This window comes from Streptomyces corallincola (assembly GCF_019104725.1).
Taxonomy (GTDB): Bacteria; Actinomycetota; Actinomycetes; order Streptomycetales; family Streptomycetaceae; genus Streptomyces; species Streptomyces corallincola.
The window spans coordinates 1-40,397 of record NZ_JAHRXF010000053.1 but is presented as its reverse complement, the minus strand read 5'-3'; the positions used below and the strand labels follow the sequence as shown (position 1 = coordinate 40,397).

Here is a 40,397-nt window from a genome sequence, read left to right as displayed (position 1 = left end):
CCGGGGGGCGGTACGGGCTTCCCCGGGGGGGGGGGGGGCCCGGGCGGGGGGGGGGGGGGGGAGGGGGGGGGGCGGGGGGGGGGGGGTGGGTGAGGAGTGGGTGTGGGGCAGCGGCGGGTGGCGGCCGGGGAGGGCGAGGGACGGCAGCCGGGGCGGCGGGTGCGGTATCTCCAGGACGAGGCCGCGCCGTCGGCGCCCCGGATGGTGCTGGGGAACGCGTTGCGGCGCAGACGGGCCGCGCGGGGCCTCAAACAGGAGGAGGTGGCCCGGCATCTCGGGGCGTCGCCGTCCAAGGTGAGCCGGATCGAGAACGGGCAGCACCAGTTCAAGGAGGACGACCTCGGGCGGTTCTTCACCGTCTACGGGATAGAAGACCCGTACGAGCAGGGGCAGTTGAGGGCGCTTGCCGAAGGGGCCAATCAGCCGACCTGGTGGCAGCCCTGGTCCGGGGTCGCCCAGAAGTCCCTTCAGGCGGCGGTGAGTTTCGAGGACATGGCGCAGCGCATCCGCTCCTACGAGCCGCTGCATCTCTACGGGCTGCTGCAAACCCCGGACTACGCACGGGCGTTGATCGGCCGGGGTGAGGACGACGCGCGTCGGCTGGACGCGCTGGTGGAGCTGCGCGAGGAGCGCCGGGCGCGGTTCGCGGACGCGGGCGGCGACAAGCGGCTGATGTGTGTCATCGACGAGGCGACCCTGCTCCGCCCGGTCGGCTCACCGGAGATCATGCGCGGCCAGCTGGACCATCTCGCGGAACTGGCCCAGAACCCGCGCTACCAGTTCCGCCTCGCCGAACTCGGCCGCTACGACCAGCCGGTGGAGCTGGGCTCGACCACCCTGTACGACTTCTCCGGCCGCGTGCTGCCCACCATCGTGTACGCCGAGGGGTTCGAGGGCGGGCTCGTCATCCAGGACGAGGAGTCCGTGGACCGCCGCAAGAAGGCGTTCGACGCCCTCCTCGTCTCCGCCCTCGGTCCCCGGCAGACCGCCCGCCGCATCCGCGACCTGGCCCGCGCCCACTACCGGTGAGCACCTCAACCGGGCCGGGACAAGGCCCTGTTCACGCCTTGCGGGCCACTCCCGTGTACACCGCCACATGCGCGTCCCGCAGCGGGGTCGGGCCGTCGTCCTCCGGGTCCGGCCGCCAGTGGTGGGCCACCACCACACCGGGCTCGATCAGCTCCAGCCCCGCGAAGAACCGCTCCACCTCTGCCCGCGACCGCACCTGCGCGGGCGTGCCGCGCCGCACATAGGCGTCCGTGATCGCCTGCCACGCCTCCGGCTCGAAATCGCCGGTGCAGTGCGACAGGCTCAGACAGGAGCCGCGCGGCAGCCGTTCGACGTAGGCCCGCACGAGGTCGTACGGCGCGAGGTCGTCCGGTACGAAGTGCAGCAGCGCGTGCAGACTGAGGGCCACCGGCCGGTCGAAGTCGATCACGCCCTCCGCCTCCACGGCGGCCAGCACCTCGGCGGGCCGGGTGGCGTCCGCCTGGACGTACGCGGTGCGGCCCTCGGCGGTGCCGTCGAGCAGCTGGTCCGCGTAGACGAGGACGATGGGGTCGTTGTCCACGTAGACGACCCGGCACTCGGGGGCGACGGACTGCACCACCTCGTGCAGGTTGGGCGAGGTCGGGATGCCCGTGCCGATGTCCACGAACTGCCGTACGCCCGACTCCGCGAGGTGCCGGACCGCGCGGTGCATGTACGCGCGGTTGGCGCGGGCGGCCGTCTCGACGGCCGGGAACACCCGGATCACCGCCTGCGCGGCCTCACGGTCCACGGCGTAGTTGGTCTTGCCGCCGAGGTAGTAGTCGTACATCCGGGCGCTGTGCGCCTTGTCCTGGCCCAGACCGGCCGCGTCGCCGCGCTCCGGTACCGCGCTCAAATCCCTTGCGGGTGCGGGCTGTTCCCCCACTGCGCCCTCCAGGCGTCCGGACGTCCCCCCGCCGCGCCCGCCCCGCGTGACCTGCGGGAGGGGTGCGGCGGGAGGTACGTGTCCACGGTGTGCGTGCGGCACATGCTTACCGGTGGGGCACCCGCTGTCCAGCACACCCGGTGTGGCCGGGTGCCCCTTTCGTCACAGCTCGCCGTGGCGTACCGCCGCCGTGAAGGCCGCCGCCGCCCGCCGGGAGAGCGGGACGGCAGGGCCGCCCCGGTGCCGCTTGGAGTCGCGGAACAGCACCGGCCCGCCGACCGGTTCCGCCACCTCGACGCAGGCACCCTGCGGGTTGCTGTACGAACTCTTCCGCCAGCCGGGGGCCGCCGCGCCCCGGTCGTCCGTTCCTCGGTCCCGCGCACAGTCCGGTTTCCGCATCGGGTGTCCTCCCGTGATCTCCGCAGTGCGGACGGATTCCTCGAACTCTTCGGCTCCGGCGTGCAATTGCACGCGGAGGCGTCGGTTACTCCCTGACCGGTCCGCCGCCCGGTATGCGTGTCCGGGGCGACAATGTCTCGATCCGGCTCCACCCCGCGTGCAAGTGCGCGCACGGCGCGGACACTTTCCTCGCACAGTCGGACCGGAGTGTGCGGGCTCCGCTTCCCGCCCGGACCGGGCGCCCGGCGCCCTCGGAAGCACCGGCGCACGGGGCGCGCGCCGGGGCTCCCACCAGCGGAAAGGGGGAGCGCATGGGGGCGCGTCCGGGGGTGCCCGTAGGGGTACGGAACGACCCGTGACGGTGTCCTGGGGGCGTTCCGCCGGGCCCGCACCCCGTTTCCGGCCTTCACGAAGCGGCACCGGAACCCTCCGTACCGGCCTACGGTCGTCCCCACCGCTCCACGTTCCGCCCGTCCCACCGCCCGACCGTTCCGCCCGCCCCACCCCCTGCCTTCGCGGGAGCCCACACCCATGCAGCACAGCCCACGATCCGCCCCGCCCACCCCGCACACCCCGTGTCCCGGCCCGGACCGTCCCCGCCCCACCCCGGTCGCCTCGCGCCCGGCACCCGCCTCGGGGGCGCACTTCGGTGTCGTCCTGCGCCGCATACAGCGGCTCGCGGGCCTCGACACCGCCGCGCTCGCCGAGCGCACCGGCACCGACCGCGCCGAGGTCGAGGAGATCCTGCGCGGCACCCGCTTCCCCACCCGCTGCTTCGCCGGTGCCTGCGCACGGGCCTGCGGCGTGGACAGCGGCGTCCTCCTCAAGGTCTGGGAGGACGAGCACGACCGCCTCCACCGCCGCCCGCGCCCCGCCCCCGACAGCGTGCCCACCCCCGAGGCCGCCCCCGGCGGTGCCGCCGACGGTACGGCGACCCCGACGGCCCCCTGACCCGCGCCCCTGCGCCTCCGCGCCCTCCGCGCGCCTCTCCTACGCCCCCTCCTTCAGCAGCCGCGTCACCAACTCCCGTACCGGATCGGCCACGTGCGGGTCCGCCGCGTACACCGTCCGGTCGTCCACGGTGATCGTGTAGTGGAAGCCGTCGGGGACGCCCGTAGGGGGAGCGGTGTCGGCCGCCGCGAGGGCACCGGCCGCCAGGGCGTGCCACCGCGCCGCGTCCGCCCGCCCCGCCGTGTCCACCCCGGCGGCCCGCTCGACACCGGCGAAGCCGCCCGTCCGCCGCACCCTGATCCGCATGCCCGACACCTCGCTCGTCCGTTCCGTCATGCCCGCCTGTCTAGTACGGCCCACCCACCCCGCGCACCCCCGCCCCCGGCCCCCTGCGGTCCGTGCGCCCCCTACGGCCCCTACGGCCCCGCAGACCCCCGAGCCCCCCTACGGCCCCTACGGGTCTCCGCGCCCTCGCCCTCTGTCACCCTTTGTCCAGGCAGCCCCCACGATCCCGCATGCTGATACGCCCCCCGCGCCCCCGAGAACGCTCGGCTAGCATGCGAGACATCATGCGTTTCGGGCTGCTTCTCCTTAGCTGCCGCGGTGAGGGCCTGTAGTCGAGGCCGACCCCCTCCCCGCGGAGCTGTGTCGTGTCGTCGGCCGTCCCCCAGGACAGCATCGACGGTCCGTACGGACACCACCGAGGAGCCCCGCATCATGGCCAACCGCCAGCAGCCCAGTTCCCTGCCGATCCACAAGTACGGCCGCTACGACCAGGTGGACATCCCGGACCGCACCTGGCCCGAGCGGCGGATCACCACCGCCCCCCGCTGGCTCTCCACCGACCTGCGCGACGGCAACCAGTCGCTGATCGACCCGATGTCCCCGGAGCGCAAGCGCCGGATGTTCGACCAGCTGGTCAAGATGGGCTACAAGGAGATCGAGGTCGGCTTCCCCGCCTCCGGCCAGACCGACTTCGACTTCGTGCGGTCGATCATCGAGGAGGAGGGCGCGATCCCGGAGGACGTCACGATCTCCGTGCTGACGCAGGCCCGCGAGGACCTGATCGAGCGGACCGTGGAGTCCCTGAAGGGCGCCCGCCGGGCCACCGTCCACCTGTACAACGCGACCGCGCCGGTGTTCCGCCGGGTCGTGTTCCGGGGCTCCAAGGACGACATCAGGCAGATCGCCGTGGACGGCACCCGGCTGGTCATGGAGTACGCCGAGAAGCTGCTCGGCCCCGAAACCGAATTCGGCTACCAGTACAGCCCGGAGATCTTCACCGACACCGAGCTGGACTTCGCGCTGGAGGTCTGCGAGGCGGTGATGGACATCTACCAGCCCGGTCCCGGCCGCGAGATCATCCTCAACCTGCCCGCCACCGTGGAGCGTTCGACGCCGTCCACGCACGCGGACCGCTTCGAGTGGATGCACCGGCGGCTGTCCCGCCGCGAGCACGTCGTGCTGTCCGTGCACCCGCACAACGACCGGGGCACCGCCGTCGCCGCCGCCGAACTGGCCGTGATGGCGGGCGCGGACCGCGTCGAGGGCTGCCTGTTCGGACAGGGTGAGCGGACCGGCAACGTCGATCTGGTCACCCTGGGCATGAACCTGTTCTCGCAGGGCGTCGATCCGCAGATCGACTTCTCCGACATCGACGAGATCCGCCGGGTCTGGGAATACTGCAACCAGATGGAGGTCCACCCGCGCCACCCGTACGTGGGCGACCTGGTCTACACGTCCTTCTCCGGCTCCCACCAGGACGCCATCAAGAAGGGCTTCGACGCGATGGAGGCCGACGCGGCGGCGCGGGACGTCACCGTGGACGACATCGAGTGGGCGGTGCCGTACCTGCCCATCGACCCCAAGGACGTCGGCCGCTCCTACGAGGCGGTCATCCGCGTCAACTCCCAGTCCGGCAAGGGCGGAGTGGCGTACGTCCTGAAGAACGACCACAAGCTGGAACTGCCCCGCCGGATGCAGATCGAGTTCTCGAAGATCATCCAGGCGAAGACCGACGCCGAGGGCGGCGAGATCACCGGGTCCGCGATCTGGGCGTGCTTCCGGGACGAGTACCTGCCCAACCCCGAGAACCCCTGGGGCCGTATCCAGGTCCGCACCGGGCAGTCCACCACCGACACCGACGGCACCGACACGCTCACCGTCGAGGCCACCGTGGACGGCGAGGACACCGTGCTGACCGGTTCCGGCAACGGCCCGATCTCCGCGTTCTTCGACGCGTTGCAGTCCGTGGGCATCGACGTACGGCTGCTGGACTACCAGGAGCACACGATGAGCGAGGGCGCCTCCGCGCAGGCCGCCTCGTACATCGAATGCGCGATCGACGGCAAGGTTCTGTGGGGGATCGGAATCGACGCGAACACGACGCGTGCGTCACTGAAGGCGGTCGTCTCCGCCGTCAACCGAGCGACCCGCTGACCCCCTCCCACCGGGTGTTTTCCGGAGCCCGGCCGTCCGCGAGGACGGCCGGGCTCCCGTCGTATATCGGCCATCGGCCGCCCTTGATCACGGAAAGGTCACCTACGGGGTACTGACTCAGCCCTCCGGATGTGGCTAACATCACGCCAGCGCGGCGATGTTGCCGTGAGGTTACGGAGGTGCGACGTGCTGCCAGTGAGGGGACGAGACGGCCGAGCCGCCGGGGCTGCGCGCATCCTGTGCACCCGCACCGCCTGGACACCCGTGGGGGACGGGGAGTTCTTCTGCCCCGGCTGCGGCGGCGACCGCAACTACCAGCGCCTGACCGGGCGTCGGCGGCTCACCCTCCTCGGGGTGCCGGTGCTGCCGCGCGGCGAGGCCGGGCCCGTCGTGGAATGCGCCTCCTGCCGCGAGCACTTCGGCACCGATGTCCTCGACCACCCCACCACGCGCCGCTTCTCCGCGATGCTCCGCGACGGCGTCCACACCGCCGCCCTCGCGGTCCTCGCGGCGGGCGGCACCTCCTCCCGTACGGTCCTGGAGGCCGCCGCCGTCGCGGTGCGCGCCGCCGGGTTCGAGAGCTGTACGGAGGAGCAGCTCGCGGCGATGGTGGAGGCGCTGGAGGCCGACACCGGGCGGGCCGTGGACGGGCCGTCCACACCGGGGCTGGCCATAGAGCTGCACGAGGCGCTGGACCCGCTGGCCCCGCACCTCGCCCCCGGCGGCCGGGAGTCGCTGTTCCTGGACGCGGCGCGGATCGCCCTCGCGGACGGCCCGTACACCCCCGCCGAACAGGACACCCTGACCACGGTCGGCGCCGCCCTCACCCTCCCCGCCTCGGACGTGACCCGCCTCCTGGCGGCGGCCCGCACCCCGTCCTGAGCGCCGCGTCCCCAGAAGGGCTGCCGCACGGCCGGTCCCGGTTCGCTCCCTCCGTGCCCCCGCCCCCGCTCGGGGCCCCTTCGGTGGGGTGCTCGTTCCGGGGACGCCGTTACGGGACGCGGGGACGCGGGGAGGTCTGGGCGGTGAACCCGTCGAACCGTGTCACCGTCCTTGCCGGGGTCGTGCTCGCGCCCCTCGCCCTCGCCGCGCCCCTCGCCCTCGCCGGGCCCGCGCGGGCGGCCACCGCCGGGTGCGCCGTCTCCGTGCCCTACCGGGCGGGGGAGGGCGGGTACGCCAGTTACCGGATTCCCGCCGTGCTCGGCACTCCGCGCGGGACGCTGCTCGCGTTCGCGGAGGGACGGCGGGACGGGGCGGGGGACTCGGGCACCATCGATGTCGTGGTGCGGAGGTCGCGGGACGGCGGGTGCTCGTGGGGGGAGACGAGCGTCGTCGCCGCCGGGGACGGGGACACGCGGGGGAACCCGGCGCCCGTCGTGGACCCCCGTACCGGGGATGTCGTCCTCGTCACCACGTACAACAGCGGCCGGGTGACGGAGGCGCAGATCATGCGCGGGGAGGTGACCCCCGAGCAGGGACGCCGGGTGTTCGTGCAGCGCAGTGACGACGACGGGCGGCGGTTCGGCGATCCCGAGGAGATCACCGCCGAGGCCGTGCGTCCCGGCTGGCGCTGGTACGCGACCGGTCCCGGACACGCGCTGGCGCTCACCCGCGGCCCGCACACCGGGCGTCTGGTGGTGCCCGCCGACCACTCCGCCGCCCCGCCCGAGGGGTCTCCGGACACCGGGCGGGAGGCCAGGTACTACGGCGCCCACGCCCTCTACAGCGACGACGGCGGTCACACCTGGCACCTCGGCTTCACCGACGACACCTACGACGGCACCGCCAACACCAACGAGACCAGCGCTGCCCAACTCCCCGACGGGCGGATCTACTTCAGCTCACGCGACCAGAACGGCAGCGCCCCCGACAACCGGCTCGCCGCCTACTCCTCCGACGGCGGCGCCACCCTGGACGCCCCGTTCGCACCCCAGCCCGGCCTGGAGGACGTCCCCGTGGTGCAGGCGAGCGTCCTCCAACTGGCGGGTGAGAAAGCTCCGTTGCTGTTCTCCGGCCCGTCCGACCCCACCGCCCGCCGCGCCCTGGCCGTCTGGTCCGGCACCGACGGGGCCCGGACCTTCACGAGGCGGCGCACCTTCTCCGAGCGGCCCGCCGCCTACTCCGACCTCGTCCAGCTCGACCCCGCCACCGCCGGGTGCCTGTACGAGACGGGCACCGGCGGGGCGTACGACACCATCGAGTTCCGGCGGCTGCCCCTCGGTGAACTCCTCAAGGGCGGCTGACAGCAGGCCCGCAGGGCGCGGCGAGGCTACAACAGCCCGGCCGCCGCAAGGTACTTGCCCACCAGCGCCACCTCGTTCCCCGACAGCGGCACCTGCGGCTCCGCCGTGATCGGGCAGTCGATCACGCCCCGCAGGTGCAGCGCCGCCTTGAACGCGCCGAGCGCCGACGAACTCCCGCCCATCCGCGCCGGGTCGCCCACCCCGACCAGCCCGAACAGCGCGCGCAGCCGCTCCTGTTCGGCCCGTGCGCCCTCCGGGTCACCGGCCCGGCACAGCCGGTACATCCGGACGTACCCGTGCGGGTCCACGTTCCCGAGGCCGGGGACGACCCCGTCGGCACCCAGCGCCAGGGCCGCGTCCGCGATCACCTCGGAGCCGGTCAGCACCGCGAACCCGGCGTGCGCGCGGGCCCCCGCGACCACCTCCCGGAAGGCGGCGAGGTCCCCGCTGGAGTCCTTCAGCCCGGCCAGCACCCCGTCCGCCGCCAGTCCCAGCACCACGTCGGCCGGGAGTTTGGTGTGCACCGCCGACGGAATGTCGTAGGCGATCACCGGGACCGGGCTCGCGGCGGCGATCCGGCGGAAGTGGTGCACCAGCTCGGCGGGGTGGGTGCGGGCGTAGAACGGCGCGGTGACCACGACCGCCTCCGCGCCCGCCCCGGTGACGGAGCGGACGTGGTCCAGGACGCGCGGGGTCGTCATGTCGATGACGCCCGCGATCACCGGGAGCTGCCCGGCCACGTGCGCGCTCACCGCCTCCACCACCTGGCGGCGCTGCCGGTCGGTGAGGAAGGCCGCCTCGGAGGTCGAGCCGAGGACGAACAGGCCGTGCGTCCCGGCCTCGACCAGATGGTCCACGAGGCGGCACAGCGAGGGCACGTCCACCTCGCGCTCGGGGGTGAGGGGGGTGCAGACGGGCGGGACGACGCCGGTCAGCGGGGCGGGGAGGGTCATCGGGACTCCTGGCGTACTGGGTCGCGGTTCGGCCGGCCCCCCTCCACAGGATGGTGACAGCGATACCGGTGTTCCGGGTGCGACGCGGCCGGAAGGTCCGGCATCCGCGCCGCGCGGGGCGGCAGGCAGAATGGAGGCATGACCCCACCGCGCACCGAGGCCCCCGTACCGGCCGCCCCCGCGCCGTACGCCCGGCCGCCGGGCGCGCCGCGCGCAGCCGCCGGGAGTGCCCGGTGAGCCTGTTCCGGGACGACGGCGTCGTCCTGCGCACCCAGAAGCTCGGCGAGGCCGACCGCATCATCACCCTGCTCACCCGTGGCCACGGCCGGGTCCGCGCGGTGGCCCGGGGTGTCCGGCGCACCAAGTCCAAGTTCGGTGCCCGGCTGGAACCCTTCTCCCACGTGGACGTGCAGTTCTTCGCGCGCGGCAGCGAACTGGTCGGGCGCGGGCTGCCGCTGTGCACCCAGAGCGAGACCATCGCGCCGTACGGCGGCGGCATCGTCAGCGACTACGCCCGCTACACCGCGGGCACCGCCATGCTGGAGACCGCCGAGCGGTTCACCGACCACGAGGGCGAACCGGCGGTCCAGCAGTATCTGCTGCTGGTCGGCGGGCTGCGCACGCTCGCGCGCGGTGAGCACGCCCCGCATCTGGTGCTGGACGCGTTCCTGCTCCGCTCGCTCGCCGTGAACGGGTACGCGCCGAGCTTCGGGGACTGCGCGAAGTGCGGGATGCCGGGGCCGAACCGGTTCTTCTCGGTCGCCTCGGGCGGCAGCGTGTGCGGGGACTGCCGGGTGGCCGGCAGCGTCGTCCCCTCACCGCAGACCCTGGTGCTGCTCGGCGCGCTGCTTACGGGAGACTGGGAGACCGCGGACGCGAGCGAGGCGCGCCACGTCCGCGAGGGCAGCGGGCTGGTGTCCGCCTACCTGCACTGGCATCTGGAGCGGGGGCTGCGCTCGCTCAGGTACGTCGAGAAGTAGCCACGAGGAGACGAGAAGCACATGGTCGTACGCGGAATCCTGGGTCGCCGCCGCCGTGAGTACCGGGCACCGGAGCCGCACCCCTCCGGCGCCCGTGCCCCGAAGCTGCCGGGCGAGCTGGTCCCCGAGCACGTGGCGATCGTCATGGACGGCAACGGCCGCTGGGCCAAGGAGCGCGGGCTGCCCCGCACCGAGGGGCACAAGGTCGGCGCCGAGCAGGTCCTCGACGTGCTCCAGGGCTGCCTGGAGCTGGGCGTGCGCAACATCTCGCTGTACGCCTTCTCCACCGAGAACTGGAAGCGCTCGCCCGACGAGGTGCGCTTCCTGATGAACTTCAACCGGGACTTCATCCGCAAGACCCGTGACCAGCTCGACGAACTCGGCATCCGCGTACGGTGGGTGGGCCGGATGCCCAAGCTATGGAAGTCGGTCGCCAAGGAGCTCCAGGTCGCCCAGGAGCAGACCAAGGACAACGACCGCCTCACCCTGTACTTCTGCATGAACTACGGCGGCCGTGCCGAGATCGCCGACGCCGCGCAGGCCATCGCCGAGGAGGTGAAGGCGGGCCGCCTCGACCCGTCCAAGATCTCCGAGAAGACCGTCCAGAAGTACCTCTACTACGGCGACATGCCCGACGTGGACCTCTTCCTGAGGCCCAGCGGCGAACAGCGCACCTCCAACTACCTTCTCTGGCAGTCCGCTTACGCCGAGATGGTCTTCCAGGACGTGCTCTGGCCCGACTTCGACCGCCGCGACCTCTGGCGGGCCTGCCTCGAATTCGCCTCCCGCGACCGCCGCTTCGGCGGCGCCATCCCCAACGAGGAACTGCTGGCGATGGAGGGCCGCACCGGGGAGGAGTGAGACCGGGCGTGCCTCTACTATTCCTTCGCACTGTCGTGTACATGGGGAGGAAGTGCGATGGGGCGCGATGCGCTGACACGTGAGGGGACCGGGGCGGGCGCGCGAGGGGCCGCGGTCACGCTGAACTACCGCCCGGAGACAGGGGACTTCAGGTCCGCGCTGACGGTACGGTTCTGGCGCGGCCGACAGGGCAGGGTGACGATGTTCACGCTGCCCTGTTCCCTGGCCATCGCCCTGATGCTGGGCTGGCTGTGGTTCACCGGGAACGGCGAGGGCTCCTGGGTCCCCTCCGCCGCCGTGTGCTGCTACGTCCTCCTGGTGCCGCTGGTGCCCGCGATGTTCGCCCCGCGGTTCCGGAAGCGGGCCGAGGCACAGGGCACGTACCGGATCACGGTCACGGACGACGGCGTCCGGGTGGTCACCGACCGGACGACCACGGTCACCGACTGGACGGACTACAAGGCGTATCTGGAGTCCGCGCGCGTCTTCGTGCTGGACGCCCACGGTCCCGACGAGTTCACCGTGATCCCCAAGCGCGCCCTCACCGGCTCCGCCGAGGCGGACCGGCTCCGGGAGATCCTGCGTCGGCACCTGGACCGGCGCTGACGGTCAGGGCCCCTCGGCGCAGTCCGCGCAGGTGCCGAAGATCTCCAGGGTGTGGGCGACGTTGACGAAGCCGTGTTCGGCGGCGACGGCGTCGGCCCAGTGCTCCACGGCGGGCCCCTCCACCTCGACGGCCTTGCCGCAGACGCGGCAGACCAGATGGTGGTGGTGCTCGCCGCTGGAGCAGCGGCGGTAGACGGACTCGCCGTCGGAGGTGCGCAGGACGTCCACCTCACCGGCGTCGGCGAGGGACTGGAGGGTGCGGTAGACCGTGGTCAGGCCGACCGAGTCGCCCTTGTGCTTCAGCATGTCGTGCAGGTCCTGCGCGCTGCGGAACTCCTCGACCTCGTCGAGAGCCGCCGCCACGGCGGCGCGCTGCCGGGTGGAGCGGCCCTTCACGGGCGGTCCAGCGGTGGTCACCGGTTGCCTCCTCACGTAATGCCTGGGCCCCGCCCATTCTGCCAGCCCCGGCCCCACGGAGTCGGCCCCCGAGGCCCCGCCCGGCCGCCGGGAGGCCCGTACGGCCGGAAAACGCGTGCCCGGCCGGGGCCCCGCGCTACCCCCCGGCCGCCCGCGCCGCCGGGATCGCGCACTCCACCGGGTCCCCGGCGGGCAGTGCCGCCGCCGCGGCGCGGGCCCGGCGGCGGGCCAGTGGCGCGGCCAGCGCGGTCAGCGCGAGGAAGACGGCGATGGTGAGCAGGACGATCGTCGCGCCGGGCGGGATGTCCTGGTAGAAGGAGGTCACCGTGCCGCCGACGGAGGCGGTGATGCCGAGCGCGACGGCGACGGCGTAGGTCGTGGCGAAGCTGCGGGTGAGCTGCTGGGCGGCGGCCACCGGGACCACCATCAGCGCGGACACCAGGATCAGCCCGACCACCCGCATCGCCACGGTCACGGTGACGGCGGCGGTCACGGCGGTCAGCAGGTTCAGCGCGCGCACCGGCACCCCGGTGACCCGCGCGAACTCCTCGTCCTGGCTGACCGCGAACAACTGGCGGCGCAGCCCCAGCGAGACCACGATCACGAAGGCGGCCAGGACCGAGATCGCGGTCACGTCGGAGGCGGACACCGTGGACAGCGAGCCGAACAGGTACGAGGTCAGGTTGGCGTTGGAGCCGTCGGGGGCGAGGTTCACGAACATCACCCCGCCCGCCATCCCGCCGTAGAACAGCATGGCGAGGGCGATCTCGCCGCGCGTCCTGCCGTACCAGCGGATCAGCTCCATCAGGACCGAGCCGACCACGGAGACCAGCGTCGCCATCCACACCGGCGAGGCGTCCAGCAGGAAGCCGAGGCCGACGCCGGTCATCGCCACGTGCCCGATGCCGTCGCCCATCAGGGCCTGGCGGCGCTGCACGAGGTAGATCCCGATCGCGGGCGCGGTGATCCCGACCAGCACGGCCGAGACCAACGCCCGCTGCATGAAGGCGTAGTCAAGGAATTCCATCAGCCGAGCAGCCCCGTCCCGATCGGTGCCGCGCCCCCGGGCGCGTGCGGGTGTACGTGGTCGTGGCCGGGCAGGGCGTGCTGGCCGAGAGCCCGCGGCGGCGGGCCGTCGTGGGTGACGCAGCCGTCGCGCAGGACCACCGCCCGGTCGATCAGCGGTTCCAGTGGCCCGAGTTCGTGCAGCACGAGCAGCACGGTGGTCCCGGCGGCGACCTGGGTGCGCAGGGTCGTGGCGAGGATCTCCTGGCTGGCGAGGTCCACGCCCGCCATCGGCTCGTCCATGATCAGGAGTTCGGGTTCCACGGCGAGCGCGCGGGCGATCAGCACCCGCTGGTGCTGGCCCCCGGAGAGCGCGGTCACCGGGTCGTGCGCCCGGTCGCCCATCCCGACGAGGTCCAGGGCGCGGCGTACGGCGTCCCGGTCGGCCCGTCCGAACCGGCCGAAGCGGGTCCGGGCCAGCCGCCCCGAGGAGACGATCTCGGTCACCGTGGCGGGCACCCCGCCCGCCGCCGTGGTGCGCTGCGGTACGTACCCCAGCCGCGCCCAGTCCCGGAGGGCGCGCAGCGGGGTGCCGAACAGCTCGACGGCGCCCGCGACCGCCGGGACCTGCCCGATGACGGTGCGCACGGCCGTGGACTTGCCGGAGCCGTTGGCGCCGAGCAGCGCGACCACCTCGCCCCGGCGCACGGCGAGGTCGATGCCGCGCAGCACCGGCCGCGCGCCCAGTTCCGCGCGAACCCCGCGCAGCTCCACCACGGTCTCCGCGGTCATCCGGCCCTCCCTGGAGGTCACTTGGCGTTCAGCGCCTTCTGGAGCGCCTTGAGGTTGGCGTCCTGCACGGAGAAGTAGTCCGTGCCGCGCGACTTGGCGGTGATGCCCTCGATGGGGTCGAGCACGTCGGTGCGCAGATGTCCGTCGGCCGCGATGGTCCTGGCGGTCCTGTCGCTGACGAGGGTCTCGTAGAAGACGGTGGAGACGCCGTCGGCCTTGGCGATGTTCTCCAGGTCCTTCACGCGCACCGCGCTGGGCTCGGAGTCGGGGTCGAGCCCGGTGATGGCCTCCTCGGTGAGGCCGTAGCGCTCGGCGAGGTAGCCGAAGGCGGCGTGCGTGGTGATGAAGACCTTGGTGCGGGTGTGCGCGAGCCCGTCGCGAAACCGCACGTTCAGCGCGTCCAACTGCTTCACCAGCACGGCGGTGTTCTTCCGGTAGTCGGCCGCGTGTGAGGGGTCCGCCTTCTCGAAGGCCTTGCCGACGCCCTCGGCGACCTGGGCGTAGCGGACCGGGTCGAGCCAGATGTGCGGGTCGATCCCGGCGGACTCGGCGGCGGAGTGGGTGTCGTGCGCGGCGGCGTGCCCGCCGACCTCGTTGCCGTGCTCCTCCGTCGTCGTGAGGGAGGCCGCGTCGATCTTGGTCTTCACCGGGGACTGGGCGACCGCCTCGTCCACCGAGGGCTGCACGTTCTTGAGGTAGAGGACCGCGTCGGACTTCTGGATCAGCGCGATCTGCTTCGGGCTGATCTCCAGGTCGTGCGGTTCCTGGCCGGGCGCGGTCAGCGAGGTGACGTGGACGTGGTCGCCGCCGATGCGCTCGGCGAGGAAGGTCATCGGATAGAAGGACGCGACGACGTCGAACTTCCCGGGCGTGCCCGCCGCGGCCGTGTCGGAGGAGCAGGCGGAGAGGGTCGTCAGGCCGAGCGCGGTGGCGGCGGTGATCGCGGACACGGATATGAGACGTCGTCGTGCTGTCATGACACTCATTTTCAACAAAGATGGAAACGGTTGTCAACAAGCCCTCCGAGGGGCCGCTTACCAGGGGCCGATTTGGCCGAGGGGGAGGCCGCGCCGGTAACCTGAAGCATTCGCTGGAAGCATCTCGCTTCAACGCCCGTCGTCGTAATGAAGAGAGCACCGTGGCCGCCGACAAGATCGACACCATCGTCAGCCTGAGCAAGCGCCGTGGCTTCGTTTTCCCCTGCAGTGAGATCTACGGCGGACAGCGTGCCGCCTGGGACTACGGACCCCTGGGTGTCGAGCTGAAGGAGAACATCAAGCGCCAGTGGTGGCGTTACATGGTGACGTCGCGCGAGGACGTGGTCGGTCTCGACTCGTCCGTGATCCTGGCCCCCGAGGTCTGGGTGGCCTCCGGCCACGTCGCCACGTTCAGCGACCCGCTGACCGAATGCACCGCCTGCCACAAGCGGTTCCGTGCCGACCACCTCGAAGAGCACTACGAGGAGAAGAAGGGCCACGCCCCGGCGAACGGCCTCGCGGACGTCAACTGCCCCAACTGCGGCAACAAGGGCCAGTTCACCGAGCCCAAGCAGTTCTCCGGCCTGCTCTCCACCCACCTCGGCCCCACTCAGGACACCGGCTCGGTCGCCTACCTGCGCCCCGAGACCGCCCAGGGCATCTTCACCAACTTCGCCCAGGTGCAGACCTCTTCGCGCCGCAAGCCGCCGTTCGGCATCGCGCAGATGGGCAAGTCCTTCCGCAACGAGATCACGCCGGGCAACTTCATCTTCCGGACCCGTGAGTTCGAGCAGATGGAGATGGAGTTCTTCGTCAAGCCCGGTGAGGACGAGGGCTGGCAGGACTACTGGATGCAGCAGCGCTGGAACTGGTACACCGGCCTCGGCATGCGCGAGGAGAACATGCGGTGGTACGAGCACCCGAAGGAGAAGCTCTCCCACTACTCCAAGCGCACCGCCGACATCGAGTACCGCTTCCAGTTCGGCGGCAGCGAGTGGGGTGAGCTGGAGGGCGTCGCCAACCGCACCGACTACGACCTCACCGCGCACTCCAAGGCGTCCGGCCAGGACCTCGCCTACTACGACCAGGAGGCCGGCGAGCGCTGGACTCCGTACGTCATCGAGCCCGCCGCCGGTGTCGGCCGCACGATGCTGGCGTTCCTGCTCGACGCCTACGTCGAGGACGAGGCCCCCAACGCCAAGGGCAAGCTGGAGAAGCGCACCGTGCTGCGCCTCGACCACCGCCTCGCCCCGGTGAAGGCCGCGGTGCTCCCGCTGTCCCGCAACCCCGAGCTGTCCCCGAAGGCCAAGGGGCTCGCCCAGGCGCTGCGCCGGCACTGGAACATCGAGTTCGACGACGCCGGTGCCATCGGCCGCCGCTACCGCCGCCAGGACGAGATCGGCACGCCGTACTGCGTGACGGTGGACTTCGACACCCTGGACGACAACGCGGTCACCGTCCGCGAGCGCGACACCATGAAGCAGGAGCGCGTCTCGCTGGACCAGATCGAGGGCTACCTGGCCGCCCGCCTCATCGGCTGCTGACCTCGGTTCCCCGCCCGTCCGCCCGCCCGCCGGTCACTCCGGCGGGCGGGCGGACGCGTGCTGTCGGGGCTCAACGCCCTTGCAGCGCCTTGACGTTGTCGCCGAACGTCCAGCTCTTCGAGCCGTCCCAGTTGAGCGACCAGGTCATCAGACCCTTGAGCGCGCCGCCGTAGTGCCGCCACGCCTCGGAGACCTGGCCCGGCGCCAGGTACCCGCCGCCCGCGCCGCTCTGCGCGGGCAGCCCCGGCACCTGCTTGTCGTACGGCACCCGTACGGTCGTGCCCTGCACGGTCAGCCCGTTGTTCAGGCAGTCGGTCTGCGCGGTGAAGCCCTCGACGGTCCCGGCGGAGTAACTGTCCCCGGAACAGCCGTACATGCTGCCGTTGTAGTACTGCATGTTCAGCCACCACAGGCGCCCGTTGTCGGCGTACTTCTTCACGATGGGCAGATACGCGCCCCAGATCGAGCCGTAGGTGACGCTGCCGCCGGTGACGTACGCGGTCTCCGGGGCCATCGTCAGCCCGAAGCCGGACGGCATCTGCGCGAGGACGCCGTCGATGATGCGGATCAAGTTGGCCTGTGACGCGGAGAGTTGGGAGATGTTCCCGCTGCCGCTCAGGCCGGTCTCGATGTCGATGTCGATGCCGTCGAAGTTGTACTCCTTCAGGATCGGCACGATGGTCGCCACGAACCGGTCCGCGACCGCCTCCGAGGACAGGTCGATCCCGGCGGTGGCACCGCCGATGGACATCAGGATGGTCTGCCCGGACGCCTTGGCCGCGCACATCTCGGCCGGGGTCGCCACCTTCACCCCGCTGTCCATGCCGTCCTCCCACAGCGCCGTCCCGTCCGAACGGATCACGGGGAAGGCCGCGTTGAGGACGTTGTAGCCGTGCGCGGCGATGGCCGGATCGTCGATGGAGGTCCAACCGTAGGGCGGGTGCACGCCGTTGGCGGCGCCGTCCCAGTTCTCCCAGTACCCCTGGAGCACCTTGCCCGTCGGGCGGGACTTCACGGCACAGGTGTCGGCGGCGGGCGAACCGCCATTCAGCGCAACGGCGTTGGGCGCTGCGGCGAGGCCGAGCGGGGCGAGCAGGGCCGCGGCGAGCGCGGCGGTGAGCAGGCGGGTGCGTCGGAGCATGCGGGTCCTCCCGGTGGGGGAAGCGGCGACGGCCGTGGGGGGCCGGTGGGGCGCCGCGTACGGGTCGTGGGTGTCGAAGGCATGTCATTCCGGTGTGGTGGAGCGTGCCTGTGGTCCAGACCTTTCGTCAAGGGGGCGGGGCGGGCGGAGGTGTGCGCCGGGCCGTGGGGTGCTGAATGACAGCTGACAGATGTTGAAATCTGTCATCTGTCATGGCAGGGTGACCGGTATGACGACGACGATGCGCACCCGTCCCCTCGGCACCACCGGCCCCGAGGTCTCCGCCCTCGGCCTCGGCTGCATGGGCATGTCCGCGATGTACGGCCAGGCGGACCGCGCCGAGTCCCTGGCGACGATCCACGCGGCCCTGGAAGCGGGCGTCACCCTGCTGGACACCGGCGACTTCTACGCGATGGGCCACAACGAACTGCTGGTCGGCGAGGCCCTGCGCACCGCCTCCGCCGCCGCCCGCGAACAGGCCCTGGTCAGCGTCAAGTTCGGCGCCCTGCGCGGCCCGGACGGCGGCTGGCTCGGCTACGACGGCCGCCCCGCCGCCGTGAAGAACTTCGCCGCGTACTCCCTCCAGCGCCTCGGCGTCGAGCACATCGACGTCTACCGCATCGCCCGTCTCGACCCGGACGTGCCGATCGAGGAGACCGTCGGCGCGATCGCGGAACTGGTCGAGCAGGGGTACGTCCGGCACATCGGGCTCAGCGAGGTCGGCGCCGCGACGATCCGCCGGGCCGCCGCCACCGCGCCCATCGCGGACCTCCAGATCGAGTACTCCCTGATCTCCCGCGGCATCGAGCGCGAGATCCTGCCCACCACCCGTGAACTCGGCATCGCCGTCACCGCGTACGGCGTCCTGTCGCGCGGGCTGATCTCCGGCCACTTCAGCGCCGAACGACAGCTCCCGGCGAACGACCTGCGCTCCCACACGCCCCGTTTCCAGGGGGACAACCTCCGGCACAACCTCGCGCTGGTCGAGGCGCTGCGGGCCGTCGCGGAGGAGAAGGGCGCCAGTGTCGCCCAGGTCGCCATCGCCTGGGTGCTGGCACGTGGCGCGGACATCGTGCCGCTGATCGGCGCCCGCAGCCGGGAGCGGCTCACCGAGTCGCTGGGCGCGCTGGACGTCACCCTCACCGAGGGCGACCTCGCGGCGATCGAGAAGGCGGTGCCCGAGGGCGCGGCGGCCGGTGACCGGTACGCGGCGGCGCAGATGGCACACCTCGACAGTGAGCGCTGAACCCGCCCACGGGTACCGTCTGTGACATGGCACCGACCACCGAGCCCCTGACCGCCGAGCGCATCCTCGAAGCCACCGAGGAAGTGCTCCGCCGCCACGGCCCGGCCAAGGCCACCGTGGTCGATGTCGCCCGTGCCCTCGGCGTGAGCCACGGCACCGTCTACCGCCACTTCCCCACGAAGGCCGCGCTCCGCGAAGCGGTCACCCGGCGCTGGCTCGACCACACGGCCACCCGCCTCGCGGAGATCGTCTCCGGCCCCGGCACCCCCGAGCAGCGTCTCCGTACCTGGCTGAAGACCCTGTTCGACCTGAAACGCGCCAAGGCCTGCGGCGATCCCGAGCTGTTCGCCACGTACTCGGTCCTGACCGACGAGACGGGCACCCCGGTGGGCGAGCACATCGAGATCCTCCTCGCCCAGCTCGCCTCGCTCATCGACGCGGGCACCGCCTCCGGCACCCCCGACCCCACGGTCACCGCCCGCGCCGTCTTCCAGGCCACCGCCCGCTTCCACGACCCGTACTACGCACTGCACTGGCAGCGCCCCGGCATCGAGGACGAGTTCAACGCCGTACTGGACCTGCTCCTACGAGGCCTGAACCCCACCCCACCCACCCACTGACCCCGCGCCGCGAAGAAGGCGGCGCAGCCGCCTTTGAGGGGCGCGGGGAACTGCGCGACCAGCCACGACGGACGTGCGGACGGGAACCGAGGTCGGCCACCCCAGGGGCGCGGGGAACTGCGCGCTGAGCCACGACGGACGTGCGGACGAAGGCGAGGGCCAGCCACCGCAGGGGCGCGGGGAACTGCGCGACCAGCGGCAGGCGGCCCGCGGACGAGAACGAGGGCCGGCCACTCAACCCCGTTCGGCCGCGCCCACACTCACCTCGCGGATCTCCGCCACCCGCAGCCGCTCAGCCGCACGCTCCGCCGTGCGGCGGGCCCAGCGCCCGCTGGTGAGGAGGCCGAGGACGAGGACGGCGAATCCGCAGAGGGTGAGCACGGACCAGCCGGGCCGGGCTGCGTGGACGAAGGCGGAGGCGTAGGAGGAGGTGCCGATGCCGGAGGCGAGGAGGGCGCCGACGACGGCGACACCGAGGGTCTGGCCGAGCTGTCGGCTGGTGGAGGCGACGGCGGCGGCCACCCCCGCCTGGGCACGCGGCATGCCCGACACCGCCGTGTTGGTGATCGGCGCGTTGACGAAACCGAAGCCGACACCGAACAGGACGTACCCGATGAGGAGCGTCACATCGGAGGTCTCCGCCTCGAAGAGGGCGAACAGCAGCCCGGAGGCGGTCATCGCGGTGCCCGCGATCAGCAGCGGCACCCGGGGCCCGAGCGTCCCGAGCAGCCGCCCGGACAGCGGGGCGCAGACGAAGGTCGGCAGCGCCATCGGCAGCATCCATAGCCCGGCGTGCAGCGCGTCGAGACCTCGTACGTTCTGCAGATACAGCGTGGACAGGAAGAGGAACCCGCCGAGCGCGGCGAAGGCGCAGATGGCGATCACGGTGGCCCCGGTGAACGGCGCCGAGCGGAAGAACCGCAGGTCGATCAGGGGTTCGGCGCGCCGGGGCTCGTACCGGAGCAGGCCCACCAGGGCCACCAGCGCGACGGCGGCGAAGGGGGCGACGGCGGCGGCTCCCGAGGCCGGTGCCTCGATGATCGCGTACGTCAGCGAGCCGAACAGGGCGATGACCAGCACCTGCCCGACCGGGTCGGGACGCCGCGCCTTGGGCGCGCGGGACTCGGGCACGAACCGCAGGGTGAGCAGCAGCGCGGCGAGCCCGACCGGGAGATTGACCCAGAAGATCGAGCGCCAGCCGACGGAGTCCACCAGCACCCCGCCCACCAGCGGCCCTGCGGCCATCGAGAGGCCGACCACCGCGCCCCACACCCCGATGGCCCGCGCCCGCTCGCGCGGATCGGTGAAGGTGTTGGTGATGATCGACATGGCGACGGGGTTGAGCATCGAACCGCCCACGGCCTGAAGCATCCGGAAGACGATCAGCAGTTCCAGGCTGGGCGCCAGCGAACACAGCACGGAGCCCACGGTGAACACGGTCAGCCCGGCCATGAAGACCTTCTTGCGGCCTATTCGGTCGGCCGTGGAGCCCGAGAGCATCAGCAGCGAGGCCAGCACCAGCGTGTAGCCGTCGATCGTCCACTGAAGCCCCGAGGTGGTGGCGTGCAGATCGCGCTGGACGGAGGGGAGGGCGACGTTCAGGACGGTGTTGTCGAGACTCACGATCAGCAGGCTCATGCAGCAGATCGCGAGCACGAGCATGCGTCGGCGGTGGCTCGGCTCGGGCATGGGTCCATCGTACGTCCGTATCAATAGTGCCCCTAACTAATGAGTCATACATGATCATGCGCGGAGGTCGGGCCCCCGGTGCGTGGAGGGGGCGCCGGGGCGTTCGGGCCGTGAGGGACAATGGACGTCCGCCCCTTGCCGTCCCGTCCGCCCCGGAGCCCCGCGATGACCGCGTCCACCGCGATGTCCCAGCCCCTCGCCATCGGCCCGCACACCGTCGCCCCGCCGGTCGTGCTCGCCCCGATGGCCGGGATCACCAACGCGCCCTTCCGCACGCTGTGCCGGGAGTTCAGCGGCGGCAAGGGCCTGTTCGTCAGCGAGATGATCACCACGCGGGCGCTGGTCGAGCGCAACGAGAAGACCATGCAGCTCATCCAGTTCGACGCCACGGAGAAGCCCCGCTCGATCCAGCTGTACGGCGTCGATCCGGCCACCGTCGGCAAGGCCGTCCGCATGATCGCGGAGGAAGGTCTCGCGGATCACATCGACCTGAACTTCGGCTGCCCCGTGCCGAAGGTCACGCGCAGGGGCGGGGGCTCCGCGCTGCCGTACAAGCGGAATCTGCTCCGGGCCATCCTGCGCGAGGCGGTCACCGGCGCGGGCGACCTGCCGGTCACCATGAAGACCCGCATCGGCATCGACGACGACCACATCACCTACCTCGACGCCGGCCGCATCGCCGTCGAGGAGGGCGTCACCGCCATCGCCCTGCACGGCCGCACCGCCGCCCAGCACTACGGCGGCACCGCCGACTGGAGCGCCATCGCCCGGCTGAAGGAGCACGTCCCGGAGATCCCGGTGCTCGGCAACGGCGACATCTGGTCCGCCCAGGACGCGCTGCGCATGGTCCGCGAGACCGGCTGCGACGGCGTCGTGGTCGGCCGGGGCTGCCTCGGCCGCCCGTGGCTCTTCGCGGACCTGGTCGCCGCGTTCGAGGGGCGTACGCAGGACATCGCGCGCCCCTCGCTGCGGGAGGTGGCGGACATCATGGTCCGGCACGCGACGCTGCTCGGAGAGTGGTGCGGCGACGAGTCCAAGGGGGTCGTGGACTTCCGCAAGCACGTCGCCTGGTACCTCAAGGGCTTCGCGGTCGGCTCCGAGATGCGCAAGCGGCTGGCGATCACGTCCTCGCTGGAGGAACTCCGCTCCGGTCTCGACGAGTTGGACCTCGACCAGGCATGGCCGACCGGCGCCGACGGCCCGCGCGGCCGTACCTCGGGCAACAACCGCGTGGTCCTGCCCGACGGCTGGCTCAAGGACCCCTACGACTGCGCGGGCGTCGGTGAGGACGCGGAACTGGACACCTCCGGCGGCTGATCCCGACCCCGGGCGCCCCTCAGGGGGACGCCCGGGGGCGCCACGGGTCATCCCTTACGGGGATGCGGCGTGGAGCCGTACGCCGTCATGAACCGGTCCCGGAAGGCGCTCATCTTCCAGACCGGCGCGTCGTGCGCGGGCCGCAGTCCGTCCGACCAGCCCCAGTCGGAGATCTTGTCCAGCACCTTCGGGTCCTTGGCGACGATGGAGATCGGCACGTCCCGGTTGGCGTGGTTGCCGCTGACCCGCGCGATGGGCTGGTGGTCACCGAGGAACACCAGCACCGTGTCCTTGGTGCCGTACCGCTCCAGCCACTCGGTCAGCGCGGTCACCGAGTACTGGATCGACTTGCCGTACTCCGCGCGGGACTTGCCGGTGTCCGCGATGACGTCCTCCGGCTTGCTGCCCGCCGCCTCGATGTCCTTGAAGACCGAGCCGTCGCCCAACTGGTCCCAGCCGACCATCTTCGGGATCGGCGCCCACGGCTGGTGGCTCGACGTCAGGATGATCTCCGACATCAGCGGCTTGTCGCGCTTCACCCCGTGAATCCGGCGCTGGTACTCCTCCAGGGCGTACTGGTCGGGCATCGTGGACCAGCTGAACTTCGGTCCCTGGTAGCCCAGTTGGAAGGCGTTGTAGACCTTGTCCAGCCCGTAGAAGCTCTGTTCGGGCCAGCCCTTCTGCACACCCGGCATCACGCCCACGGTGTCCCAGCCGCCGGACTTCTTGAACGCCTTGGTGAGACTGAGGTGATCGCTCGCCATCACGGTCCGGTACCGCTGCTGGCTGTTGACCCAGAGTCCGGACATCGTGGTCGAGTGCCCGAGCCAACTGCCCGCGCCGTACGTCGCGGAGGTCAGCCAGCCGCTCCTGGCATGCCAACCCGCCTTCTTCAGCGCCGAGTCGCGCTCCGCCAGCGTGCGGTCCACACCGGGTGCCTCGACCGGGTCCTCGATCGCGCTGCGGCCGTAGCTCTCGATGAAGGTGAAGATCATGTCCTTGCCCCGCAGATCGGGCAGCAGTTGCGCCGGGGGCGTGTTGCCGAAGGCGTCCACCCCGGCCACCTTCCGGAACGTGGCCTCGTCCCGCAGGGTGTCCCGCACCCGCTCCGTCTGCGTCCGCACGGCCGCGGTGGCGTGCTCGGAGGCGAACGGCACCCCCGAGAACTGGATGCCCAGCGAGGAGCAGGCGATCCAGACCACGCACGCGACCAGCGTGCCGCGCGTCGCCCGCCCCTGATGGCGGCCCAGCACACCCCCGAGCCGCACCACGGACAGCGCCAGCAGCACGCAGAGCAGCAGTGCCAGCACCACCACCCCAGCCGAGGCGGCCAGCGCCGTCGCCCGGCCGAGCGAGTCCTCCAGGTACGACTCCGCGTCCCCGAGCAGGCTCCAGTCCAGTACGGGGTTGAAACCCCGGCCCAGATACTCGTTGAACCCCATGTCCAGCAGGTTCAGCACGGTCAGGCCGCCCATCGCCACACCGATGACGACGGCCAGCCAGAAGCGCGGGCGGCGCGGCAGCGCGAGCAGGACCGCCGCCCCGACGACCCCCTCGGCGGGCAGCCGCACATACGACGCGACGCCCATCCTGTCCGTCGTGTTCGGCAGCACCAGCGCCACGACGACCAGGAGCAGCGCGAGCACGGTCACGGTCAGCGAGAGCGCGCGGGCCCCCCGGGGGTGGGCGTCCCGCCAGACGCGGGCGCGGGCCGCCCCACGGGCGCGGAGGGTGGACGGCGCCTCGGAAACGGCCGTTTCGGTGGTTTGGGAGCCGATGGCCGCAGAAGCGGTGCCGTCGGCGTCCCCGGAAACGGCCGCTTCGGAGGCCGCCGCCTGCGAAACCCCGGCTTCCGGCGCCTCGGCCTCCGACACCCCGGTTTCCGGCGCCTCGGCGTCCGGCACCCCTGCTTCCGGCAGCGTGCCTCCCGACGCCTCCGCCTCCGAAGCCCCGGCCCGCTCCTCGGCCGTGCTCACCGTCTCCTCGGTCTCCTCGGTCCCCCCGGCCTTACCCGGTGGCTGGCGTGTACTCGTGTGGTGGGGCAAGGCCGGGGTCCTTCCGTGCTTCCGTGCGAGGCCGTGACAGCGGCGGGAGGCCGGGAGCCGCACCGGGGAGGAACAACCCCCCTCGGCGCCCCGCCCGAGCCCGCCACCTTGCCGTACGGCCCGCCCGCCATCCCCGTTCAGCCGCCGGGGCAAACACCCGGCAAACGCCCGGTCAAGCCGTCGTCGGCGGGACCGGGCCAGGCACCGCCGACCGCCGTCAGCAGCGCCAGCGGGGCAGCGGCCGTACGGGATTCGCGGGCGCACTCGTACGGGAACGGGACCGGCTCGGGGTGCCCGGCGCGGTCGTACCCGGCGAGGACGAACGGCAGCCGCCGCCCGGCGGCCGTGGCCGCGTCGAGCTGGGCGCGGGCGACCGCGCGCGCCTCGTCGTGCAGGCCGTAGCGGGCGAGGCCGAGCGCGACGAGGGCGTTGTCGTGCGGCCAGACCGCGCCCCGGTGCCGGGAGAGCGGATGGTGCGCGGGCTGACCGGCGGCCAGCGTGCGCACGCCCCAGCCGGTGAAGAAGTCGGGTTCCAGCAGGCGCCGTCCGGCCGACTGCCCGTACTCCTTGTCGAGCAGCCCCGCCCACAGCAGATGCCCGGTGTCGGAGGCCAGCGCGTCCACCCGGCGGCCCGCGCCGTCCAGCGCCAGCGCCGGGAAATCGTGCTCCGGCATCCAGAACTCCCGCTGGAACCGGTCCCGCAGCCCGGCCGCGCTCCGCTCCAGACGCTCGGCGTACGCCGGGTCGGCCCAGACCGTGCGGGCCAGCCACGCGGTGCGGCGCAGCGCGTCGTACGCGTACCCCTGGGTGCCCGCCACCGCGACCGGACCGGCGGGCCGGGTGCCGTCGGCGTGGCAGACCGCGTCGGGGGAGTCCTTCCAGCCCTGGTGCGCGGGGCCGTCGGCGCGGTGCAGGAGGTAGCCGTCGGCGGCGAGCCCGCCCTCGCCGAGCATCCAGTCCACGGCCGCGCGGGCGTGCGGCGCGAGGCGCGCGGCGAGCGCGGTGTCGCCGGTGTGCTCGGTGTACGTGCCGAGCAGCACCAGGAACAGCGGGGTCGCGTCCACCGAGCCGTAGTAGCGGCCGTAGGGGACCTGCCCGAAGTGGGCCAGTTCGCCGTGCCGGATCTCGTGCACGATCCGGCCGGGCGCGGCGGCGGACGGGAGGGCCGTCGTGCGGGTACCCCGGCCGCCCGCCTGGGTCGCGGCGAGGGCGAGCAGCGTCGCGGCGGCCGGACCGGAGCGGTACGGCAGCACGAACAGCGAGGTCAGCAGCGCGTCCCGGCCCAGCAGCGTGAGGAACCAGGGCGCCCCGCCCGCCGGGACCCGCAGCTCCTCGCCGTCCGGCCCGGCCGCCGGAACCCGGAGCGCGGCCAGCCCGCCGAGCCCGTGCGCACAGGCGGCAGCCAACTCGGGCCATGCGGAGGGCAGTTCGGCGTCCCCGATGAACTCCCGCTCCAGCGAGCGCAGTTGGCGGCGCGCCTCGGCGGGGGAGCCCGGCACGGCCGGTGTACGCCGGTCGCCGTGCGGGTGCGCGGTGACCCGGAGCAGGAGTTCCGCGGTGCCGTACGGGGCGAGGTCCAGCGTCCACACCAGCCGCCGCGCCCCGGTCCCGGTCTCCTCCACGGCCTCGGGCGCCGGGTCGGCGGTCACGGTGGTACGGGCGCACCACTCGGCTCTGCGGTACGTGAACTCCAGTCCGTCGTCCAGGAGTTCACGGGAGCGTACGGCGCCCGCCTTCACGTACGTACGGTGGTCGGAGCGCAGCTCGAACTGGTCGGCGAAGTCGGCGTCCACGGTGAGCGCGAGCCGGACGGCGGTCGGGGCGGGACGGTTGCTGGTGACCCGCAGCGACTCCAGGAAGGCGCCCTCGGCGACGGCCTGCTCACGGACGACGAGGTGGGCGGGGGGCTCCTGTCGGCCCCCGCGCGGCACGAGCACACAGCGCGCGCCGCCCCCGCCCCCGCCACTGCCCCGGCCCCCGGCGGAGCCGCCGCTCCCCGTGGGGCCGCCGATCCCCGGCGGGCCCCCGTCCCCGTCCTGGTTTCCGACCGGGCCGTGGTCCCCGACCGGGGTGAGCACCTCGGGGACCGCGCCGTCCACGGTGAGCTGCCAGCGGCTGAGGTGCCGGGCGTCGCGGACGAAGAGTCCGTCGGGGAGGTCGCCGCCGCGCACCCCGCCGATGTCGCCCCGATCGCCGACGGCGGCCGATGTCGCGCCGTGCACCAGAAGATGAGGACCGTCAGTCATGCCCGCTTCCCTCCGTCGTCACGCCTGTCGAACGCGGCGACCGGCGCGGGGGACACGGTGCGGCCCCCCGACCGGCCGCCCGCGCGCCCCGAAGCCGTCCGCATGGTGGAATCCCGGACCCTGTGGCAGCGTGATTCTCGCCACCCTTGATAAGGAAGACGCTCAGATGAGCGGACGGTGATCGGCTGCACTTCTCCAAGAAATGGCACTGAGTGCCAGGCTCGGGGTGTTCATCGATCGAAATCAGGCGTGCTGTAAGTAGCTCATTTGAGCGGCTAGCCGCCCCTGTGGGCAGCTCCCGTCTTCAAGAACTGAAAACATCCCGTCGCTCCCGCTTGCCACGCGATGACTTTCGATCCGCTGGCGGACGGGTGGTCACAGGCGCATGACACATCGGCTGACCTCCCCAGAAGCCTTCGATCTGGGTATGTTCCCCGTCGTCAGGGCAGCCACCGCGGCCTCAAGGAGTCGAGACACGTGTCGGAAAACAAAGAACCCCACGCAGCGAAGTACGTCTACGACTTCACCGAGGGAAACAAGGACCTCAAGGACCTCCTCGGCGGCAAGGGCGCGAACCTCGCGGAGATGACCAACCTCGGGCTGCCGGTGCCGCCCGGCTTCACCATCACCACCGAGGCGTGCAAGGTCTACCTGGACAGCGGCGAGGAGCCCGCGGCACTGCGTGACGAGGTCAGCGCGCATCTCGACGCGCTGGAGGCCACGATGGCCAAGCAGCTCGGCCGCCCCGACGACCCGCTGCTGGTGTCCGTACGCTCCGGCGCCAAGTTCTCCATGCCCGGCATGATGGACACCGTCCTGAACATCGGGCTCACCGACGCGTCCGTACAGGGCCTGGCCGAGCAGTCCGGTGACGAGAGGTTCGCCTGGGACTCGTACCGCCGCCTGATCCAGATGTTCGGCAAGACCGTGCTGGGCGTGGACGGCGAGCTGTTCGAGGAGGCCCTGGAGGCGGCCAAGGACGCGAAGAAGGTGTCCGTGGACACCGATCTCGAAGCGGCCGACCTGAAGAAGCTGGTCACCGAGTTCAAGAAGATCGTCGAGGCCGAGGCGGGCCGGGACTTCCCGCAGGACCCGCGCGAGCAGATGGACCTCGCGGTCAAGGCCGTCTTCGAGTCCTGGAACGGCGACCGCGCCAAGCTCTACCGCCGCCAGGAACGCATCCCGCACGACCTCGGCACCGCCGTCAACATCTGCTCGATGGTCTTCGGCAACCTCGGCCCCGACTCCGGCACCGGCGTCGCCTTCACCCGCGACCCCGCCTCCGGCCACCAGGGCGTCTACGGCGACTACCTCCAGAACGCGCAGGGCGAGGACGTGGTCGCGGGCATCCGCAACACCGTCGTCCTCGCGGATCTGGAGGGCATCGACAAGACGTCGTACGACCAGCTCATGGGCATCATGGAGACCCTGGAGAATCACTACCAGGACCTCTGCGACATCGAGTTCACCATCGAGCGCGGCAAGCTGTGGATGCTCCAGACCCGCGTGGGCAAGCGGACCGCCGGGGCCGCGTTCCGGATCGCCACCCAGCTCGTGGACCAGGGGCTGATCGACGAGGCCGAGGCACTCCAGCGGGTGACCGGCGCGCAGCTCGCGCAGCTGATGTTCCCGCGCTTCGACGAGGACGCGAAGGCCGCGCCGGTCGGCCGGGGCATCGCCGCGTCGCCGGGCGCCGCCGTCGGCAAGGCGGTCTTCGACTCGTACACCGCCGTCAAGTGGTCGCGGTCGGGGGAGAAGGTCATCCTGGTCCGCCGTGAGACCAACCCCGACGACCTGGACGGCATGATCGCCGCCGAGGGCATCCTCACCTCGCGCGGCGGCAAGACCTCGCACGCGGCCGTCGTGGCGCGCGGCATGGGCAAGACCTGTGTCTGCGGCGCGGAGGAGCTGGAGGTGGACACCAAGCGGCGCCGCATGACCGTGCCCGGCGGGCACATCGTGGAGGAGGGCGACGTCATCTCCATCGACGGGTCCTCCGGCAAGGTCTACCTCGGTGAGGTGCCGGTCGTGCCGTCGCCGGTGGTCGAGTACTTCGAGGGCCGGATGCACCCGGGCGCCGACGACGCCGACGAACTGGTCGAGGCCGTGCACCGGATGATGGCCTTCGCGGACCGCAAGCGCCGCCTGCGGGTGCGGGCCAACGCCGACAACGCCGAGGACGCGCTGCGCGCCCGCCGGTTCGGCGCCCAGGGGATCGGGCTGTGCCGTACCGAGCACATGTTCCTCGGGGAGCGGCGCGAGATGGTGGAGCGGCTGATCCTCGCGGACACCGGGCGCGAACGCGAGGAGGCCCTCGCGGAGCTTCTCCCGCTCCAGCGCCGGGACTTCGTGGAACTCTTCGAGGCGATGGACGGGCTGCCCGTCACCGTGCGCCTCCTCGACCCGCCGCTGCACGAGTTCCTGCCCGACATCACCGAACTCTCCGTGCGCGTCGCCCTCGCCGAGTCCCGGCAGGAGCCGCACGAGAACGAACTCCGGCTGCTCCAGGCCGTACACCGGCTGCACGAGCAGAACCCGATGCTGGGGCTGCGCGGCGTACGGCTCGGGCTGGTCATCCCCGGCCTGTTCACCATGCAGGTACGCGCCATCGCGGAAGCCGCCGCCGAGCGCCGGAACGCCAAGGGCGACCCGCGCGCCGAGATCATGATCCCGCTGGTCGGCACCGTCCAGGAACTGGAGATCGTCCGCGAGGAGGCCGACCAGGTCATCGCGGAGGTCGAGGCGGCCACGGGGACGAAGCTGAAGCTGGCGATCGGCACCATGATCGAACTGCCGCGCGCCGCGCTGACGGCGGGCCAGATCGCGGAGGCCGCCGAGTTCTTCTCCTTCGGCACCAACGACCTGACCCAGACCGTCTGGGGCTTCTCCCGCGACGACGTGGAGGCCAGCTTCTTCACCGCCTACCTGGAGAAGGGCATCTTCGGCGTCAGCCCCTTCGAGACCATCGACACCGACGGCGTCGGCTCCCTCGTCATCGCCGCCGCCCGCGCCGGCCGCGCCACCCGCCCCGACCTCAAACTCGGCATCTGCGGCGAACACGGCGGCGACCCCGAGTCCGTCCACTTCTTCCACCACGCGGGCCTGGACTACGTCTCCTGTTCCCCGTTCCGCATCCCGGTCGCCCGCCTGGAGGCGGGCCGCGCGGCGATCACCCCCGGAGGCTCGGACCACCGCTGAAACGGGCGCCCGCGGCCGGTCCTTCCCACCCTCACCGGGGCCGGACCGAGGGGCGCTCACCCGAGAGGGCGACACCTGTGCGGGGTGTCGCCCTCTCGTACGTACTCCGCACGCCCCGCACGCCCCGTGCGCTCAGAACGCCGCCGCCCATCGGCGCCCCCGGTGGGCGGTCGCCGGTGAGGGAGCAGGCGAGGGAGAAGGTGTCGAGGACTTCGAGCCACCTGCCGTGGTGGGTGAAGTCGGGGTGCCGGAAGGAGTGTTCGGCGGCTTCGACCGGGGCGAGTGGCCTCCCGGCTCGGGGGAGCGGGAGGCCGACGGGCGTGCGAAGGGGGCGCGGCGGGGGTCAGAGGGCGCCGTTCGTGTTCACCGGGCCGACCTGGAAGGTGTGGGAGCAGGTCTTCCACTTGGCCGGGACGGTGATCGAGGACGTGGAGGCGGGCGGGTAGAAGCGCAGGTAGGAGCCGGGCTTGTCGCAGGCGCCGCCGATGGGGCCGTTGGTGGTGCGGAGCACCGACGTGGCGGAGTGGCCGGGCTTCAGCGTCACCGTGCCGTACGAACGGCCGCTACGGGTCGCGGCCTTGCCGATCTGGTGGTGCGCGGAGTCGAGGACGCTCACACCCGGGTAGCCGCGCAGGGCGCAGGAGCTCTTGGAGGTGTTGGTGAAGCGAACCGTCTCGTACAGCGAGCCGGCGGCGCCCTCGGCGCGGCCCAGCGAGACGCGCAGGTTCGAGGCGGAGCAGGTGTGGGTCGCCGCCGGGCGGGGCGCCGCGCTCGCGGTCGTCGTCCCCCACAGGGCGCCCGCGCCCGCCAGGGCCGCCGCCGCGGTCAGGACAGCCACTCCGCGCCGCGCGCCGGTCTTGCCGGATCGGATCGTCTCATTCATCGCGTTTCCGCCTCCATCGGTTGATGTGTGGATCTGGATCGCTATGTTGGATGCCGCCTCCTCGGGAAAAGTTGTGACTCCCGCGGAAATCTTCGAGAACTCACCGGCCGGGCAGGCGAGTGCCCCTCTCGGGAGAGAAGGAAACGCCTGGTGGGATGGGGTGTCGGGGGCGCGGGCGGGGGTACGGTCCTGTTTCCGGCGTGGCCGAAAGCCGTCCCCCACGGGGCGGAAGGCCCCCCTGTTTGCCTCGTGGTCCCGGCCCACGACGCCCGTCCGTGCCTCTACGGGGTCACCGGGGCCATCGGGGTCACTCACCGGGTCGCCCGCCGGGTCACCGGCGTCACCTACAGGGGGGGGTATCTACGGGGGATCACCTACGGGATCACCCGGAGTGTCCCCGCCGCCACCCGTTCGTTCTCCGCCCGAACCCCGACCACCCCCCCAGGACCCCGACCACCCCCCAGGAAGCCCCCCATGCCCCCTCGCCCCACCCCCACCCCCACCCGAACCGCCCTCGTCACCGGCGCCAACTCCGGCCTCGGCTACGTCACCGCCCGTGAACTCGCCCGCACCGGCATCCACGTGACCCTCGCCTGCCGCAGCCCGACCCGCGGACGCGACGCCCTGGCCAGGCTCACCGAGGAGATCCCCGGTGCCAGCGCCGAACTGCGGCAGCTCGACCTCGCCGACCTCTCCTCCGTGCGCGCCCTCGCCGCACAGCTCCCCGGTGACCGCCTGGACCTGCTCGTCAACAACGCGGGCGTCATGGCGCCGCCCCCCGGCCTCACCGCCGACGGGTTCGAGACGCAGTTCGGCGTCAACCACCTGGGCCACTTCGCCCTGACGGGGCTCCTGCTGCCCCGGCTGCTGGCCACCCCGAAGGCCCGGATCGTCACCGTCTCCAGCATGCTGCACCTCCTCGGCACCATCGACCCGTACGACCTCAACAGCCTTACGCACTACCGTCGTTGGCTCGCCTACGGCCGTTCCAAGACGGCCAATCTCCTCTTCACCCACGAACTGGCCCGGCGTCTTCGCGGCTCGGGTGTGACGGCCGCCGCCGCGCATCCCGGTTACGCGGCGACCGAACTCCAGGCGGCCGGGCCGCGCGCCGAGGGCCGGAAGGGTGCCGTGCGCGCGATGGAGGCCGCGAACCGGATCCTCGCGCAGTCCGCCGAGGCGGGCGCGCTGCCCAACCTGCACGCGGCCACCGCGCCCGGTGTCCGCCCCGACTCCTTCACCGGACCGGCGTTCGCCATGTGGCGCGGCGCGCCCGCACCCTCGTACCGGGCGCCCTGGACGCGGGACGACCGGGCGGCGCGCTGGCTGTGGGCCGCCTCCACGGCGCTGACCGGCGTGAACCCCGTCACCCCGGTGGGCTGAAACACCGCCGCAACACCCCTTTCGTAATCCCGGCTCATGGTTGATCGTTGAGCCGTACAACCAAACGATCGTTTCCGGGAGCACACGTTGCAGTCGATCAGGAGTATCAGCCGCCGAGGCATGCTGGGGGCGGCCGGGGCCGCCGGGGCGGCGGGACTGCTCGCGGCGTGCGGCTCCCACACCGGGCGGGGCGGCGACGACGGAGGCGGAGGTTCCGGACCCCGGCTGTCGCAGTGGTACCACCAGTACGGGGAGGCGGGCACCGAGCAGGCGGTGGAGCGGTACGCCGCCGCCTACCGCAAGGCGCGCGTCTCCGTGCAGTGGCGGCCCGGCAACTACGACCAGCAGACCGCCGCCGCGCTGCTCACCAAGTCCGGCCCGGACGTCTTCGAGGGCAGCCCCACGCTCGACCAGATCCAGGGCGGGCAGGTCGCCGACCTCACCGCGCTGCTCGACGGGGTGAAGGACGACTTCAACCCCGCCGTGCTTGCCCCGAAGACATATCGGGGAAAGATCTGGGGCGTCCCCCAGGTGATCGACACCCAGTTCCTCTACTACCGCAAGAGCCTCCTCAAGGACGCCGGGGTCGAGCCGCCCACCACCCTGGACGCCCTCGTGGACGCGGCCGGACGGCTCACCACGAAGAAGGTGAAGGGTCTCTTCCTCGGCAACGACGGCGGAGCGAGCGTCCTCGGCGGCACCCCGCTGAACGCGGCCGGACTCCAACTGGTCACCGAGAAGGGCACGGTGGGCTTCGACGACCCCGCCGCCGCCCGCACCCTCGCCAAACTCCAACTGCTGCACCGGCACGACTCGTTGCTGCTCGGTGCCCCCGCCGACTGGTCCGACCCGTCCGCGTTTCTCCAGGGCCTCACCGCCATGCAGTGGTCCGGGCTGTGGGCGCTGCCCGCCGTACGGAAGGAACTCGGCGACGACTTCGGGGTGTTGCCCTTCCCCAAGGACGGCTCCGCCGGTCGGCCCGCGGTCCCCGTGGGGGCGTACGGGTCGGCCGTCAACGCGCACAGCGCGCAGGTCGCCGCCGCGAAGGACTTCGTCCGCTGGCTGTGGGTCGAACGCACCGACTACCAGGAGGACTTCGCGCTCTCCTACGGCTTCCACATCCCGGCCCGCATCTCCCTCGCGGAGAAGGCGGCCAAGCTGAAGAACGGCCAGGCCGCCGACGTCGTCCGTTTCACCACCGACCACGGACACGCCCAGCCGCTGCTGTGGACCCCGGTCAGCCAGGCCGCGTACCAGGACGCGCTGAACCGGATCATCCGGGGCGGCGCCAACCCGGAGAGCGAACTGCGCACCGTCGTACGGAAGGTGAGCGCCGAGCTGCACCGGGTGGCGGGCAAGCGGTGATACGCGGCAACTCGGCGCGCTGGTTCTGGATCTTCGTCGGCCCCTTCGCCGCCGGTCTCGCGCTGTTCACGTACGTACCGCTGCTGTGGAGCGTGTGGCTCAGCTTCTTCGACGCGCACAACACGGTCACGCCCACGCACTTCGTCGGGTTCGGCAACTACACGGCGATGCTCCGGGACGACGCGTTCCGCTCCAGCCTCGGCACGTTCCTCGTCTTCACCCTGTTCATCGTCCCCACCACCTACGTGTTCTCCCTGAGCCTGGCCCTGATGGTCAACCGGCTGAAGCGGGCGCGCGCCTTCTTCCGCTCGGTGTTCTTCCTGCCCGCCGCGTGCAGCTACGTCGTCGCGGCGCTGATCTGGAAGATGTCCCTGTTCAGCGGGGTGCGGTTCGGGCTGGTCAACACGGTGCTCGGCTGGGTCGGCGGCGATCCGGTGGCCTGGCTGTCCACCACCTCGCCGCCCTGGTACTGGCTGGTCGTCGTCACCGTACGGCTCTGGCTCCAGGCCGGTTTCTACATGATCCTCTTCCTCGCCGGGCTCCAGCGGATCGACCCCGCGCTGTACGAGGCCGCCGCCGTGGACGGTGCCCGCCCCGGCTGGACCGTGCTGCGCCACATCACGCTGCCCCAGCTCAGGGCCACCTCGGTGGCGGTACTCCTGCTGCTGGTCATCAACGCGTTCCAGGCGTTCGACGAGTTCTACAACCTGCTGTCCACCGCGAGCGGTTACCCGCCGTACGCCCGCCCGCCGCTGGTCTACCTCTACTACGTCGCGCTCGGCCAGGGACAGAACCTCGGCCTGGGCAGCGCGGGCGCGGTCATCCTCGCGGTGATCATCGCCGCCGTCACGCTGGGCCAGGCACGGTGGCTGCGGCTGGGAAGGGGACACGCCGATGCGTGACGTCCTCGGAAGGAGCGCCGGACCGATGCGTGACGTCCTGGGAAGGAGCCGGGCCGATGGATGACGCGCTGGTGCGCGCGGGGCGGGCACTGCGGCTGGTGCTGCTGATCGTCCTCGCGCTGCTCTTCCTGATCCCGTTCTACCTGCTGATCCGCAACGCGCTCTCCACCGAGCAGGAGATCACCTCGCCCGCGTGGACCTTCTTCCCCACCTCGCTGCACTGGGGGAACATCAGGGAACTGTTCGACGACCCGTCCGTCCCCTTCGCGCGTTCGCTGCTCAACTCCGCGCTGATCGCGGTCGTCACGACGCTGGGCACCCTCCTGCTCACCTCCCTCGCCGGTTACGGCCTCGCCCGCGTCCCGTACCGCCACGCCGACAAGGTCTTCTACGGCATCCTCGGCACGCTGCTCGTCCCGGCCGCGGTGACCTTCGTCCCCAGCTTCGTGCTGGTGTCGTCGCTCGGCTGGATCTCCACCCTGCGCGGGCTGATCGTCCCGACCCTGTTCCCGGCGTTCGCCTGCTTCGTCTTCCGCCAGTACTTCCTGGGCTTTCCGCGCGAGCTGGAGGACGCGGCCCAGGTGGACGGGCTCGGTCCCTGGCGCACCTACTGGCGGGTCGTCGTCCCCAACTCCCGCCCGGTGTTCGCCGCCGTCGGCACCATCGTCTTCCTCGGCGCCTGGAACGCCTTCCTCTGGCCCCTGGTCATCGGCCAGGACCAGTCCGCCTGGACCGTCCAGGTCGCCCTCTCCTCCTTCACCACCTCCCAGGTCATCCGGCTCCACGAACTCTTCACCGCGGCCACCGTCTCGATCCTCCCCCTCCTGGTCGTCTTCCTCTGCTTCCAGCGGTGGATCGTGGCGGGGGTGGAGAGATCGGGGATCGACTAGGGGATCGACCGGGGGAGTACGAGGGTTCAGCGGTGGCCGGGTTCGGCTTCAGTGGCCCGTCGCCGGGCGGCTGCCCGTCAGGTGGGCGAAGACGACCACGTTGCCCTGGTAGCCGGTGGTCTTCGAGTAGCCGCCGCCGCAGGTGATGACGCGGAGCTCGGGGCGGGGGGCGGGGGAGTAGACCTTGTCGTCGGGGAAGTCGCGGGCGGAGTACACCTCGACGGCGTCCACGGTGAAGAGGGCGGTGCGGCCGTCCTCCCGGTCCACCTCGATGACGGCGCCGCGCTTGAGGGCGCCGAGGTCGTAGAAGACGGCGGGACCCTTCGTGTTGTCCACGTGGCCCGCGATGATCGCGGTGCCGGTCTCACCCGGGGTGGTGCCCGCCCGGTACCACCCGGCGAGGTTCTTGTCGGCGGGAGGCGGCGCGTTCAGGCCGCCGGAGGAGTTCAGGGTCAGACCCGTAAGGGGCGCGGCCACCCGGATCGCGGGGATGCGCACGCGGGTCGGCGGGGACGCGGTCAGCGCGGGCGCGGAGAGCCGCTCCTCGCCCGGATCGGGCCGCCCCTCGGCGGCCGTGGGCTGCGGCGGCGCGTGCGTCACGGCCGGTCCGGCGAGCAGCCAGACGGCCACGCCCAGGGAGGCCGTACTGACCACGGCTATCGCGGTGTCCCCGATCCTGCGCATGTGAACCCCTCTCCGGAGGGCGGAACGCGGCGCGCTCCACAGGGCCGATCCCCTACGGGGGACCCGGAGTGCGGGTCCCCTCCCCCTCCGGGCCGCGAGGGGCATCGGACCCGGAGGGGGCGGGACGGCGGTACCGGCCGACGGACAGCGGAGGGCGTCCGTCAGATCCCGTCGCCTCTCGCCCGGCGATGCAGGAGCCAGGTACCGCCCGCGGCGGCGACGGCCAGTGCCGCCACGCCCGCCGCGGTCTGCGTGGGTCCGGGGCCCAGCGCCCCGCCGACCCCGGTCTTCACACTGCCGCGCGGCTGCACCTGCTCGCGCGTCTCCGCCAGCGCCACCACCAGATCACCGCTGACCTGCCTGGACCCCTCCGCGCACTGCGCGACGATCTCGTACGTGCCCGGCTGCGCCCCCGGCGGCACCCGGAACTGCCCGACCGCCTTGCCCTCCTCGGTGGTCGCCGCCAGCGGGAAGGTCCCGGCGCCCACCGCACCGGCGTCCCCGAGCGCGGCGCCCGCCGCACCGCAGGCCGCGGTGTCCACCGTGACCTGACTGCCGGGCATGGTCGTGGACGGGTACACCTGGAGGCTGCTGCCGGTCCCCTTCGCGTAGGCCGGCGCCGTGGCGAGTCCCGCCGCGGCCACGGCGAGCGCGGTACCGGTCAGCAGACGGGCGGTGCGTCGCATGGTGCTCCCCTGAGCTTGTCCGACTCGTTCATCCGGCTCGGTCAGGAGCGGCAGCCCCTGCTGCTTCGAGGTAAGTGGCAGTCGGCCCGGACCGCTTGTCGAACCGTCAGCGGGACTGCGGTGAACGGGTGGCACACCCGACCCCCGGACGGCCTAGCCGTGCCGCGTTCCGGCAGGTCAGGGGCGTGCGAAAGAAAAAGAGAGAAAATAACACGAATGGAGCGGGGCTATCGGTGGACCCCCTCCCGGTCCCACCCCGGTCGAGTCCCCGCGGGCGCGGTCCTGCCCCGGTCGAGTCGGCGCGGGCAGGGTCCCGCCCCGCTCACGTCCCCTGCTCGCGGCCCGACCCGCTCGGGTCCCTCCCCGCGCGCTCCCGCCCGGCTCGTGCTCCTACCCGCCTCGTGCTCCTACCCGCCTCGTGCTCCCGCCCGGCTCGCGGTCCCGGCGGCGGCCCCGCCCCGCGCAGGAAGAGAGCCGCCCGGCCGCGCGCCTGGGGGCACGGCTTCCGGACGGCTCATGGAGGGAGGGGAGTTGGACACGTCGTAGGGCAAGTGACCTGTCAATGAGGGGAGATGGGGATCAGCCGAGCAGGTGGACCTTCTCCGGGACCGGCAGGCCGAACTCGGTGACGACGATCTCGCGCGCCTCGGACTCGTCCGTCAGGGCGCGTTGGCTCACCCGCCCGTCGGCCCCCAGCTCCATGAAGGTGCCGCCCATGAGCGAGATGCTCCGCTCCGGGGTGGTCCGGTGGAGGAAGGCACGGCTGACGAACGGCGAACGCGGGCTGGTGGCGATGTACCAGTTGAACGCCTCGAAATCGATCTCCGCGAAGAACTCCAGGGTGAACGCGTACTGGGCCGACCAGTCCCCGGCGTCGCCGTCCCACGCCTGGAGCGTCCACTGGTCCAGCGGTCCCTCCTGCGGGGCGGTCCGGACCAGCCGGTGCCGACGCCCCGCCCCTTCGTACTCGCCCTCGGCCAGCGGCACCGGCTCCAGCAGCGAGCCGAAGGTGCCGTAGCCGACGTCGGCGAGGTAGGGCTCGGGCTCGTCCGGGAGGGTCACCCGCAGCATCATGTGGGTGCGGGGGCGGCTGTTGCCCTCGGAGGTGCCGTACACCACCCGCCCCGCCAGCCCGGTCACCTCGAATCCCAGCGCCCGCAGGGCCAGCCTGAGCAGGGTGTTCTGCTCGTAGCAGTACCCGCCGCGCCCCCCGTGCACCATCTTGGCCATGAGGTCGGCGGGCGCCAGCGAAGGCACCTCACCGGCCAGCGGGTCGAGGTTCTCGAACGGGAAGGCCAGCGCATGGGCCCGGTGGACACCCCGCAGGGTCGCCAGGTCGGGCTCCCGGCCGCCTGCCCAGCCGGTACGGGACAGATACGCGTCGAGGTCGAACCAGTCGCTGTCGGGCATAACCGCGAACCTACGCGACACCTGGCCCCCTCCACCGCGCCCTCCGGCCGGAAACCGCCTACTGCGCTGGTCCTACGTCCTGGAGCGGGGTGCGGCACGCGGAAGCCCGCCGTGGGCGCGGGGTGTGCGCCTGCGGCGGGCTTCGGGGGACCCGTAGGGGGTCGGGTGCGGGGTGACCCGTAGGGGTGCGAACCCGTAAGGGGTGACCTGTAGGGGGGGGCGAACCCGCACGGGCGAGACCCGTAGGGGTCAGGCGCCCCGGCCCGCCGGGACCGCCGCGTTCGGGGTCGCGCCCTCCACCGGGGTGCCCGGCGTGGGAGCGGGCTCGGCGGAGCCGGACTTGCGGTGGCTGGTGTAGGCGTACGCGACGCCCACCAGCAGGCCGCCGCCGACCAGGTTGCCGAGGCCCACGAAGAGCATGTTGTGCGCGAAGGCGCCGACGGTCACACCGGGGACGTGCTCGAACAGACCCAGGGAGAAGGTCGTCATGTTGGCGACGACGTGCTCGAAGCCGGAGCTGACGAAGGCGAGCAGACCCCAGAAGATCACCATGATCTTGGCGGCGTCGGAACGCGTCCGCACGCCCATCCACACGGTCAGGCAGACCAGGAAGTTACACAGGACACCCCGGAAGAACAGCGTCGAGCCGCTCTCCGTCAGCTTGCTGTGCAGCAGACCTTCGAGCAGCGTCGCGCCGGGCGCGGGTGCGCCGGGGGCCGGGGCGATGTTCAGGACGCCCGCCTTGTGCACCAGCCACGCGAAGACGATCGAGCCGATCAGGTTGCCGACGAAGCAGGCGACGATCAGCGCGAGGGCGCCCAGCGGGGAGATGCGGCGGCGGACGGCACCCTGCACCGCGGTCATCATGGTGCTGGTGACCAGCTCACCGCCGGAGAAGATGACCAGCACCAGGCCGACGGCGAAGACCGCGCCCTGGATGAGCTTGGTCCACGGCGAGTGCACCGCGTTGAGCGGACCGCTGACCATGATCATCAGGACCACGGCGATACCGATGAAGGCACCGGCCAGGGCGGACAGCACGAGGTAGCGGCCGGGTACGCGGAGCAGCGCGAGCTTGCTCTCGGCCGCCGCGCCCTGTTCGTCCAGGGCCAGTTCGGGAGATATGGGCATGGGGGCTTCCAGAGGTCGTTCAGGTGGGGGAGGGGCCGGGGCGCACCTCTCGGTCGTCCGGCGGCGCCGTGCGGGTCACGCGGGCCGCGTGTGCGGCCCGGAGGTGATCCGGGTCGTGGAGGGGGCGGAGTCTCCGCGCGCCGCGCGACCCGTGGGCGAATAGGACAACGGACAATAACATGTGCAAAGTGAAGGCCATCAGACCTTTTCGGTGTGATGAGCATTACCTGCCTGTCACCATTCGTGATACGGGCAGTGCATTTTGTGTTTACGGTGGTGGATGTGGGGTCAATGATCCAGTTCTCCACCGCTTCACGGCGTGGATCTTCAACTCCCGCCTGGGGAGGAGTGATTCACACCTGATTCTCACCTGCGACGTCCGCTGTCGTTCCGGGCGGCGTGGTCCGTGTTTTTCGTGCTCCGGTTCATTTCGGCGGAGCGCGACCCAATTCCGGTGGCCGCAAAACCGGCGGAAATCAATTTCCCGAATAATCCGGGCGGGTGCGGGCGGGTGCGGGCGGGTGCGGGCGGGTGCGGGCGGGTGCGGGCGGGTCCAGTGGGGTCCGGCCGGGGTGCTCCGGCCAGTGCCCTCAGTGCCCTCGGTGCCCTGCTGACTCCAGCGCCCGTGCCACGCCCGGCTCGCGGTGCCCCAGGAAGTGCGGGTCGGGCTGGAAGGCCGCGTCCAGTGCCGCCTTGCCCGCCGCGAAGACCTCGCGCGTGCCGCCGTAGTACCAGGTGACGTCATGCCTGTCCGACACCCCGACGCCGTACGAGTCGATACCCGCCGCCTCGCACAGCGCGACCGTGCGGCGGATGTGGAAGCCCTGGCTGATCAGGACCGCCCGGTCCACGCCGAAGATCTTCCGGGCCCGTACGCACGAGTCCCAGGTGTCGAATCCCGCGTAGTCGGCGACCACCTGTCGGTCCGGGACGCCGTGCGCGCGCAGGTAGACGCGCATCGCGTCGGGCTCGTCGTAGTCGTCGCGGCTGTTGTCGCCGGTGACGAGGACGACCTTGACCCTGCCCTCGCGGTAGAGGTCGGCCGCCGCCCGCAGTCGGCCGGCGAGGTAGCGCGACGGCTTGCCGTCGTCCAGCCCGGCGCCGAAGACCACGGCGACCTCGGTGCGCGGCGCGTCCGCCGTGCTCCGCAGCCGGTCCGCCGTCGAGACGAACAGCCAGGCCGAGGGCAGCAGCGCCAGCACACACCCGGCCGCCGCTCCCCATACCAGCCGCCGCTGCCCGGCACGGGTGCGCGGGAGCCGCAGCCGGAACCCACGGGTCGGCCCCGGCCCCGGCCCCGATTCCGACCCCGGCCCGTACTCCGCCTGTGGCCCCGCCCCCGATCCCGGACGCGTGGACGCCGTTCCCCTACGGATATCCATGAGAACCCCCCTATTTCCTCCGCCGTCCCCTCCGCGGATCTCGCCGGCCGAAGACGCGCAAGATCCGTCCCCCGGTTCGCCCCGCCCCGGCTGGCAT

General features: G+C 72.0%; 35 protein-coding genes. 17 read left to right on the top strand and 18 right to left on the bottom strand.

Translation table 11 applies throughout. The features are described from left to right. Positions 1-102: 102 nt before the first annotated feature. The gene (locus tag KUM39_RS24790) at positions 103-1,029 is read left to right on the top strand and encodes a helix-turn-helix domain-containing protein (RefSeq protein ID WP_308288229.1); all 927 of its coding nucleotides are present in this window, start codon (positions 103-105) and stop codon (positions 1,027-1,029) included. A 31-nt stretch (positions 1,030-1,060) separates the two neighbouring features. Here KUM39_RS24790 and KUM39_RS24785 read toward each other — a convergent pair whose 3' ends face one another. Both KUM39_RS24785 and KUM39_RS24780 read right to left on the bottom strand, forming a co-directional pair. Then, on the bottom strand, positions 1,061-1,885 hold the full coding sequence (locus KUM39_RS24785; RefSeq protein ID WP_281425751.1) for an SAM-dependent methyltransferase: 825 nt from the start codon (positions 1,883-1,885) through the stop codon (positions 1,061-1,063). Between the two features lie 192 nt (positions 1,886-2,077). After that, positions 2,078-2,314 (bottom strand): DUF397 domain-containing protein, encoded by a 237-nt coding sequence (locus tag KUM39_RS24780; RefSeq protein ID WP_217787989.1) that lies wholly within the window; start codon positions 2,312-2,314, stop codon positions 2,078-2,080. 531 nt (positions 2,315-2,845) lie between these two features. On the opposite strand from KUM39_RS24780, the gene KUM39_RS24775 reads away from it, so the two are divergent. Continuing rightward, entirely contained in the window at positions 2,846-3,265 is a 420-nt protein-coding gene (locus KUM39_RS24775; protein ID WP_217787988.1) for a helix-turn-helix domain-containing protein, read from the top strand. Positions 3,266-3,304: 39 nt separating this feature from the next. On the opposite strand, the gene KUM39_RS24770 is transcribed toward KUM39_RS24775, so the two are convergent. Beyond that, entirely contained in the window at positions 3,305-3,571 is a 267-nt protein-coding gene (locus tag KUM39_RS24770; RefSeq protein ID WP_217787994.1) for a protealysin inhibitor emfourin, read from the bottom strand. A gap of 411 nt (positions 3,572-3,982) precedes the next feature. Between KUM39_RS24770 and leuA the strand changes: the two genes are divergently transcribed. From leuA to KUM39_RS24755, 3 genes are all read left to right on the top strand, one after another. Continuing rightward, positions 3,983-5,704 (top strand): 2-isopropylmalate synthase, encoded by a 1,722-nt coding sequence (gene leuA, locus KUM39_RS24765; protein WP_217787987.1) that lies wholly within the window; start codon positions 3,983-3,985, stop codon positions 5,702-5,704. 186 nt (positions 5,705-5,890) lie between these two features. After that, positions 5,891-6,586: a TerB family tellurite resistance protein gene (locus tag KUM39_RS24760; protein ID WP_217787986.1), complete on the top strand. Its 696-nt coding sequence runs from the start codon at positions 5,891-5,893 to the stop codon at positions 6,584-6,586. A gap of 143 nt (positions 6,587-6,729) precedes the next feature. Then, positions 6,730-7,947 carry a sialidase family protein gene (locus tag KUM39_RS24755; protein WP_217787985.1) on the top strand — a complete coding sequence of 406 codons (1,218 nt, stop codon included), beginning with the start codon at positions 6,730-6,732 and terminating at the stop codon, positions 7,945-7,947. A 26-nt stretch (positions 7,948-7,973) separates the two neighbouring features. On the opposite strand, the gene KUM39_RS24750 is transcribed toward KUM39_RS24755, so the two are convergent. Continuing rightward, positions 7,974-8,900: a dihydrodipicolinate synthase family protein gene (locus KUM39_RS24750; protein WP_217787984.1), complete on the bottom strand. Its 927-nt coding sequence runs from the start codon at positions 8,898-8,900 to the stop codon at positions 7,974-7,976. Positions 8,901-9,133: 233 nt separating this feature from the next. On the opposite strand from KUM39_RS24750, the gene recO reads away from it, so the two are divergent. Genes recO through KUM39_RS24735 form a run of 3 tightly spaced genes read left to right on the top strand, consistent with a single transcriptional unit; the run spans position 9,134 to position 11,347 of the window. Further along, entirely contained in the window at positions 9,134-9,880 is a 747-nt protein-coding gene (gene recO, locus KUM39_RS24745; protein WP_217787983.1) for a DNA repair protein RecO, read from the top strand. A 21-nt stretch (positions 9,881-9,901) separates the two neighbouring features. Next, positions 9,902-10,741, top strand: a complete 840-nt coding sequence (locus tag KUM39_RS24740; protein WP_217787982.1) for an isoprenyl transferase — start codon at positions 9,902-9,904, stop codon at positions 10,739-10,741. Positions 10,742-10,798: 57 nt separating this feature from the next. Then, positions 10,799-11,347 (top strand): YcxB family protein, encoded by a 549-nt coding sequence (locus KUM39_RS24735; protein ID WP_217787981.1) that lies wholly within the window; start codon positions 10,799-10,801, stop codon positions 11,345-11,347. A 3-nt stretch (positions 11,348-11,350) separates the two neighbouring features. Here KUM39_RS24735 and KUM39_RS24730 read toward each other — a convergent pair whose 3' ends face one another. The 4 genes from KUM39_RS24730 to KUM39_RS24715 all read right to left on the bottom strand — a co-directional run bounded on the left by KUM39_RS24730 (position 11,351) and on the right by KUM39_RS24715 (position 14,538). Continuing rightward, positions 11,351-11,764, bottom strand: coding sequence for a Fur family transcriptional regulator (locus KUM39_RS24730; RefSeq protein WP_217787980.1), 414 nt, complete (start codon positions 11,762-11,764; stop codon positions 11,351-11,353). Positions 11,765-11,900: 136 nt separating this feature from the next. Further along, a complete protein-coding gene (locus KUM39_RS24725; RefSeq protein WP_217787979.1) occupies positions 11,901-12,791 on the bottom strand; it encodes a metal ABC transporter permease in 891 nt (296 codons plus the stop codon). Beyond that, on the bottom strand, positions 12,791-13,561 hold the full coding sequence (locus KUM39_RS24720) for a metal ABC transporter ATP-binding protein (protein ID WP_217787978.1): 771 nt from the start codon (positions 13,559-13,561) through the stop codon (positions 12,791-12,793). Before KUM39_RS24720 ends, KUM39_RS24725 begins: the two co-directional genes overlap by 1 nt. Before the next feature lie 17 nt (positions 13,562-13,578). Beyond that, positions 13,579-14,538: a metal ABC transporter substrate-binding protein gene (locus KUM39_RS24715; RefSeq protein WP_217787977.1), complete on the bottom strand. Its 960-nt coding sequence runs from the start codon at positions 14,536-14,538 to the stop codon at positions 13,579-13,581. 161 nt (positions 14,539-14,699) lie between these two features. Between KUM39_RS24715 and KUM39_RS24710 the strand changes: the two genes are divergently transcribed. Next, the gene (locus tag KUM39_RS24710; protein ID WP_217787976.1) at positions 14,700-16,082 is read left to right on the top strand and encodes a glycine--tRNA ligase; all 1,383 of its coding nucleotides are present in this window, start codon (positions 14,700-14,702) and stop codon (positions 16,080-16,082) included. 70 nt (positions 16,083-16,152) lie between these two features. On the opposite strand, the gene KUM39_RS24705 is transcribed toward KUM39_RS24710, so the two are convergent. Then, entirely contained in the window at positions 16,153-17,223 is a 1,071-nt protein-coding gene (locus KUM39_RS24705; protein WP_217787975.1) for a chitinase, read from the bottom strand. A gap of 229 nt (positions 17,224-17,452) precedes the next feature. Here KUM39_RS24705 and KUM39_RS24700 point away from each other — a divergent pair, with 229 nt between their 5' ends. Next, the gene (locus KUM39_RS24700) at positions 17,453-18,469 is read left to right on the top strand and encodes an aldo/keto reductase (protein ID WP_217787974.1); all 1,017 of its coding nucleotides are present in this window, start codon (positions 17,453-17,455) and stop codon (positions 18,467-18,469) included. Between the two features lie 26 nt (positions 18,470-18,495). Then, on the top strand, positions 18,496-19,089 hold the full coding sequence (locus KUM39_RS24695) for a TetR/AcrR family transcriptional regulator (RefSeq protein WP_217787973.1): 594 nt from the start codon (positions 18,496-18,498) through the stop codon (positions 19,087-19,089). 234 nt (positions 19,090-19,323) lie between these two features. On the opposite strand, the gene KUM39_RS24690 is transcribed toward KUM39_RS24695, so the two are convergent. After that, positions 19,324-20,778, bottom strand: a complete 1,455-nt coding sequence (locus tag KUM39_RS24690) for an MFS transporter (RefSeq protein WP_217787972.1) — start codon at positions 20,776-20,778, stop codon at positions 19,324-19,326. 183 nt (positions 20,779-20,961) lie between these two features. On the opposite strand from KUM39_RS24690, the gene dusB reads away from it, so the two are divergent. Continuing rightward, entirely contained in the window at positions 20,962-22,095 is a 1,134-nt protein-coding gene (dusB, locus tag KUM39_RS24685; RefSeq protein WP_217787993.1) for a tRNA dihydrouridine synthase DusB, read from the top strand. Between the two features lie 47 nt (positions 22,096-22,142). Here the strand turns inward: dusB and KUM39_RS24680 are convergent, their stop codons facing one another. After that, entirely contained in the window at positions 22,143-24,071 is a 1,929-nt protein-coding gene (locus KUM39_RS24680) for a CDP-alcohol phosphatidyltransferase (RefSeq protein ID WP_372455811.1), read from the bottom strand. 206 nt (positions 24,072-24,277) lie between these two features. Beyond that, positions 24,278-26,386 carry an amylo-alpha-1,6-glucosidase gene (locus KUM39_RS24675; RefSeq protein ID WP_217787971.1) on the bottom strand — a complete coding sequence of 703 codons (2,109 nt, stop codon included), beginning with the start codon at positions 26,384-26,386 and terminating at the stop codon, positions 24,278-24,280. A gap of 477 nt (positions 26,387-26,863) precedes the next feature. Here KUM39_RS24675 and ppdK point away from each other — a divergent pair, with 477 nt between their 5' ends. After that, positions 26,864-29,584: a pyruvate, phosphate dikinase gene (ppdK, locus tag KUM39_RS24670; protein WP_217787970.1), complete on the top strand. Its 2,721-nt coding sequence runs from the start codon at positions 26,864-26,866 to the stop codon at positions 29,582-29,584. Between the two features lie 343 nt (positions 29,585-29,927). Here ppdK and KUM39_RS24665 read toward each other — a convergent pair whose 3' ends face one another. Next, positions 29,928-30,467 carry a DUF4232 domain-containing protein gene (locus tag KUM39_RS24665; protein ID WP_217787969.1) on the bottom strand — a complete coding sequence of 180 codons (540 nt, stop codon included), beginning with the start codon at positions 30,465-30,467 and terminating at the stop codon, positions 29,928-29,930. 474 nt (positions 30,468-30,941) lie between these two features. On the opposite strand from KUM39_RS24665, the gene KUM39_RS24660 reads away from it, so the two are divergent. The 4 genes from KUM39_RS24660 to KUM39_RS24645 all read left to right on the top strand — a co-directional run bounded on the left by KUM39_RS24660 (position 30,942) and on the right by KUM39_RS24645 (position 35,007). Continuing rightward, positions 30,942-31,850: an oxidoreductase gene (locus KUM39_RS24660; RefSeq protein ID WP_217787968.1), complete on the top strand. Its 909-nt coding sequence runs from the start codon at positions 30,942-30,944 to the stop codon at positions 31,848-31,850. Positions 31,851-31,970: 120 nt separating this feature from the next. Beyond that, a complete protein-coding gene (locus tag KUM39_RS24655; RefSeq protein WP_217787990.1) occupies positions 31,971-33,215 on the top strand; it encodes an ABC transporter substrate-binding protein in 1,245 nt (414 codons plus the stop codon). Continuing rightward, positions 33,212-34,117 (top strand): carbohydrate ABC transporter permease, encoded by a 906-nt coding sequence (locus tag KUM39_RS24650; protein ID WP_372455810.1) that lies wholly within the window; start codon positions 33,212-33,214, stop codon positions 34,115-34,117. Before KUM39_RS24655 ends, KUM39_RS24650 begins: the two co-directional genes overlap by 4 nt. A 56-nt stretch (positions 34,118-34,173) precedes the next feature. Continuing rightward, on the top strand, positions 34,174-35,007 hold the full coding sequence (locus tag KUM39_RS24645) for a carbohydrate ABC transporter permease (RefSeq protein WP_217787967.1): 834 nt from the start codon (positions 34,174-34,176) through the stop codon (positions 35,005-35,007). Between the two features lie 48 nt (positions 35,008-35,055). Here the strand turns inward: KUM39_RS24645 and KUM39_RS24640 are convergent, their stop codons facing one another. The 5 genes from KUM39_RS24640 to KUM39_RS24620 all read right to left on the bottom strand — a co-directional run bounded on the left by KUM39_RS24640 (position 35,056) and on the right by KUM39_RS24620 (position 40,183). Next, on the bottom strand, positions 35,056-35,691 hold the full coding sequence (locus KUM39_RS24640; protein WP_217787966.1) for a class F sortase: 636 nt from the start codon (positions 35,689-35,691) through the stop codon (positions 35,056-35,058). 161 nt (positions 35,692-35,852) lie between these two features. Continuing rightward, positions 35,853-36,377: a hypothetical protein gene (locus KUM39_RS24635; RefSeq protein ID WP_217787965.1), complete on the bottom strand. Its 525-nt coding sequence runs from the start codon at positions 36,375-36,377 to the stop codon at positions 35,853-35,855. A gap of 579 nt (positions 36,378-36,956) precedes the next feature. After that, entirely contained in the window at positions 36,957-37,787 is an 831-nt protein-coding gene (locus KUM39_RS24630; RefSeq protein WP_217787964.1) for an arylamine N-acetyltransferase family protein, read from the bottom strand. A 249-nt stretch (positions 37,788-38,036) separates the two neighbouring features. Next, positions 38,037-38,918, bottom strand: coding sequence for a formate/nitrite transporter family protein (locus KUM39_RS24625; protein ID WP_217787963.1), 882 nt, complete (start codon positions 38,916-38,918; stop codon positions 38,037-38,039). 590 nt (positions 38,919-39,508) lie between these two features. Further along, a complete protein-coding gene (locus KUM39_RS24620) occupies positions 39,509-40,183 on the bottom strand; it encodes a SanA/YdcF family protein (RefSeq protein ID WP_308288230.1) in 675 nt (224 codons plus the stop codon). Between the last annotated feature and the right edge of the window lie 214 nt (positions 40,184-40,397).

Coding starts and splice junctions, on each gene's coding strand:
- KUM39_RS24780 (WP_217787989.1), bottom strand. CDS start 2,314: ATGCGGAAACCGGACTGTGCGCGGGACCGAGGAACGGACGACCGGGGC.
- KUM39_RS24775 (WP_217787988.1), top strand. CDS start 2,846: ATGCAGCACAGCCCACGATCCGCCCCGCCCACCCCGCACACCCCGTGT.
- KUM39_RS24770 (WP_217787994.1), bottom strand. CDS start 3,571: ATGCGGATCAGGGTGCGGCGGACGGGCGGCTTCGCCGGTGTCGAGCGG.
- leuA (WP_217787987.1), top strand. CDS start 3,983: ATGGCCAACCGCCAGCAGCCCAGTTCCCTGCCGATCCACAAGTACGGC.
- KUM39_RS24750 (WP_217787984.1), bottom strand. CDS start 8,900: ATGACCCTCCCCGCCCCGCTGACCGGCGTCGTCCCGCCCGTCTGCACC.
- KUM39_RS24740 (WP_217787982.1), top strand. CDS start 9,902: ATGGTCGTACGCGGAATCCTGGGTCGCCGCCGCCGTGAGTACCGGGCA.
- KUM39_RS24735 (WP_217787981.1), top strand. CDS start 10,799: ATGGGGCGCGATGCGCTGACACGTGAGGGGACCGGGGCGGGCGCGCGA.
- KUM39_RS24725 (WP_217787979.1), bottom strand. CDS start 12,791: ATGGAATTCCTTGACTACGCCTTCATGCAGCGGGCGTTGGTCTCGGCC.
- KUM39_RS24720 (WP_217787978.1), bottom strand. CDS start 13,561: ATGACCGCGGAGACCGTGGTGGAGCTGCGCGGGGTTCGCGCGGAACTG.
- KUM39_RS24715 (WP_217787977.1), bottom strand. CDS start 14,538: ATGACAGCACGACGACGTCTCATATCCGTGTCCGCGATCACCGCCGCC.
- KUM39_RS24705 (WP_217787975.1), bottom strand. CDS start 17,223: ATGCTCCGACGCACCCGCCTGCTCACCGCCGCGCTCGCCGCGGCCCTG.
- KUM39_RS24700 (WP_217787974.1), top strand. CDS start 17,453: ATGACGACGACGATGCGCACCCGTCCCCTCGGCACCACCGGCCCCGAG.
- KUM39_RS24695 (WP_217787973.1), top strand. CDS start 18,496: ATGGCACCGACCACCGAGCCCCTGACCGCCGAGCGCATCCTCGAAGCC.
- KUM39_RS24690 (WP_217787972.1), bottom strand. CDS start 20,778: ATGCCCGAGCCGAGCCACCGCCGACGCATGCTCGTGCTCGCGATCTGC.
- dusB (WP_217787993.1), top strand. CDS start 20,962: ATGTCCCAGCCCCTCGCCATCGGCCCGCACACCGTCGCCCCGCCGGTC.
- KUM39_RS24675 (WP_217787971.1), bottom strand. CDS start 26,386: ATGACTGACGGTCCTCATCTTCTGGTGCACGGCGCGACATCGGCCGCC.
- KUM39_RS24665 (WP_217787969.1), bottom strand. CDS start 30,467: ATGAATGAGACGATCCGATCCGGCAAGACCGGCGCGCGGCGCGGAGTG.
- KUM39_RS24660 (WP_217787968.1), top strand. CDS start 30,942: ATGCCCCCTCGCCCCACCCCCACCCCCACCCGAACCGCCCTCGTCACC.
- KUM39_RS24655 (WP_217787990.1), top strand. CDS start 31,971: ATGCTGGGGGCGGCCGGGGCCGCCGGGGCGGCGGGACTGCTCGCGGCG.
- KUM39_RS24645 (WP_217787967.1), top strand. CDS start 34,174: ATGGATGACGCGCTGGTGCGCGCGGGGCGGGCACTGCGGCTGGTGCTG.
- KUM39_RS24640 (WP_217787966.1), bottom strand. CDS start 35,691: ATGCGCAGGATCGGGGACACCGCGATAGCCGTGGTCAGTACGGCCTCC.
- KUM39_RS24635 (WP_217787965.1), bottom strand. CDS start 36,377: ATGCGACGCACCGCCCGTCTGCTGACCGGTACCGCGCTCGCCGTGGCC.
- KUM39_RS24630 (WP_217787964.1), bottom strand. CDS start 37,787: ATGCCCGACAGCGACTGGTTCGACCTCGACGCGTATCTGTCCCGTACC.
- KUM39_RS24625 (WP_217787963.1), bottom strand. CDS start 38,918: ATGCCCATATCTCCCGAACTGGCCCTGGACGAACAGGGCGCGGCGGCC.